We start from the raw sequence: 57,671 nt of genomic DNA on the forward strand, positions 1-57,671 counted from the left end.
TGTCGCATTTCTGGTCCTTGTCTCTCAACAAGTAAATTGGTTGCGGGAGCTGGATTTGAACCAACGACCTTCGGGTTATGAGCCCGACGAGCTACCAAACTGCTCCATCCCGCGTCCGATTTATATTCACCGTTAAAGTACGGTAACAACTTTCATCCCACAGCTTATCGCTATGAAATCAATTTGGAGCGACACACGAGGCTCGAACTCGTGACCTCAACCTTGGCAAGGTTGCGCTCTACCAGCTGAGCTAGTGTCGCATCTCTGGTCCTTGTTTCTCAACAAGTTTTGGTTGCGGGAGCTGGATTTGAACCAACGACCTTCGGGTTATGAGCCCGACGAGCTACCAAACTGCTCCATCCCGCGTCCGATTTTCACAAAAAGGAACAAACACGTTATTCCCTTTCGAGGCTGCGCATTATACGAGGAAAAATGACGGATGCAATAGATCTAAATAAAAATCCGCACATTTTTCTTCAAGTGCTTATTTTACCATCAAATAGTAAAGATATGCTCACGATAGTAGCGCAGTTCAGCTATTGAATCATGAATATCATCAAGCGCTAGATGACTGCCCTTCTTAGAAAACCCTTCAAGTAACTCTGGTTGCCAGCGTCGTGTTAACTCTTTAATCGTACTTACATCTAGATAGCGGTAATGAAAGTACTGCTCTAGCTCAGGCATATGCTTATATAAGAAACGACGATCTTGACCAATACTGTTGCCACAAATAGGTGATGCGCCTTTCGGAACCCACAGCTCTAAAAACGCAATAGTCTGTCGAATCGCATCTTCTTCCGTAAACGTACTTTGACGAATGCGCTCAACCAAACCACTATTGGTATGTGTATTTGTGCACCAATCATCCATTTTAGCTAATTCAGCTTCAGACTGATGAATAGCTAAAACTGGACCTTCGGCTAAAATATTCAATTGAGCATCGGTCACGATAGTTGCGATTTCAATGATTTGATGGATTTCTGGATCTAAGCCAGTCATCTCTAAATCAACCCAAATAAGATTCTGATCGCTGATTGTCATTCGATATTGCCTATTTTGTGACTAAACCATGTATCATACTTGGCTTATACTGAAAGCCAACCAAACTGGCGATATTCTTGTGGCAAAAAAGAAAAAGCTGACTCAAGGGCAGAGCCGTCGCGTACGCTCTAACCAAAATAAACGACTAAATCGCGAAAAAGCCGAAGTCCAGTGGGATGAAGCGCTGCTTGAATCAGCCCGTGAGGGTCTGGTCATTACCCGTTTTGGTCAACATGCTGATGTCGAAGATCCTCAAACAGGGGTGATTCATCGTTGTAACCTACGTCGAAGTATTCAGAGTTTAGTCTCTGGTGATCGCGTGGTATGGCGTCCAGGTGTTGAAACATTACATGGTATTTCAGGTGTCGTAGAAGCCGTTCACAAACGTAAATCAGTACTAACTCGTCCTGATTACTACGATGGCGTTAAAGCTGTCGCAGCAAACGTAAACCGAATCATCATTGTTTCGGCGATTTTACCTGAGCTATCACTCAATATTATCGACCGCTACTTGATTGCAGCCGAGACTGTCGGCATCGAACCTCTAATCGTATTAAATAAAATCGATTTATTAGAACCAGATGTTCGCAAGCAAGTGGAAAAAACACTTTCTCTTTACCAAAAAGTCGGTTACGAGCTGCGTTATGTAAGCTCTGAAACGGGTGAAGGTATGGAGGAATTAAAAAATGACCTTAAAGACCGAGTGAATATCTTTGCGGGTCAATCTGGTGTAGGTAAATCAAGTATGATTAATACCTTAATGCCAGAGGTGGAAGCTGAAATCGGGGATGTTTCTACAAACTCAGGTTTAGGCCAACACACCACAACTGCTGCTCGCCTTTACCATTTTGAAGGTGGGGGTGATCTTATTGACTCACCAGGCGTTCGTGAATTTGGTTTATGGCATTTAGAGACAGAACAAGTCACTAAAGCCTTTATTGAGTTTCGGGAGTATTTAGGTGGCTGTAAGTTCCGTGATTGTAAACACAATAACGATCCGGGCTGTTTAATTCGTGAAGCCGTTGACGCAGGAAAAATCAGCCGTGAACGCTTTAAGAGCTACCATAAAATAATCGAAAGCATGTCTGAAAACGTGGCAAATCGTCAGTTTTCTCGTAACAAGCCTAGCTAAAAAAGCTAACAGCCTCTACCGTATCGTAGAGGCTGTTAGCTCTTCATTCGTTATGCAATAACGCCGTCTTAGAACAAAGCCTCATACTTAGACCTAATTAACTGACTTTTTAACGACTTTTAGGTAATATTCTCGGTTCGAGTTATTCCTATATGTTAAAAAGAATAACTAGACTGTTGATTAATTGATACTTTCTGGATACCACACTGTGCTTGATAATATTAAAATTGGCCTGCAATATTGCACCCCAAAACATGCTTTAACCCGTTTAGTAGGCAAACTGGCTTCATTAGAAGCAGGAAAGCTAACTACCGCGATCATTCGTTGGTTTATCGGTCAGTACAAAGTTGATATGTCTGAAGCGCGAAACCCAGATCCAGCAGCTTATTCAACATTTAACAACTTTTTTGTTCGAGAGCTAAAGGAAGGTGCTCGTCCAATTAATAGCGATGACAGCATCATAAGTCACCCTGCTGATGCTTGTGTTAGCCAATTAGGACCGATTAAAGAAGGTCGCTTATTCCAAGCTAAAGGGCATTATTTTGATGCTTGTGAATTATTAGGTGGTGATAAAGCACTGGCTGAAGAATTTATTGGCGGTGATTTTGCTACGCTTTACTTATCACCGCGTGATTACCACCGTGTACACATGCCGTGTGATGGCACATTGCGCCAAATGATTTACGTGCCAGGCGATTTATTCTCAGTAAATCCACTTACAGCACAAAATGTACCGAATCTATTTGCACGTAATGAGCGTGTCGTCTGTATTTTTGATACGGCACATGGCCCTATCGCTCAAGTACTTGTAGGTGCAACGATTGTCGGCAGCATAGAAACCGTTTGGGCTGGCACAGTTACCCCACCAACAGGCCCTGAGGTTCGTCGTTGGGATTACCCAGCAACAGGTGCACAAGCCATTGTATTGAAAAAAGGCCAAGAGATGGGTCGCTTCAAACTGGGCTCTACGGTAATTAATTTATTCCCGAAAGATATGGTACGTTTTGTTGAAACCATGAAACCAGAACAACCAACACGCATGGGTGAACCTTATGCCGAGTTGGACAATTCTGAGAAAGAGTAACAAGTTAACAGTTTTAGAAAAAAGGGGCGCCTAGCGCCCCTTTTTTAATGCGAAAAATTGACCATATCGAGGATTATTCACGCATTCCAATAGTATGCTGATTTGTAATTATTTTAATAAAGGCAAACTCATCATATGGAAAGATTATCAGTATCGCTGTTCGTAAAGCTGCTCGTTGCTTTCGGGGTTCCCCTCGGTATTTTGATGATCCCTATCGATGCCATTCCCATCGAAGGTCTTACCCTTATTCAACATCGCCTTCTCGCTATTTTTGCACTAGCAGCCTTACTTTGGGTGCTTGAGCCCGTTCCCGTGTTTGCCACGTCTATATTGATCATTGCCTTAGAGCTGATCATGATTTCAGATAAGGGGCTGCACTTATTCCGAACGCCACCAACGGGGCATGAAATGGGCGAGGTGATGCTATATACCGATATTTTCGGTGCTTTCTCTTCGCCTATTATTATTCTTTTTATGGGCGGATTTTCTTTAGCCATTGCCGCTTCTAAATATGAACTTGATAACAACCTCGCCCGCGTTTTGCTCAAGCCCTTCGGTACTGAACCTCGATACATCATGCTGGGGTTAATGCTGATTACGGCCGTGTTCTCCATGTTTATGTCTAATACCGCAACAACCGTTATGATGCTGGCGCTATTAGCCCCCATTGTCGCCTCGGTACCTAAAGGAGATATAGGGATTAAAGCCTTAGTATTGTGTATCCCTATTGCAGCCAATACTGGTGGCATGGCCACTCCAATTGGTACACCACCTAACGCCATCGCACTGCAATACTTAACCGGTGATAACAGTATTAGTTTTCTAGGTTGGATGATGTTTGGTTTGCCTTTTGTCATCGCACAGCTCGCATTTGCTTGGTGGTTATTGCAAAAGCTATTCCCGTCAACTCAGAAGCGCATGGTATTAAAGTTAGAAGGTACATTCCAAAAAAGCTGGCAGGCCATTGTGGTATATATCACTTTTGCAATGACCATTATTTTATGGATGACCACAGCACTACACGGCATGAATACCTATGTGGTCTCGATTATTCCTCTCGCTGTATTTACCTTAACGGGCATCATGGGCAAAGAAGAGATCAAGCTCATTAACTGGGATGTACTGTGGCTCGTTGCAGGGGGAATCGCGATAGGCCTGGGATTAGATAAAACGGGCTTAGCATCGGCTTTAGCTCACTCCATCGACTATGATTCACTCTCGCCAATCGCCGTAGTATTAACCCTCTCCATGATTTGTTGGTTAATGGCTAACTTCATGTCTAACACTGCTACTGCCAACTTATTAATGCCCATTGCAGCTGCAGTTGCCGCTTCAATGGAAAGCTTGGCATCAATCGGTGGATTACAAGGTGTGCTTGTAGTCGTCGCATTCTCGGCATCACTCGGTATGATCTTACCTGTCTCTACCCCACCCAATTCACTGGCTTATTCAACTGGCTTAATTGAAAGTAAAGACATGGCAAAAACCGGAATTATCATTGGCCTAGTGGGTCTGGCTATCGTATACGCTGCTGCACTCATTATTACGTAACCGTTAAAATAATGGGGAGAAGAATCATTTCTCCCCATTTGGATTCCTCGTGTTTCACTCGCTCTGCTAAATTTGACTGCATATCACACTTCCTGTTAGCCACCTTATGATATTGACTTGTTTTTGCTTTTTATCATTAAGTTATATTTCACTTCTGCCGATAATCTCTGTGATTCATATTGCAATAAATATAACGACAAGAACGTTAGACGTTTTTAAACCTATACATCTGCCGTTACCTGTCGACATCATGCAGAGATTTTTTTATGAGATATACGATCAAGTTTAAAATCCAAATAGCGATTGCGACTATTATTGCCGCCGTCAGCACTGTACAAGCTTGGATTTCAATAAACCAACTAAAGCAAGAAACGACCACCGAAATCAGCCGTCAAATGACAGATATTGGTGAAGCTACCAGCCGCTACATCAGTAATTGGCTAGATACGCGCAGCGACATGATGCTAGCGAATGAACCATTGATTGCGAGCGAAAATAATATCGATCGCGAACTACTCTTAACCAAACGTGCAGGGCACTTTCTGTCGGTTTATGCTGGATTTTCAGATGGTAGTATTGCTTACGGTGATAAATCGGAAGATTGGCCAGCAGATTATGATCCGCGTACTCGCCCTTGGTATAAAGATGCAACCACAGAAAACAAGTTAGTACTTACTGACCCGTACAAAGACTTCGATGGCAGTATTGTCGTAAGTTTTGCTAAAGCATTCCGTGGGACAAATACAGGGGTCTTGGCTGCTGATTTAACGGTTAATCATATTATCGACCAAGTACTCAGCCTAGAGTTGAATCACGATGGGTTTGCTTTTTTAATTGACGGTAATAACCGTATTGTCGCGTATCGCGATGAAGCATTAAGTCAGCAACCACTTGCTCAGCTTGATAGTGAGCTCACACCTGACCTTATCCGCAAGTTGCAAAATGACAACACCATTCATACCTTCACTCTAGACAGTGAAAACAGCGATAAGATGATTTTTGTCACTCCGATCGCAGGTACGGATTGGACACTGGGTATTATCGAGGATAAATCCTTGGCATTCGCCTCGATTACCGAACAAATGAAATTTCTGGTTCTGGCATCGCTAGGGCTTTACATCATCATTTCAATTATTGCGACACTTACCATTAATAACTTACTTCGCCCGCTGAATAACTTAAATAAATCAGTAAGCCAATTAGCCCAAGGCAGTGGTGATCTAACACAACGCATTGAAATTGAGCGCATGGATGAAATCGGTGAGCTTGCTGACAGCATGAATCGATTTTTATCGCAGCTACAGGCGATGATTAAAGATGCAGTGGCGCACTCACACACCCTAAGTGAATACGCAGATACCTCATCAAAGCAAACCATACTGGCTTCTCAGAAAGTCGCCGAGCAGCAAAATGATGTGAATCAAATCGCCACCGCGATTCATGAAATGTCGGCAACTTCGGGCGAAGTGGCTAGTCATGCTGAAATGACTGCCGCCGCCGCACAGGCATCGACAAATGCATGTGATGAAGGTCAGCACGTTATCGGGCAAAACCGTGATGCGATTACAATGCTAGCCAATCAAGTACAAGAAGCTGCAACGGTTATTCATGAGCTCGAAAGCAACGCACAAGGTATCAACCAAATTCTGTCGACCATTCAAGGTATCGCCGAGCAAACGAACCTACTGGCACTCAATGCCGCGATTGAAGCAGCACGAGCTGGAGAGCAAGGGCGAGGCTTTGCTGTGGTGGCAGATGAAGTGCGTGTATTAAGTAAGCGTACTCATGATTCGACCGAAGAAATTCGTAGCATGATTGACACCTTGCAAAAGAATACTCACCAAGCCGTCAATAGCATGCAAACCAGTACCGAACTGGCAGATAAAAGCGTGGGGTATGCAGAAGAAGCCAACCAGAGCCTGTGTAAAATTACCGACGCGATTACTGAAATTTCCGATATGGCGACTCATATTGCTAGCGCCGCAGAAGAACAACGCGCCGTTAGCGAAGATATCAGCCGTAATACCCAGGCGATTAAAGATGTCTCTGACCATTTAGCGAATCAAACCATTGATGTAAGCCAAAGCGCACAAAAAATTAGTGATTCTGCAGGGGCTATGCGACAAGATATGTCTCGCTTTAAGGTGTAATAATCACGTAAATCACCACTGTTATCGCACTGTCAAAGCGCCCAAATTATTCATTATAGTTTGGGCGTTTTTCTACCTCGTTCACCTTTCATTTCAGTGTTATTACTTTATTCCTGTGAACTTTGATTTCGTTTATACGGGCATAAAACTTCAATTTGCGGAAGTGAGTACACATTTTTCTGTGCGATATTATTGCTAGCTCTTAATCTCTGCTTAAATTAAAGGCATTGGCTAAGTGATATAACATCTGTTGGTAAGATATCCCATTACATAAGAAGAGGAACTCTCAGTGAAAAAAAGAACACTGCACATACTAGCATTCGCAATAATGACCACATGGGCAACAACAAGCTATGCTGCTGAATGGAGTTATACTGGCGAGCATGGCACTGAACACTGGGGAGAGTCATTCGCAACCTGTGGTGAAGGGGTAAATCAAACACCGATTGATATTAACCAAACAACCCAAGCAGAGCTTGCACCGTTGCATATTGATTACGAGGGTAAGGTGATCGAACTCGTGAACAATGGCCACACTATTCAAGCTAATTTGACCGGCAAAAATACATTAACGGTTGATGGGAAAACCTTCGAACTAAAACAGTTTCATTTTCATACCCCTTCAGAAAACTACTTAAAGGGTAAGCAATATCCGCTGGAGGCGCACTTTGTACATGCTACAGACAAAGGCGAATTGGCGGTTGTTGCCGTGATGTTTGACCTTGGCCCTCGTAGTAACAGCGAGCTCAGCACGCTACTGGCGTCAATTCCAGGTAAGGGGCAAACAGTCGCACTAAAAGAAGCACTCAACCCTGCCGATTTACTGCCAAGAGATCGCGAATACTACCGCTTTAATGGCTCGTTAACGACACCACCTTGCAGTGAAGGAGTACGTTGGTTTGTGATGCAAGAGCCACAAACCAGCTCAAAAGTACAAACTGAAAAATTACAGGAGATGATGGGGAATAATGCGCGTCCGTTACAACCACTTAATGCACGTCTGATCTTAGAATAAAAAGCAGGATAGAACCGGTGTGTGTATACATAACAAGGATGGTTATGGGATACGAAGGCAGGCACTAGCTACTGCGATGTCGGCATGATTGTATTGTTATCGTAAAAACCGCCAATACGTAACTGATAACCATTTGCATTTAAAGTATAGGTTGTTTATACTCTTTCCTATTGCGATAAAGCACCTTGAAATCCTAATCATACACTGCTGTGCAATAACAAAAAGTTTTGAACAAATTGTCAAAACAGCCCCTTCTGACAAAGGGTTGGTAAAGACTAGCTGGTTCCCCCGATCTTTCTGCCTAGTGTAAAGAGATAAAGCCCGCATTATTCTGACTTTGGTGCGGCATGTTGGCCCATTTTATATTTATCTCGTCACCGATAAATATAAAGTCAGACAAAAAAGCGCAGCTAATCGCTGCGCTTTCGTCGTTTATACAGCCACTCAATAACACCACCCAGCCCCACTAACGATCAATATCTAATATATCAGGCAATATCGATCGGAAATGCAGTTACCTGATCAATATGATCCAGCTTTAATGCAAGCATGATCAAACGATCAACCCCCAGAGCAACACCCGCACAGTCAGGAAAGCCTGCACGCAACGCTTCAATAAGATGCAAATCAATAGGTTGTGGTTTTAATCCCATACCAATACGCTTCATATTATCTTGTTCAAAACGTACAAGTTGCTCATCGCCATTGGCTAACTCATGAAAACCATTCGCCAGTTCGATCCCTTTAAAATACACCTCAAAACGTTCAGCAACACGGTTATCAGTTGGGTTGATTTGTGCCAACGCAGCTTGAGAGGCTGGAAAGTCATAAACAAAAGCAGGAACCTGCTGCCCTATTTTGCCTTCAACACCGATGCTGAATAATAACTGCAGTAAAGTATCGCGATCCTGTTCAGGATCGGCAATATCAGCCAAACCTAGTGTACGTGCTACGCCTTTCAGCTGGTCCATTGTCCCTTCTAAAGGGCATACACCAAGCACTTGAATGAAGGCTTGTTGATAGCTCATGCGCTCAGCTTTATCGCACTGCAATACCAGTTGTAGCAGCTCATCCATTTCACCCATCAAATCATGGTGATCAAAATCAGGTCGATACCATTCCAGCATTGTAAACTCAGGGTTGTGGTAGCGCCCCGACTCTTCATTGCGAAATGACTTACAAATCTGATAGATAGGGCCACTTCCAGCCGATAAAAGACGCTTCATATGAAACTCAGGGCTGGTCATCATATACAGCGTCTGCCCCCCAGCAAAACCCGGGCCGACGAATTCTGTTTGGAAAGTATGCAGATGCACATCAGTCACCGTCGCCTGGCTCATCGCCGGCGTATCGACTTCGATAACGCCTTTGCCAGCAAAGAAATCACGGATGGAGGAGAGAACAGCTGCACGTTGTTTAAGCTGCTTTATAGAAGCCGTTGGTTGCCAAGGCTGAGACATAGCATTCTTCTTTATAAGTAGTCGATCGTCTGTTGGCATAATATCAAAGCAAAGAACGGTCAACACGCCAAAAAACATAACCACCTGAAATAAAACAGATTAATTATTTGCGTCATATTATGAACAGAATGCTACCGATTGTTGCATATTAACTTCAAAAGAACATACCCATTACCAACCACTAACTAACATAAAAATAACCATTCCAGCATAAATTCAACATTTAAGTTCTTTGCCATACCTCATTTGTTTTAGTTTATTTTTATTATTAGGGACTTAGCACCAAAATTAGAAACACATAAGTAATGAGCTAGAAACAATTAACACAAAATAAAACGGTTAATTAACATTCATAAAACATTACATTTTGTGATAAAAATCACAATTATTGTAATCACCTTATACTTTTGGGTTATTTCCATAAGAAAGCTGCGTCTAAATCAACTTTTTTATCGCTTTTGTTGCATAGAATGTCCCTAGGATTTCAAGGATAGGTGCACTGTTGCGCACCTGTTAAATTTTTTATCGTCTTACCTCCGGAGGATAACTGTGAAGACAATTACCACAGATATCGCTGTAATCGGTGCTGGTGGTGCTGGCCTACGTGCTGCCATCGCTGCTGCTGAAGCAAACCCAGACTTAGAAATTGCACTTATTTCTAAAGTTTACCCTATGCGCTCTCACACTGTAGCTGCAGAGGGTGGCTCCGCTGCCGTCATCAAGGATGAGGATAGCTTAGACAATCACTTCAACGATACCGTTGGTGGTGGCGACTGGCTATGTGAACAGGACGTTGTTGAATATTTCGTAGAAAACGCGACTCGCGAGATGACCCAATTAGAGCAATGGGGTTGTCCTTGGAGCCGTAAAGAAAACGGTGACGTAAACGTTCGTCGTTTTGGCGGAATGAAGGTAGAGCGTACATGGTTTGCTGCAGATAAAACCGGCTTCCACATGCTACACACGCTTTTCCAAACATCTATCAAATATAAGCAAATCAACCGCTTTGACGAATATTTCGTAGTTGATCTATTGGTTGAAGAAGGTGAAGTACAAGGTCTTGTCGCTATTCACATGTCTGAAGGCGAGTTGATCTGTATTAAAGCTAAATCTGTTGTACTAGCAACGGGTGGCGCGGGTCGTGTTTATAACTGTAATACGAACGGCGGCATCGTGACTGGCGATGGTATGGCGATGGCGTTCCGCCACGGTGTACCACTACGTGATATGGAATTCGTTCAGTATCACCCAACAGGTTTACCTGGTACTGGCATCTTGATGACTGAAGGTTGTCGTGGTGAAGGCGGTATCATGCTAAACAAGAATGGCTACCGTTACCTACAAGATTACGGTATGGGTCCTGAAACCCCTATCGGTGAGCCTAAGAACAAATACATGGAACTTGGTCCACGTGACAAGGTTTCTCAAGCATTTTGGCACGAGCTGCAAAAAGGCAACACCATCAAGCACCCATTGGGCGACGTGGTTCACCTTGATTTGCGCCACCTAGGTAAAGAATATTTACATGAACGCCTACCGTTCATCTGTGAATTATCTAAAGCATACGTAAACGTGGATCCTGCGGAAGAGCCAATTCCAATTCGTCCAACTGTTCACTACACCATGGGTGGTATTGAAACAGACAAGAATAACGAAACGCGTATTTCTGGTTTGTTCGCTGTTGGTGAATGTTCATCTGTCGGCCTTCACGGTGCTAACCGTTTAGGTTCTAACTCTCTAGCTGAGCTTGTTGTATTCGGTCGCCTTGCGGGTGAAGGTGCAGCGAAGCGTGCAGTAGAATTCAAGGGTTGGAATGAAGCGTCTATCACTAAGCAGATTCAAGCAGTTCAAGATCGTATTGATGCGCTGATGTCTCAAGAAGGTGATGAAAACTGGTCTGATATCCGAACTGAAATGGGTCACTCCATGGAAGCGGGTTGTGGTATCTACCGCCAAGAAGATTTAATGCAAGCGACTGTTGATAAACTAGCAGAGCTTCGTGAGCGTTATAAGAAAATCAGCATCAAAGACAAAGGTAAAGTATTCAACACCGATTTGCTTTATGCAATCGAAGTTGGCTACGGTCTGGAAGTAGCAGAAACAATGGCTCACTCAGCTATTCTTCGTCGCGAATCACGTGGTGCACACCAACGTCTAGATGACAACTGCACAGAACGTGATGACGTAAACTACCTGAAGCACTCACTTGCATTCTACAACGGTGATAAAGCACCTCGTATTGAATACAGCGACGTGAAAATCACTAAGTCTCAGCCTAAAGCACGTCTATACGGTGCGGCAGCTGAAGAAGCAGCTGCAAAAGAAGCAGCTGAAGCGAAGCAAGCAAAGGAGCAGGCATAATGTCAGGCAATCGCATCCAGAAAGTAGAAATCCTGCGTTATGATCCAGAAAAAGACGCAGAACCGTATTTTGAATTATTTGAAGTACCGTTTAATGAAACCATGTCAGTGCTTGATGCTCTGGGTTACATCAAAGATAACCTAGATAAAGATCTAGCTTACCGTTGGTCTTGCCGTATGGCGATCTGTGGTTCTTGCGGCATGATGGTTAACAAGGTACCTAAGCTAGCTTGTAAAACTTTCTTACGTGACTACCCAAATGGTCTGAAAATCGAAGCATTGGCTAACTTTGCTATCGAAAAAGATTTGATTGTTGATATGACGCCGTTCATCGAACGTCTTGAAGCTATCAAGCCATACATCATTGGTAACGATCGCACCCCTGAAGATGGTCCGAATAACCAAACACCCGAGCAAATGGCTAAATACAAGCAATTTGCAGGTTGTATCAACTGTGGTCTTTGCTACTCAGCATGTCCTCAGTTTGGTTTGAACCCAGAATTCATTGGTCCTGCTGCACTAACACTTGCACACCGTTACAACCTAGATAGCCGTGATAACGGTGCTCAAGAGCGTATGAAGCTGATTAACGGCGAAAACGGCGCTTGGGGTTGTACATTTGTTGGTTACTGTTCTGAAGTTTGTCCGAAGAGCGTCGATCCAGCAGCAGCGGTTAACCAAGGTAAAGTTGAATCTTCTAAAGATTTTGTTATTGCCATGATTAAGCCTCAGGAGGCATAAGGATGAGCAACCGTAAACCTTACGTTCGCGAAATGACACGCACTTGGTGGAAAGATGATCCTTTCTACCGCTTCTACATGGTACGTGAAGCAACAATTCTACCTTTGATCTTTTTCACTATCTGCCTGACATTCGGTCTAGGTTGTCTAGTGAAAGGACCAGAAGCTTGGGCTGGTTGGTTAAGCTTTATGTCTAACCCAATTGTGGTGGTATTAAACATTCTTGCACTTCTTGGCAGCTTGTTCCACGCACAGACCTTCTTCAGCATGATGCCTCAAGTAATGCCGATTAAAATTAAAGGCAAAAAGCTTGATAAGAAGATTATTGTACTAGCTCAGTGGGCTGCAGTTGCTGCAATTTCACTGTTCGTTCTAGTGTTAGTTTAAGGAGAACCACGTGGTAAATCTAAATCCTAAACGTTCTGACGAACCAGTATGGTGGGGTCTGTTTGGTGCTGGTGGTACTTGGTTCGCAATGCTAACACCAATAACGGTACTTGTTCTTGGTATCATGGTGCCACTAGGCATACTTGATGCGGACGCAATGAGCTATGAGCGAGTTTCAGGCTTTGTAACAAGCTTCATTGGCGCACTATTTACTATCGCGACACTAGCACTACCAATGTGGCATGCAATGCACCGCCTACATCATGGTATGCACGATCTAAAATTCCACACAGGTGTGGTTGGTAAGATCGCTTGTTACGCGACAGCGTTCCTAGTATCTGCTTTAGCAATTATCTTTGTGTTCATGATTTAATTATCATTGGTATACAAAATGTAGAAAGCACCGCTTAGGCGGTGCTTTTTTTTGGATCAAATAAATACGTGCTATTTGTGCGCGCTATTTGTTTTGATTGGTATCGGTGAGTTTTTGGTTTTTCTCTAAAATCCCTAATGCCCCCAACCCCGTAATTACATCCAAGTTCGTTGTTAACTTTCCGGCATTACTGCCACCAAAATAGTTTGTTGGCATCTGTACTTGGTAGTTCTTCAAATTATTGTATAACGCAGTGGACACATCACGATTCAATTCAGCTAAATAGACATCGCGGTTTGCACCATAAGCATCATATTTTGACTTTAAAATTTCAGCTTCAGCGTGCCCTTTCGACAAAATGGCTTTCGCTTCGTATTCTGCTGATAACGCATTGGCTTTTTGAATAGCCAAGTTCGCTTCTGCTATCGCCAATTCCTTTTCTTTATCAACTTCCGCTAAACGCTTGGTCTTTTCGACCTCAACTATTTCTCGCTCCGCAATTTGACGAGCAATTTCCACTTCTTTTTGCTGCGAAATAATCGCGAGCTCTTTATTTCGCTGTGCATCTTGTACTTCACGAGTACGTTGAATCTCTTTACGTAACTGTTCCGTTTCTGCCTGTGCTTTTGATGTTTCTTGCTCTTGGATGGCACGAATGCGATCAGCGACTAACCGCTTCTTATCCATCAATAGCTTGTTTAATTGCTCTTCCGGTGAAGGGTCCCCTATCGTCACTTGCGTAACCGCAATACCATACTGCTGTAATGGGTTGTTCTGACGCTTAGGGTTACCATCTGTATCTAATACGGGGACGGTTTTCCATACCAATTGCTGGGTGCGTTGCAATTTATTTGAATTAGATTGGTTAATACCGACTGGCGCTAAATCAATTTGCTCAATTTCAACTTGCTTTCGTTCGGTCATATAAATGCCATCACGCAGCTGATCACCAAGCTTTGTTTTAAACTGATTTAATCCACCTTGGAAAAATTCTTCTCCGGTGTATTGAGTCGCCGTAATCACCGTGACATTTCGTGCATTTTTAACCAACAAAGCATCGATTAAATTACTGTTATTACGAAATTCTCGGTGCATTTTGATCACCGCATCAGGGTTTTGAGACAGCTTAAATCGGAAAGTAACGGGAATACTACCAATATAGGTATCAGCAAAGCGGACTTGAATAGACGGTAAGCGTTGATAGAAATCTTCGCCTGTTGTATTACCATAAGAAACGGTAATAACCTGATCGTATTGGGTGATCTTTGACAAAAAAGGCATCCGAAAGTGAATGCCTGGCTCACTAAAAACATCCAATTCGCCTGTCACATTATTCTGATGCACATAGGTATATCCCGCATCGGTCATTAAAACGGAATTATTTGCTAACCCCAATAATGCAGCAATACCTAAAATACCGCCAGCAAGAGGAAGAGACAGTTTTTTCTTTAGCGCAGCTTGTGCCTGAGGCTTAAAATCCATATAACCCACCAATCAATATAATTATTATGTATGTATTAATGGTTATCATTCTAAATACAAATAAATATAAACAATAGCTTACACTTGCAGCTGTACAACTGACCTCATAAAAAATAATGTAAAGCAGTGAAAGTTCAGCAAAATCACTGAATTGCAGGCATAAAAAAAGCCGCCTTAGCGACTTCTTTGTTACCTGTGAAAGCAAATATTACTTCACACGGCTTACGTATTCACCAGAACGCGTATCAGCTTTGATCACTTCGCCAATCTGGATGAACAGTGGAACACGTACAACGGCGCCCGTAATAAGTGTTGCAGGCTTACCACCAGTACCCTGTGTATCACCTTTTAGGCCAGGATCAGTTTCAGTCACTTCTAGTTCTACGAAGTTTGGTGGGGTAACAATAATTGGATTACTGTTCCAAAGTGTTAGCGTACACGTGTTGTTTTCTACCAACCATTTCGCATTGTCACCAACAGCTTTTACATCGGCTGCAATCTGCTCAAATGAAACGTTGTCCATGAAGTGGTAGAATTCACCATCGTTGTATAGGTAATCAAGTTCAACGTCGACTACATCGGCAGCTTCAACTGATTCGCCAGATTTAAACGTTTTTTCAAGAACTTTACCCGAAAGTAGCTTACGGATTTTTACACGGCTGAATGCTTGACCTTTACCAGGCTTAACAAATTCGTTTTCGATAATGACACAAGGTTCATTATCTAGCATAATTTTCATTCCGCTGCGGAATTCATTGGTGCTGAAAGACGCCATTTCTATCCTCTTACACATCTTCGAGTTGTATTTAATGCCGCATATAATAACCCGAAACGCCTCAACTGTTGAGCAAAACTGGCTTAATGATCTAGCTAATGCGATTTCAGATCCTTTTCTGCTACTAAAAACCCTAAAAATCGATCCCATACCATGGGAAAAGGGCTTAGCTGCCAAAAAGTTATTTGCGTTACGCGTACCAATGAGCTTTGTCGATAGAATGGAAATTGGCAATCCCTATGATCCACTACTGCGACAAATTCTGCCTTTAGAGCCAGAGTTTGAGGTACATGAAGGGTATTCTCTCGATCCTTTAGAGGAACAAGACAACGCCATTCCTGGCTTACTCCACAAATATAAAAACCGCGCGTTAATGATAGTGAAAGGTGGTTGTGCGGTGAATTGTCGCTACTGTTTTCGCCGTCACTTCCCTTACAGCGACAACAAGGGCGGTAAAACACAGTGGAGAATGGCGCTGAACTACATTGCCGAACACCCAGAATTAAATGAAATCATTTTATCTGGCGGTGATCCATTAATGGCAAAAGACCACGAGTTAGCATGGCTATTTGATAAAATAGAATCTATTCCTCATATTAAACGTCTGCGTATCCACACTCGCCTGCCTGTCGTCATACCTAACCGTATTACTGATGAGTTATGTGCATTAATTGGCAATAGTCGCTTACAAACGATTCTGGTTACCCATATTAACCACGCCAATGAGATTAATGATGAACTAACTGGTGCCATGAATAAGCTCAAACGCGTAAATGTCACTCTACTTAACCAAGGCGTACTATTAAAAGGGATCAACGATTCAGTCGGTGCCCTGATTCAGCTCAGCGAAGCCTTGTTTGAGGCCGGTATTTTACCCTATTACCTTCATGTTTTAGACAAAGTACAGGGCGCAGCCCACTTTATGGTCGATGACACTGAAGCGCGCCACCTAATGGCAGGCCTGCTGGAAAATGTTTCCGGCTATCTCGTCCCTAAACTCACCCGAGAGATAGGAGGCCGTAACAGCAAGACCCCGCTCGATCTACATATGGAATAACTGCTCACTCTCTCGCATCTTTCACACCTTATTATGCCGGGGATTGTGTCACCATCGACACAATCCCCCTCTGCATTTCTCCGCAATCATCCCTTTTTCAGTAAATTCATAAGAAAAACAGCGAATAGCATTCATTTATTTAAGTGCCATGTTTTTATGTCGCTCATTTCATTTGCAACGCAATAATGGAACCAAAATCACAAATAAGAAGAAATAATATGAATCTTAAAATGAAATTATCAGCATGCTTTGCTGTTCTCTCACTCATAATCATTTTGGTGCTATCTACCTTTTCCTACCAAGCTTTACAAAGCAGAACACTTAACAGCCTGAATACGGAACTAACAACAGCAGCCAATGCCACCCAAAAAATTATCGGTGATGAACGCCATGATCACCAAAACAAAGCCAACAACGATTACGACAAAATTTCCCAGAATTTGACCAGCTTCACCCAAGCCTCAGAGCTGGATTGGGTCTATTCCACCGTGATGAGAAACGGTCGGATATATTACACCTATATCAATCAAACAAAAGAAGAAGCACGTTCTGGCCACTATAAAAACTGGTACCAAGAAGAATACAAAATGGTTCCGAAAATGCTTCGCAAAGCATTCCTGACTCAACAAATCCAATTTGAAGAGTACCAAGGTGAATACGGCCGATACCGCTCAATTTTCGTCCCGTTTCGTAACCATCAAGGAGAAACCTATGTGATAGGGGTCGATATCTCGCTGAGCGAAGTTGATGCCATGATAAACCGCGAACTCAAGAAAGTGTGTATCACCGCAATGATCGTTTTGGCACTAGCACTAGTGGCTGCCCGCCTGATCGCCAATCAGCTTGTTGCACCAATCAATACGCTAAATGCCGTACTGCTCAACATTGCTAATGGCGACTGGAACCTCACACAACAAGTGCCAGTGAGCAGTAAGGATGAAATCGGGGCAATGTCGCACTCGTTCAATACCTTTATGGCAGCATTACGCCAGCGCCTAATGGAGGTTAGCCAAAGCACCGAAAGCGTTGCTGCGATCACCACCCAACTTGATCACCTCATTCAGGCCGTCACAAAGCGCTCAATCGAACAGGCAGAAAACGTTGGCAACAGTGCAGCGGCAATCGAAGAGTTGGCGACCAGTTCACAAAGCATTTCGGAAGTGGTCAACGGTGCCAATCAAAAAATGACCCACTTTGAACTGCATACCCAAGACACGGTCGGTGCGATCAATCATGCCGTCACTGGTATGCAAAATGTCCAACAGGAAACCAACACTGTTGCCGAAAGACTCCATCAGCTTGACAGCCGCGCCAATGATATCAACTCCATTGTTGAGGTGATCAAAGATATTGCCGACCAGACTAACCTACTGGCGCTCAATGCCGCTATCGAAGCGGCACGAGCCGGAGAGCAAGGCCGTGGGTTTGCAGTAGTGGCCGACGAAGTCCGCCAATTGTCAGAACGAACCGCCAAGGCAACGATCGAAATAGGGTCGATGATCAATACTATTCAAACCGATACGAGTGGCGCGACCGACACAATGCAACTAGCAGTCGGTCAAGTTGATAGTTGCGTTCAATATGCCGATGAAGCAAATCAATCACTTAATGGCTTTAGAACTGAAATTACCTCAGTAACCGAAGGCATGGAAGAAATTGCCGAGTCAGTAAAAGAGCAAGCTTTTGCCGCTGAACACTTATCATCCAATGTTGCCACACTCAGCAGCAGCGCCAATGAAAACCGCTTATCAACACAAGATGCACAACAAGGGGTAGAAGAGCTCAAGCGCAGAGCCACTGCGCTTCGTGATGTTGTGCGTTTATTCACGCTGTAACTTCACCCCATTTTTTACATCATATATATAAAAGGAAATACATTTTGAAACTGAAACTTAGCCTGGTTGCTCTTGCCCTAATGGGTCAAACTACCGCCAATGCCGCCCCTCTGCTGGTCGATTTCGATAATAACGAGCGCGAAGAGCGCGTTCAGTCAAGCAATGCATGGCTGGAAATCGATACCCAAGCATTTTCTGGCAACATTCAGTTACTTCAAAAACAGCTAAAAGCCGATACAAAAATCTGCGCGATCATGAAAGCCGACGCTTACGGTAATGGTATCGCAGGCCTAATGCCATCCATCATCGCCAACCAAGTGCCATGTGTTGGGATCACCAGCAACGAAGAAGCTCGTGTAGTACGTAAGCACGGTTTCATAGGCAAAATCATGCGAGTACGTGCCGCGAGCAAAAATGAAATTGAAGGCGGCCTGCAATACCAGATGGAAGAATTAATCGGTACCAAGGCACAAGCCGATCAAATCATCGAAATCGCCCGAGAAAATGGCACAACTATTCCGGTTCACCTAGCACTGAATACCTCAGGTATGGGGCGTAACGGCCTAGATCTGACAACTTATGAAGGTCAGGTAGAAGGTGTCGAAATCGCTGGCAATCCCAATCTGGAAATCGTAGGCATGATGACCCACTTCCCGAACGAAGGCCTTGACGAAATCAAGCGCAAGGTAAAGCGCTTCAAGGTAGAAACGAAATGGCTGATGGACAGCGCCGATCTAAAGCGTAAGGACGTCACCCTACATGTTGCCAACTCTTACATTACGCTGAACTTACCTGAAGCTCACCTAGACATGGTTCGCCCAGGCGGCATGCTTTACGGCGATTACCCAGCAACAGCACCATACCAGCGCATCGTTTCATTCAAAACACATGTTGCGTCACTGCACCACTTCCCAGCAGGCAGCACCATCGGCTACGGCAGTACCGCAGTACTAGATCGCGATTCTGTACTGGCAAACCTTCCTATCGGCTACTCAGACGGCTTTGCCCGCTCTCTGGGTAACAAGGCAGAGGTACTGATCAACGGCCAGCGTGCTCGCGTGATGGGCATGGTATCAATGAACACCACCATGGTCGATGTCACAGACATCATCGACGTACAGACCAACGAGGAAGTGGTTATTTTTGGCCGTCAAGGCTTTGAAGAAATCACTGGCGAAGAGACCGAAGAAAAAAGTAATCGTATTCTGCCAGAACATTACACTGTTTGGGGTGCAACCAACCCACGTATCTACCGTTAATTTCTGGCTCACATAACGTCAAGGCCAGCAACATGCTGGCCCTTACCATTTGCCTCCTTCAAAGCAACAAAGCAAGAGCCACGTATATTAATCATGCCAATGAGATTAATGATGAACGAACCAAAACAATGAAAAGACTCAAACTCGTGAATGCTATCCGGCTTAATCAAGAGGTATTATTGCCACCAGTACCTACACTCATCCATGTTATTCCTTTCCTTTGCAATTCTTCTTTTTATTGAAGTACACCATTCAAGCCATAAAACACCAAAAAGCCGAACCAAATCAAAAATAATATCACAACCAAAAATAATGACCTGTAACTCATTGTTATTGGTAGGGTGTACAGCTTGTACAGCTTTTTGAACATGATAACCCAAAAGCTTTTTTGCTTTATGAAATGGCATTAATCAATGCTTTTGATTAACTCGATAAAAAAATATCATCGTCACATATCTCGATTTTTTTTACATTTAAGAGCATAGTCGCCGCTTATTCAGTATTGTCCTTATTCGACAAATTGAAGTTCGCCAAACTTCCCACACTGATCCCATATCACCCTTTATAAGTCGCGAGAAACGCAATGAAAATTGGCATTCTGTCCCAGAACGAAACCCTATACTCAACCCGCCGTTTACGTGAAGCATGTGAAGCTCGTGGTCATGAAGCGGTTATCATTAATGCCCTGCGTTGTTATATGAATATCAACTCGGTACAGCCTTCTATTCATTTTGAAGGTAATGATTTAACTGGTTTTGACGCCATCATTCCACGTATTGGTGCAGACATAACATTTTATGGCTGTTCAGTATTACGTCAATTTGAAATGATGGATGTGTTCTCGGTAAATCAGTCAATTGCTATTTCACGATCTCGAGACAAGCTACGCTCTTTACAATTATTAAGCCGTAAAGGTGTAGGCATGCCAATCACTGGCTTTGCCAGCAAACCAGACGATGTGCCCGATTTAATTAAAATGGTCGGTGGTGCGCCACTGGTCATTAAATTATTAGAAGGCACTCAAGGTATTGGCGTGGTATTGGCTGAAACCCAAACGGCTGCAGAAAGTGTTATTGAAGCTTTCATGGGCCTGAAAGCCAACATCATGGTACAGGAATACATTAAAGAAGCTGGCGGTGCTGATATTCGCTGTTTCGTGATTGGCGATAAAGTCATTGCAGCCATGAAACGCCAAGCAGCTGACGGTGAGTTCCGTTCAAATTTACACCGTGGTGGTAGCGCATCTTTAGTCCGTATTACACCAGAAGAACGCAAAACAGCAGTCGCAGCTGCAAAAGCAATGGGATTAAGCGTTGCAGGGGTCGATTTACTTCGTTCTGAACGCGGCCCACTAATTATGGAAGTTAACTCATCACCTGGTCTTGAAGGTATTGAAGCAGCAACAGAAAAAGATATCGCCGGTATGATTATCGAATATATCGAAAAAAATGCCGCCAAGAAAAATCGCCGCCACTTACAGCACCAGTAAAAGTTAGCCTCACACTTATCGACGAGTGCCTTACTATTCGATCTAATTAAAAGCAGCGGTTACTGGCTGCTTTTCTTTTTTATATACCGTAATCCTCCTTCTAAAGTGTTCCTCTTAATTCTTCATGCCTTGTTTCTCTGTTATTTATGCCAGTCCAAAATAATTTTTCCTACGCGATTTCTTGCCTAATTACAGACCGAGTATGATGTTAATCACACGCGCGTGCATCTTTTACCACATAGAACAGCAAAAAGATGCCCACAAATAACACCGGTAATATAAAGCATGAAAAACATCGTAAGCAGTTGATATCCAACTCATTTATTTTGCGTACAGCTTTTTTTGCTAATTTCAAAGTGAACTGCACATGGTTATTTTGATTTAAAAACATCCTGACATTCTTAAAGCCAAAAGAGGTACAGCGAAATGTCACATAAACAGCTAAAACATGAACAAAAATAACAAGTGGTTTAAAGTACAAAATAAAGCACGTAACAGGCTGATTTTAAACAAGTAAAAACATGTACTGCTTTTGGGGCTTTTTTCCAAGTGAAGGGTGATGGCATTTTTCATCCTTAAATAGGAATAAAACAGCAGTATGCTTTTTATAAACAAAACAACGTACAGGATTAAAGCTAAAAATCAGCAAAAAGGTGACCACGATTAATACGTGAGTATTTCAATCCAAGAGTCAGATGTAAGCCATTGTTTTGTATGTAAATTTATTATTGTGCAGCTTTTAAAGGAATTTAATCAGTAAGCTAGCCAGTAGATTTATGGTTTTAATCATTCTATCTACCACGATTAAAACCTTGTGCTAGCTTGTTGGTAAAGACTGACATCAAATATTGATACTTATCATGATTGGTATAGTTGCGGGGATATACGGCTATTGGCGAATCAATACTGACGTTATGGAAGGTACTTTCATGAATGGCTGCATCGAATAAACACAAAATGCCATGTAACAGGTACAAAAAAACCCGCCATAAGACGGGTTCTTTTTTATCAGTGGTTATTTACAGCACAATGATCAACACCATGTTGTTAATAACGACAGAATGATGATTACATCATACCGCCCATGCCACCCATACCACCCATGCCGCCCATATCAGGCATTGCAGGAGCATCTTTAGCTGGCATATCTGTAATCATAGCTTCAGTAGTAATCATCAGGCCAGCAACAGAAGCTGCGAACTGAAGTGCTGAACGCGTTACTTTAGTTGGGTCAAGAATACCCATTTCAATCATGTCGCCGTATTCGCCAGTTGCAGCGTTGTAACCATAGTTACCTTCGCCAGCACGAACATTGTTAGCAACAACAGATTCTTCGTCACCCGCATTCTTAGTGATTTGACGGATAGGAGATTCCATCGCACGAAGTGCTACGCGAATACCTACGTTCTGCTCTTCGTTGTCACCAACAAGACCAGACTCAGCAACTTGTGATGCTGCGCGGATTAGTGCAACACCACCACCAGCAACTACGCCTTCTTCTACAGCAGCACGCGTTGCGTGTAGTGCATCTTCAACGCGGTCTTTCTTCTCTTTCATTTCAACTTCAGTTGCCGCGCCAACTTTAATTACAGCAACGCCGCCAGCTAGTTTCGCAACACGCTCTTGAAGTTTTTCTTTATCATAGTCAGATGTTGCGTCTTCGATTTGTTGACGAATTTGAGCAACACGTCCCTGAATCATTGTTTCTTCACCAGCACCATCGATGATAGTTGTGTTTTCTTTGGTGATAGTAATGCGCTTAGCTTGACCAAGATCTTCAAGTTGTACTTTTTCTAGCTCTAGACCGATTTCTTCAGAAATAACAGTACCAGCCGTTAGTACAGCAATGTCTTGTAGCATTGACTTACGACGGTCACCAAAACCTGGTGCTTTAACAGCAGCAACTTTTACGATACCACGCATGTTGTTCACAACAAGTGTTGCTAATGCTTCACCTTCAACGTCTTCCGCAACGATAAGCAATGGACGAGAGGCTTTCGCTACGCCTTCTAGAGCAGGAAGTAGTTCACGAATGTTCGATACTTTCTTGTCTACAAGTAGAATGAATGGGCTTTCTAGATCAACAGAACCCGCTTCTTGGTTGTTGATGAAGTAAGGAGAAAGGTAACCGCGGTCGAACTGCATACCTTCAACGACATCAAGCTCGTCATGCAATGCTTGACCTTCTTCAACAGTGATAACACCGTCGCGGCCTACTTTTTCCATTGCTTCTGCAATTAGGTTACCCACAGTTGCATCAGCATTTGCAGAAATAGTACCTACCTGTGCGATAGCTTTTGTATCTTCACACGGTACAGACAGTTCTTTTAATGCTTCAACAGCAGCAACAACCGCTTTGTCGATACCACGTTTAAGATCCATTGGGTTCATGCCGGCAGCAACGGCTTTTAGGCCTTCAGTAATGATTGACTGTGCCAATACTGTTGCTGTTGTTGTTCCGTCGCCCGCCGCGTCATTCGCTTGCGAAGCCACTTCTTTTACCATTTGTGCGCCCATGTTTTGGAACTTGTCTTCAAGTTCAATTTCACGTGCAACAGAAACACCATCTTTTGTGATTGTTGGTGCGCCAAATGATTTATCTAGAACAACGTTACGGCCTTTAGGACCTAATGTTACTTTTACAGCGTCAGCCAGAACGTTTACACCTTCTAGCATTTTAATTCGAGCGTCATTGCCAAATTTAACGTCTTTAGCAGCCATGTCTCTATTCCTTTCTTAATTATTTATTTAAAGTGAACGGATTATTCAACGATTGCCATGATGTCATTTTCAGACATGATCAGGACTTCTTTACCATCAATCTTTTCTGACTTAGTGCCGTAGCCTTCAGCAAAGATAACAGTATCACCAACTTTAACATCCAACTCTTGAACTGTGCCATTTTCTAGAATGCGGCCTTTGCCTACAGCTAGTACAACACCACGTGTTGATTTTTCGGCAGCAGAACCAGTTAGCACAATGCCACCAGCAGACTTAGATTCAACTTCTTGGCGTTCAACGATAACTCGGTCATGTAAAGGACGAATGTTCATTGGTCGTCTCTCCTGATTGGGTAAGATCCATGGGATATAAACAAGTAGCACACTAGAGGTCACTTACTTGTTCTGTTAAGTACACATGTTGGGTCATTTTTTAGGATCCCAAGCCCTAAGCGCTAAATATTACGAAAATAACCCCGAGAATTTTTGCCCGATCACACTCTTTGCTTTAGGGTAATCGAGCGAATCAAATTCGAGACCATTATGTTAAAAGAAAAAAGGTCCCTGCCGGTAATACCAAAGACCGTAAATCAACGCCCCGACAAACACGGGCTGCTATCTGATCCTATCGCAGATGTATTGCGTCGCCTTGCTGTACCTATGGCATTTGGTATGGTCGCAATCTTAATGTTCAACTTAGTTGATACTTTTTTCATCTCATTATTAGGCACTGATGCACTGGCTGCTGTCAGCTTCACTTTTCCTGTTACCTTTGCTGTAAATTGCATCACGATGGGAGTCAGTGTTGGTATCTCGACCAATATTGGTCGCTTATTAGGTCAAGGGGCTGGACATTCAGCAGCACGCTTCGCCAGCCATGGTATTTTATTAGCCGTTATACTGGTTATTGCAGCATCGAGTCTAGGTATCATCACGATTGAACCTTTGTTTTCACTGATTGGCGCAAGTCCCGATTTATTACCAGTGATCAGTGAATACATGAGTATTTGGTATTTAGCGATCCCATTGCTGGTTATTCCGATGGCAGGAAATAGTGCGATTCGTGCGACGGGTGATACTAAAACGCCTGCAAAGATCATGATGTTGGCAGGTTTGATCAATGGTGTGCTCGATCCTTTATTGATCTTTGGCTACGGACCGTTTCCTGAATTAGGAGTAAAAGGCGCTGCGATTGCCAGTGGCATAAGCTGGGCATTCGCCCTGTTTTATTCGCTGTTTATTTTAATTTACCGAGAGAAACTGCTGGCAAAACCGAAACCTACATTACTGCTGAATGATTGGAAAAAGGTAATGCAAATTGGTATGCCTGCTGGGCTATCAAATGCGTTAAATCCGCTATCTGGTGCATTACTTATGTGGTTACTTGCCACGCAAGGCACAACATCTGTGGCGGCTTATGGTGCCGCTATGCGCATTGAGTCGTTACTGGTCATTACCATGATGGCGCTAGGCTCTGCGTTAATGCCCTTTATGGCGCAAAACTTAGGGGCCGATAAACCAGAGCGGGCATTTAAAGCCCTGTTCATCGCCATGCGGTTTGCCATTATTTTCCAGTTGTTAATCTTCGTGATGATGGTTCCGCTCAGTTGGCCGTTATCAGCCTTATTCAGCCAAGATGTCGCTGTGCAAGAGCAATTGTGGCATTACTTGATAGTGGTACCTATCAGCTACGGGCTTCAAGCAGTATGTATGTTATTAATTAGTGCTTTAAATGCAATGCATAAATCAATGCATGCCCTAGTGTGGAATTTATTACGTTTATTCGGCTTTTTATTACCCGCAGCATGGTTAGGCAGCCAGCTTAATGGCACTGAAGGATTATTTATTGGTATTACCGTTGCCAATATCGCCAGTGGTATTTGTGCTTATCTATATGCTATTCGCATGCGTAAACAAGCAGGTTTTTAAACATATCACGATACAAAAACAACGCATTCTCGCTTAAAAAATGTGAATAGCATGAACAAAAAAAGCAGCCAATGGCTGCTTTTTTATTGCGTCGAGTCATACGCTGTTCAGCGCTTGTATTCGATAAACTAATTCAAACGATTATTCTGGTCGTTATTTTTATCGTCTTTACGTTCAAACTCACCATCAAACACATCACCGTCTCGATTGTCAGTATTACGCGTCTCTTGACTACGCTTTTGCTCAAAAGGATCGGCACCATCGAATGGACCTTGCTGACCAAATGGGCTTTGGTTGTCAAACCCCTGACCGCCGCCAAACCCTGCCGAGAAACCAGAACCCATGCCGTTTACTTTTACTCGGCTCATTAATTGCTTCGCCAGCATGGCGCGGGGAGCAGGTAATAACACTATCATCCCCAATGCATCGGTCATAAAGCCTGGGGTTAATAGCAATACACCGGCAACAGCCAACATAACACCTTCAACAATTTGTTGAGCCGGTATTTCACCTTGTTGTAATCGGCTTTGAACAGACATCAAGGTCGCAATACCTTGGCTGCGAACTAATGACGCCCCCACAACTGCTGTTACCAATACGAAAGCAAGGGTTGGCCATAAGCCAAAGAAACCACCCACTTGGACAAACAATCCAATTTCAACGATAGGGACAAGAATAAATAAAAACAGCAATACAGGAAACACAGCTTACCTCTTAGGGGTCGTTGATCACTTACGGGTAACACTTCATCACCGAGGCATTACCAAAAAGATATTAAATTTAATCTATACATTAACTATGGGGCTATTGTGGCATTTTTCAACTAAATAGGCGCGAAGCTACCCCGCATTATTCGTTACCAACCGTAAATACACACTTCATTCACAATTGATTATATTCTTTCATTTACCCCCCTATTCGAGGTCCTAATTATTAACAGCATTTGTGAAGCAGATCTCATTCTTGTGCAAATGTTTTCATGTGCTTCAAAAAAGTGATCTCGGTTATGGTTTTACCACTAAAGGGGAGTATTATCGGCTGCAAATAAGGTGTCAGGAACGATCATCTAGCCAAAACTTCTGCGGAATGGATTCTTATTCAGAACTGGCTCAAAGTTTGAATTTTTATTAGCAGATTCCCCATAAAGGCTATATTTATGTCTCAGATGATTGATCTTGAAAAGAATGAAGCAACTCTAAATGTTGCTACTCGCATTGAAGAAGATTTACTTGGTGAACGTCACGTTCCTGCTGACGCTTACTGGGGTATCCACACACTTCGCGCTGTTGAAAACTTCAACATCTCAAGCACTACAATTTCTGACGTTCCTGATTTTGTTCGCGGTATGGTTTTCACTAAGAAAGCAGCTGCAATGGCGAACAAAGAGCTAGGCGCTATTCCTTCAGAAGTTGGTAACTACATCATCAAAGCATGTGATTTAATTCTAGACACTGGTAAGTGCATGGATCAATTCCCATCTGATGTTTTCCAAGGCGGTGCCGGTACTTCAGTGAACATGAACGCAAACGAAGTTATTGCTAACCTTGCTCTTGAACTGATGGGTAAAGATAAAGGCGAATACGACGTCGTTAACCCTAATGATCACGTAAACAAATCGCAATCAACTAACTGTGCGTACCCAACAGGCTTCCGTGTTGCTGTATACAACAGCATCATGACAATGATTGAAGCACTTGATTACCTAAAAGGTGCTTTCGACGCGAAAGATAAAGAATTCGCAGGCGTTTTAAAGATGGGTCGTACTCAGCTTCAAGATGCTGTACCAATGACTGTTGGTCAAGAGTTCCACGCATACTCAGTTCTTCTTAAAGAAGAAATCAAAAACCTTAAGTACACAGCAAACCTTCTACTTGAAGTGAACTTAGGTGCAACGGCTATCGGTACTGGCTTAAACGCTGCGACTGGTTACCAAGAACTTGCTGTTCAGCGTCTTGCTGAAATCACTGGTCTACCATGTACACCAGCAGAAGATTTAATCGAAGCAACGTCTGACTGTGGCGCATACGTAATGATCCACGGTGCTCTTAAGCGTACTGCGGTTAAATTATCTAAGATTTGTAACGACTTACGTCTACTTTCTTCTGGTCCTCGTACAGGTTTGAACGAACTAAACCTACCAGAAATGCAGGCAGGTTCTTCAATCATGCCAGCTAAAGTAAACCCAGTAATTCCTGAAGTAGTTAACCAAGTTTGCTTCAAGGTTATTGGTAACGACACTACAATTACTTTCGCAGCAGAAGCAGGTCAGCTTCAGTTGAACGTAATGGAACCGGTTATCGGTCAAGCATTGTTCGAATCTATTTCACTACTGAAAAATGCCTGTGTGAACCTACGTGATAAGTGCGTATCTGGTATCACAGTGAACAAAGAAGTATGTGAAAGTTACGTATTTAACTCAATCGGTATCGTGACTTACCTAAACCCATTCATTGGCCACCACGAAGGTGACATTGTTGGTAAGATTTGTGCTGAAACAGGTAAAAACGTACGCGAAGTTGTACTTGAGCGTGGTCTTCTAACTGAAGAGCAACTAGACGACATCTTCTCTGTACAGAACCTAATGCACCCAGAATACAAAGCGAAGCGTTATAACTAATTTATAACTAACGTAACCGCTAAATAATAAAGCGGGTTTTCAGGAAGGAAACCCGCGCCTCCTTGCTACAAAATTCCCATTTATATTTTTTATTTATTTTTTAACTTAAAGACAGGACAAATCTAATGATTGGTGTAGAACTATTTGTTGTTCTCGCGTTTATTTATTTAGGCGCAAGAATTGGTGGTATTGGTATCGGTCTTGCCGGTGGTGCTGGTGTTATTGTGTTATCGCTATTTTTAGGGGTACCAACAAGCCAAGCATTTATTCCGGTTGATGTAATTTTAATTATCATGTCAGTTATCACAGCGATTGCAGCAATGCAGGTAGCGGGTGGTATGGACTGGTTAGTTGAATTAGCAGAAAACTTCCTTCGAAAAAATCCTAAGCACATTACTTTTTATGCGCCAATCGTGACATATTTTATGACACTGATGGCGGGTACAGGACACACTGCATTCTCTACCCTTCCAGTTATTGCTGAAGTAGCTAAAGAGCAAGGCATTCGTCCTTCACGTCCACTTTCTATTGCGGTTGTTGCATCTCAGATTGCGATTACTGCATCACCAATTTCAGCGGCTGTTGTTTTCTTCTCTGGTCTGCTTGAACCAATGGGCATTGGTTATCTAACACTGCTTGCGATTTGTATTCCAACAACGTTCATCGCATGTATGGTTGGTGCATTCGTTGCTAACTTCCTAGGCTGTGAACTAAAAGATGATCCTATATATCAAGATCGCCTAGCAAAAGGTCTTATCAAGCTTAAAGGTTCTGGTAAGCGTGAGATACTACCAACTGCGAAGCCTGCAACGTTCATCTTCCTTGGCGCAATCGCATTTGTTGTTTGCTACGCAGCAGCAATCTCAAGCTCTGTGGGTCTTATTGAGAACCCAGCGCTTGGTCGTAACGAAGCAATCATGACAGTTATGCTAGCAGCAGCTGCAGCTATCGTGACTTTTACAAAAATCGATGCGTCTAAAATTGCAGCAGCACCTACATTCCGCTCTGGTATGACAGCATGTATCTGTGTATTAGGTGTGGCATGGTTAGGTTCTACATTCGTTAACTCACACGTTGATGGCATTAAAGAAGTAGCAGGTTCACTACTTAGTGACTACCCATGGATGCTAGCACTTATCTTGTTCCTTGCATCTATGTTGCTTTACTCTCAAGGTGCAACAACTACAGCTCTAATGCCTGCGGCATTGGCTATCGGTGTTGCTCCTCTTACTGCTATCGCATCTTTTGCAGCAGTAAGTGCGCTGTTCGTACTACCTACTTACCCAACGCTACTAGCAGCGGTTGAGATGGATGACACAGGCTCTACACGTATCGGTAACCTTGTATTTAACCACCCATTCTTTATTCCAGGTGTGGTAACTATCTCTACGTCAGTAGGGCTAGGCTTCTTGATTGGCGGAATTATTCTTTAATCGCTAAACAAGCACATACAACTAAGGCTACCCTCGGGTAGCCTTTTTCTTTTATAGATACATTAGGGCATGTAGTTATTTTGATTAGTATCAAATGACAATAAATAGTCAGTCGATGCTAGATAAATACAGAGATAATACGACATGCTAGAGATATCAAAGGTTGAGTAGAAGAGGTATTGAAGACAGCAAGATGTGCCAGATGATGATTTCGAAGACGTAGATTGAGCAGGTTGCTCACAAAGCAGTAAAGTGAAGAATTAAATCTCCGCCCCATCCTAGGGCGAAGACCATGAACAAACACGGATTCCCATCGTCTTTGTTCGAGCCAAACAAGCTATTATTCCCCAACAACTTATTTGATATGTCTCAGTTTGTTACAGTTCAGGCTTAAGACAGGAAAGCCTGAACACTTATAATAGTAGATTAGATAAGCCCTGCGATAGAGGTAAAAGCGTTATGCAGCGATGCAAAAATGGTATGAAGCTAGACGACCTACGCGCTCTAATTGCGATAGCCCAGCATGGAAGTTTTAGAGCAGCAGCCAATGCGTTAGACATCCCCCCTGCGACCCTGAGCCGTCGATTACAACGACTAGAAGATACGCTTGGCAGCCAACTGGTTATTCGCGATAGCCGCAATGTGGCCTTAACCCCATTAGGGCAAAATTACTTTGAACGCTGCCAGCCATTGCTTGACGAATTACAAGCCACGACCAGCGAATTAATGGATACCAGCAGCTCGAACCCGAGAGGGGCGTTGCGTATCTCTGCCCCTGTTGGTTTGCTAACGTATCAACTCATGCCATTGTTCAATCAGTTTTTGGCACTTTACCCAGAAGTCACACTTTCGCTTAATCATTTATCGAATCAACACCATGATTACAGCCCAGAGCAATACGACGTTGTTTTTCGGGTGGGGCAGCAGCCCAACTCGAGCTTTGCCGCCGCTAAAATTGGCGAATCACAACGTACCCTCGTCGCATCATCAAACTACCTTTCGCAGTATGGTACACCGCATCACCCTGATGAATTAAACCACCATTCCCGCTTGGCTACAGTGCCAGAATTTGAGTGGGCACTCACTTATAAAACTGATGTTACACACCCAGAAACGATCTGGGTCAACTCCCCTGTACGTATGGCAATTGCCGATTTAAATAGTGTAAAACAAGCAGCAATAAGCGGGTTAGGTATCGCATGTTTACCTAACTATGTAGTAGCAGACGCCCTAGAAAAAGCCACTCTCACCACCATGATGGATGACTGGTATTCCCCACCACGTCCCATTTATATGCTGTATCAACGCTTGGGGTATGTACCAAACCATATCACGTGTTTTATCGATTTCATGCGAAATGCACTTGCAGGAACATAAATTGATTGCCCAACAATGAAACCAATATGTTTAAAAGGCGGTCCTAGAGAGTATAGTTACGGTAATGGTACTAATGAGAACGACACGTTAATGCCATTAATATGTTCCTAATGGATATAATAGCCTAATCAGGGATCACCTGTAGAAGAGTCAAATAAGCATGATTGGATTGAACAAAAATCGCGGGATACCCCGCATCGTTTCCCTCTTTTTAATACTGGGAACTCTGCTAATTAGTGTGTTTAGCTTGCCGATACGGGCTGAATTTTCGCTATCAGGGCTCTTCGGTGATACCCAAAGCACCAGCAAATTTGTCACAGTTGATGAAGCCTTTCCGTTTAATTTTAGCCAACAAGGTGATCGTGTTTACCTTGATTGGCAAGTTAAACCGGGTTACTACCTGTATCAACATCAATTATCTGTTACCGGCAATAATGCACAGCTAGGTCAGGTTGATATCCCTCCTGGTAAGCCATACAAAGATGAGTTCTTTGGCCAAGTCAATATTTATACCGACCCACTAACAGTGACAGTGCCCATTCTTGAAGCCACCAATAACTCGACAATCACCGTGCGTTATCAAGGCTGTGCCAAGGCTGGATTTTGCTACCCGCCAGAAATCCGTCAAGTACCGCTATCAGCTGTTATCGGCTCAAAAGCAAAAGTGAGTACTAACACACCAGATAGCATAGATACTCGTGAAGGTACTGACCAGCAGGCTCAAACGTCTGCCATAACACCAACAGTACAACCAACCAATACTTCAAGCCTTGCCGCAACAAACTCGGCAACGACTGCAGCACCTGCCACGCAACAAGATCAACTGGCTAGCGATCTGGCTGCTCAATGGTGGACCCCCTTCTTGTTCCTTGCTTTAGGTGTCGGTTTAGCGTTTACGCCATGTGTACTTCCGATGTACCCAATCCTGACCGGTATTGTGTTAGGGGGCGGTAAACTTAGCCAAGGTCGGGCATTTCGACTGGCCTTTATTTATGTGCAAGGCATGGCGCTGACATACACCTTATTAGGGTTAGTGGTTGCTTCTGCTGGCATGCAATTCCAAGCAGCACTGCAGCACCCTTATGTATTAATTGCATTAAGTGTCATGTTTGTATTACTTGCACTGTCTATGTTTGGGGCTTATACCTTACAGCTGCCAAGCAGTGTGCAAACATGGTTAAGTGGCCTAAGCAACAAGCAGCAAGGTGGCAGTGTCGGTGGCGTATTTGCCATGGGGGCTATTTCTGGCTTAGTCTGCTCACCATGCACGACAGCCCCATTATCTGGCGCGCTAATGTATGTCGCGCAAAGTGGCGATTTGCTAACGGGAGCCGTAGCCTTGTATGCACTCGCCATCGGTATGGGGATCCCTCTGGTTCTTGCTGCAATGTTTGGCAATAAGCTGCTACCTAAAGCTGGCAACTGGATGAACCATGTAAAAATATTCTTCGGGTTTATTTTATTAGCCGTGCCTATTTTCTTACTAGAGCGTATTTTACCGCATCAGTGGGTGCCTTATTTATGGTCTGCATTGGGCATTGCAGCATTTGGTTGGTTGTATCACATCAAAACCACCATGCCGGCATCATGGCGTAGCAGTACATTGGCTGTTGTGGCTATCTTAGGGTTATTCATTGCAACCCAGCCGTTGTATCAAGCTATTACTGGCACACAACCAGCAGCAACAAGTGAGTCAAATAACATAGAATTTCAACGTGTCGCTAATATCGACGAGCTTAATAGCGCATTAGCTGCGGCAAAAGCACAAGGCAAACCCGTGATGTTAGATTTTTACGCAGATTGGTGTGTGGCGTGTAAAGAGTTTGAAAAGTACACCTTCCATGATGCTTCGGTTATGCCCGAGCTAAACAAGTTTGTTTTGCTGCAGGCGGATGTGACAAAAAGCTCACCACAAGACATTAAGCTACTACAGGAACTAGACGTACTAGGCTTACCGACTCTCGATTTCTGGGATGGTCAGGGAAACCGAGTGCCTAATGCTCGATTGACGGGGTTTATGAAAGCTAAACCCTTTCTCAAGCACTTAAATAAGCAACAACTCGCTAACTGAATCAGATAACAGCGATAAAAAAAGAGCACATAATGTGCTCTTTTTTATACTCAATGATTATTCAACGATACTTTACGGGATCATAATACGACACGCTATCTGCGCACTTCTGCGGCTCATCAAGGTTTAGCTGGCTGCGAGCATCCCGCATATACCTGCGCATTGTTCTCACATTTACATTTGGTGCCCATTCCACAATGGTAATCATAACGGCCATTGGTTGTTCTAACTCCCCTTTCACCAACATATCACAGCAACGATGGACATGCCTTTGCATACGCTCGGCAACAATTTCTGCACCGGAAGCATCGGTATCTGGCAGCAATAAAGCAAATTCACTGCTACCGACACGGGCAATAAAATCCCGTGGGCGATACACCCCGCGCCGTAAGCCTTTGGTGGCGCGCTTAAGTAAATCGTCACAAGCCTGATGACCACATGTCATGGCATACAAATGCATCGGCTCAATATTAATCATCATCACGGTGAGATCACTGTTATGACGGCGAGCGGCCATCATTTCCCGATCCAGCATTAGCTCAAAGTGTTTATCATTTTGCAGCCCAGTAACCAGATCGATCAAGGCCACCGATGCCAGCTCCTTACGTAAACGCTTCTCTTCAAATTCATGCCAGACTGAAGCATGAAACCAATGATAGAGACACTCTCGCACCACAATAATAATGATCAGTCGGCTACCCATACTCAGAAATGTTATCGCATTATTGGTACCACCAAAGTACATATCCGTTACTAATAACGAACAGAGGATAGGTAAAACTGCCAAATACAGTGCAGGTCGATAACTAAAAAACGCAATGACCGAAAGAAATATAAACAGATCACTGTAAGCATAAACGCTAAAAAAGTGAGATTGCTGGATCAGTAATGGAAAGAGCAGCGCCCATCCACCACCCAATAAACACGCCAGCGCGACGGAAACACTTTGCCAGCGCACTTTAAATGGTACAGCCTGAACAACGAGCCAGAGCACAGAGGAAATAATACCAATCACCGCAACAAATCCACTAAAAGCAGATTTACTCGAACTGGTCGCCGTTGGCACCAACCAAAACAACTCTACGGCTACTAACGCTAATAACAATACCGAAGTACCAATAATTAACTTCCAGCCCTGCTCTTGGCGTTGAAATTGTTGTTGCTCAAAATAACGCTGGCCATCATTTCGTTGATCAATTTTTCGGATCATCTATTGATTCATTAATAATTACATTCCCTCATAACATAGCGACTATATGTTTGAACAACTTAACTACAATTTCATCATGCATTACATCACGGTTAACCAAAGGACTGATCCAGCTCTTATCTTGAGTGTTAACAAATTGATCTGGTTTTATAGCAGTGATAGCGTAACTAAAAAGAATAATGAAAAGGTAGCCATGGACGCTCAATACACGATTGTTATCGCTGATGATCACCCCTTGTTTCGTAATGCACTTTTTCAATCGGTGCATATGGCGATCAGTGGTGCCAATCTACTCGAAGCTGAATCGCTTGATACTCTGCTCAGCTTATTAGAGAAAGAACATGATGTAGATTTATTGCTGCTCGATTTAAAAATGCCGGGCGCGAATGGCATGTCAGGCTTAATTCAACTGCGTAACCAATATCCAGACCTACCCATCGTCGTGATATCTGCCAGTGAAGAGATTACGGTTGTAAAGCAGGTTCGCAGCCATGGGGCATTTGGCTTTATTCCTAAATCAAGTGATATGCGCGCGCTAATCAGCGCTCTACATCAAGTACTCGAAGGAGAACCCTTTTTTCCTGAAGGGCTCGGGGATGAAGATGATGAAATTAATGACCTTGCCCAGAAAATAGCCTCACTAACTCCCCAGCAATATAAAGTGTTATGCATGCTGTCTGATGGTTTGCTTAATAAGCAAATTGCGTATGAGTTGAATGTATCAGAAGCAACAATCAAAGCTCACATGACCGCTATTTTTCGCAAGCTCGGGGTTAAGAATCGTACTCAAGCCGTGATCATATTACAGCAAATGGATTTAACCCAATAGGTTATAAAAGCATCAGGTATTAATTTATCTTCGTTGATACCTGATAATAACCTTCAAACCAGCCCCCTAAACAGCGACTTCAACTCGATTCCATTTAAAACCAACCAAGAACACAACAATCACTCATTAGCCACTGTAAATAGTGGGGCTTTATCCGAACATGATAAATTTAAATACAATTTAATATCAAAATAATCCCATTAAAAGCATCTATTTTTGCTAACATCATTAATATCATAAAAAAAACCAGCAAAAAGTAATTATTCTTTCACGTCATTAACAGTTTTAATCTAGGGGGTTATTTTGCTCAGCGTCCTTTTCACTCAGTTCGTCCTCATTTGGGCTGTTGTCGATCCTATCGGCTCAGTGCCCGTATACCTTGCTCAAACCAGCCACCTGAATGCACAACAGCGCCGCTTAGTCGCACTAAAAGCTATTGCTATCTCTGCCGGCATTTTATTGTTCTTTATTATTATCGGTCAGATATTACTGGAAGCGATGCAGATTCCCCTACCCGCCTTCCAAGCTGCCGGAGGGCTTGTTCTGCTACTTTTTGCCCTAACCATGATCTTTGGCGAAGGTAAAGTTGATCAAGAATGTAAGCTAAGCGAACAAGAGGTCCAGCACTCTGAACTCGGTAGTTTAGCGGTGTACCCTTTAGCCGTGCCTTCCATTGCATCACCAGGAGCCATGATGGCAGTGGTGATGCTAACGGATAACAACCGTTATTCGCTGGGCGATCAAATGATCACGACATTGGTGATGCTGAGTGTTTTATTAGTCACGTTGTTATTGATGCTTGGGGCAAATAAAATCCAGAAATATATCGGCAATGTAGGGGCAGCTATTATCAGCCGAGTGATGGGCTTGATCCTTGCCGCAGTAGCAGTAAACAATCTGCTGATTGGCATCAAAGATTTTTATTTAATGACTTAGACCTTTGGCTAACACAACAAGTTATTAACATACTGATTATCCATCTCACCTCACAAAATCGCCTGTTTCTGGGCGATTTTTCAGTTTCTAACACGACTAAAGTTGCACTGTTTACTTGTGGGATCGTTGCTATTGTCTTTCTGTAACATTTTATTAACGCGCAATTTGCCGCGATTATTAACATGACGTGTAAGGAGATGACAATGGCGTTTGAATCCAAGGAGCAGGCTAAGGCCTACTGGAAAGAAAACCTCAGTACAATGGCTTACCTACTCGCTATCTGGTTCATGGTTTCGTTCGGTGCCGGCATTTTATTTGTCGATGTTCTTAACAACTTCCAAATCGGTGGCTTCAAATTAGGTTTTTGGTTCTCACAACAGGGTTCCATATACACCTTTGTTGCACTGATTTTTGTCTACGTAGTGCGTATGAATGCACTCGACCGTAAGTTCAACGTACAAGAAGACTAAGAGGTTAGTTATGGATATCCAAACCTGGACGTTTATTTTAGTGGGTCTCACCTTTTCGGTGTATATCGGTATTGCCATTTGGGCACGCGCAGGAACAACAAGTGAATTCTACGTTGCTGGCGGTGGGGTGCATCCTATTGCGAATGGTATGGCAACCGCAGCTGACTGGATGTCGGCAGCATCGTTTATTTCAATGGCAGGTATCATCTCATTCGTTGGTTACGATGGCGGTGTATACCTAATGGGCTGGACGGGTGGTTACGTACTTCTCGCATTATGCCTTGCGCCTTACTTACGTAAATTTGGTCAGTTTACTGTGCCTGATTTTATTGGTGAGCGTTACTATTCTAGAACTGCACGTATGGTAGCTGTCTTTTGTGCCATCTTCGTTTCCTTTACTTACGTAGCAGGTCAAATGCGTGGGGTTGGGGTTGTATTTGCCCGCTTCCTCGAAGTTGATATCAACATGGGTATCATCATCGGTATGGGTATCGTTTTCTTCTACGCCGTACTTGGTGGAATGAAAGGCATTACCTACACGCAGGTTGCACAATTTTGTGTTCTCATTTTTGCATTCCTTGTGCCAGCGGTATTCACTTCAATCATGATGACGGGTAACAGTATCCCACAGCTTGGTTTAGGTTCTACGCTAACAGGGTCTGAAACATACGTACTTGATAAGCTTGATGGATTAACCACAGAGTTAGGTTTCACAGCCTACACCGATGGTTCAAAGAGTATGGTTGACGTATTCTTTATCTGTTCTGCATTGATGGTAGGTACTGCTGGTTTACCGCACGTTATTATTCGTTTCTTCACGGTTCCTCGCGTGAAAGATGCACGAATTTCTGCTGGCTGGGCACTACTATTCATCTCGCTACTTTATACCACAGCCCCTGCAGTTGCCGCGTTTGCTCGTATCAATATGATTGAGACAATCAACGGCCCAGAGATGCAAGGTGTATCTGCAGAACAAGCACCAGGCTGGGTTAAAAACTGGGAGAAAACTGGCCTAGTTACGTGGGAAGATAAAAACAACGACGGTAAAATGTTCTATTCGGGCGATGAGCGTAACGAAATGAATATCAACCGCGACATCATCGTATTGGCAAGTCCAGAGTTAGCAAATTTACCTAACTGGGTCGTGGCATTGTTGGCTGCTGGTGGCCTAGCCGCTGCACTATCAACCGCAGCTGGTCTACTACTGGTTATCTCGACCTCGATATCTCATGACTTGTTAAAGAAAGGCTTTAAACCCGACATGACCGACAAACAAGAGCTATTAGCGGCACGAGTCGGTGCAGCTCTCGCGATAGTCGGTGCTGGTTACCTTGGTATTAATCCGCCAGGATTTGTTGCTCAGGTTGTTGCCTTCTCGTTCGGCTTAGCGGCAGCCTCTTTCTTCCCAGCGATTATTTTGGGTATCTTCTATAAGAAGATGAACAAAGAAGGTGCGATTGCGGGCATGCTAACGGGAATTACATTTACGGCTTCGTACATTATCTACTTCAAGTTTATCAACCCAGCGGCAAGCACACCTGATAACTGGTTCTTTGGTATCAGTCCAGAAGGTATTGGTACGTTAGGTATGTGTCTGAACTTCGTTGTTTCAATTGTGGTTAACAAGTTCACTGCTGAAGTACCGAAAGATGTTCAAGATATGGTTGAATCTATTCGTTACCCTAAAGGTGCGGGTGAAGCACACGACCATTAATCGCTAAAACATGTGTTGATAAGAAATTCACAGCGTAAGTAATACGTTGGCTAGAGCCAAAAACGGAGCACCCTGCTCCGTTTTATTTTATCTATTTATCCAATGTTCAAGCTATGTTATACCAATTCCATTAATTAGCTTTTTACTACGCTTTTCATGCGCTGATTCAATAACGCGCGTAACTTCAACGGCTTTACGGGTTTACTAATAAAACTAAAACCATGCCCTCGAATAGCCTGCTGGGTTTCTGATGTACGGTCGGCACTAATGACTGCTCCTTTGAAATTTTTACCCAAACGTAGACTACATTGCTGCAGAACTTGCAACCCAGTTTGGTTATTGGCCAAGTGATAATCACTTAATACAAACTCTGGCACCCAGCCATCTTCCAGTTGCTGAATAGTGCCTACAACGCTTTCAGCTAAACGCACATCGCAGCCCCATCGCACCAGTAACGTTTCCATCCCTAGTAATATTTCAGGCTCATTATCGACGCATAGCACACGTACTCCATTCAGTGGTGCTGCCTTTTCTGCCGCCTGCTGAGAGATCACTGTTTGTTGTTTCTGAGTTAATACCCCACGAGAAACAGAGAGCGCAAAAACAGTACCTTGACCTGGCCATGAACGTAGCGATAACGGGTGATCAAGCACACGACTGATCCCACGGGCAATTGCCAGCCCCAGCCCTAACCCGTGGTCTGCACCACTCGTTTGAATACGCGTGAATTCATCAAAAATATCCGTCTGCTTTTCGAGAGGAATGCCTGGGCCGTTATCCCAGACTTCAATCTGTAATTTACCTTTAATTCGGCGCACACCTAATAACACTTTGCCATGTGGATTATAACGGAATGCATTGGTTAAAAAGTTCTGTAATGCACGGCGCAATAATTTAGGATCAGACACAATGACGGCGTTACTTTTTAGCACTTCAAATTGAATGCCCTGTTGTTTTGCCAAAACACCAAATTCGGCGCTCAAAGTATCGAGTACTTCACGGATAGGGAATGGATGAACATTCACTTGTAGTTTACCCGCTTCTAGTCGCGATACATCCAATAAGTCACCAATCAAATCTTCTGCAGCACCGAGGGCACTTTCAATATGGCGTGACAACTTAATCGTCTCATCTTCTTTCGCAAGCTCTGATAACGAAGATGAAAATAAACGTGCGGCATTTAACGGCTGCATCAAATCATGACTCACAGCGGCTAAGAATCGACTCTTTGACTGAGCTTGTTGCTCCGCTTGTTGTGTTGCATTGACCAAGCGACGATTCAATTGTTCCAGCTCTTGAGTTCGCTTTTGTACCCGTGCTTCTAGGTGTTCATTGGCATCTTTCAACGCTTGCTCTGCTTGACGAAAAGCGGTGATATCAATAAAGCTCATCACAAAACCACCGCCCGGCATCGGGTTACCTTGTACTTCGATAACCTGCCCATCAGCACGAACACGGGAAGACGTATGCGCAGTACCTCGCAGCAAGTGATCGACCCGTTTGGCAACATGCATTTCAGGATCGCCGGATCCACATAATCCCTCCATTGCGTTATGCCGGATCACATCCGCAATGGGTCGGCCCACTTGAATTAAGCCCGGAGGAAAGGTAAATAGCTCAAGATAACGTTGATTCCATGCCACCAGCCTTAATTGCTTGTCTACAACAGTAATGCCTTGGCTAATATGTTCAATCGCTCCTTGCAATAAACCTCGGCTGAAATCAAACAACTCAGAAGCCTCATCGACAATGGTGGCCACCTCCTCAAGCTGCATATTTCGCCCTTGCAACGCAGAGGTTAATACCAGACGAGCAGAAGATGCCCCAAATACTCCAGCAAGCACTCGCTCGGTATGACGGATTAAGACACCTGATGCTTGCTGTTGAGGTAATAATGGATCTTGATGTTGTTCAGCAAATTGACGAAAAGCATGATGCACACGCTTACGACCGACAAAACGTGCCGCTAACATTTCTAATTCTGCGACGGTGACACGCGTCTGATATAAGCTCGCATTTTCAGCTTCAGGTAACGGGGCACCCACGAATGTTGCCGCTTGTAATCGTTCAGTTAACGACGAACGAGTCATCAATGATACCGACGTATATAAGGTCACATTCGCTAAAATACTGAGTAACATGCCCCAATCAACCGACGTTATACTCTGTAATATAGGAAGTTGTGGCGGGGTAAGTAGCCAAAGTAAAACGTTTGTATCTGCATTACCAGCCAGCATACTTGTTTGAGCCATCATGGTAATAACCCAAATAATCGAGCCACCAAATAACCCAGCATAAACGCCTTTTTTATTCCCCTTTCGCCAATAAATACCGCCCAATAATGCTGGGGCAAATTGCGCAATGGCAGCAAAAGACAACAGGCCTATCGCTGATAGTGATGGAATATTATCAAGTATCTGATAAAAGCCCCAAGCCGATAATAACAACAGTAAAATCAACGCACGACGTACATTCAATAACAACCCAGAGAAGGCGCTAAAGTTTTTTCCAGACACTCTTAAACGGCGTAAAACTAACGGTAAAACTAAGTCATTGGAAACCATAATCGCCAACGCAATGGTCGATACAATCACCATACCACTGGCAGCCGATGTGCCTCCTAAAAAAGCCAGCAGCGCAATACTTTCAGCCCCTTGCTGTAAAGGCAGGCTTATCACATACGTATCAGCAGACACATTCGGCATCATCAATGCCTGCCCAGCTAATGCCAGTGGTAAAACAAAGATCCCCATCAACACGAGGTATAACGGAAAAATCCAACGGGCTTTATGTAAATCTTGCGCCCGATTATTTTCGACCACAATGGTATGAAACTGGCGAGGTAAACAAATAATCGCAGCCATCGTCAGCATCGTATGAATCAATAAGCTGCCAATGTTTGGCATTGATGATTCTAAATATGATGCTTTAACCGCTTGTAAGTCAGGTAATTCAAATAACAAGCCCACCGCAAAAACACCCACAATCAAGAACGCAGCGAGTTTCACTAATGATTCAAATGCGACAGCCATCATCATACCGCGATGGTGCTCTGTGGTATCAATATGGCGCGTACCAAATAACACCGTGAAAGCGGCTAATGCGAGGGTAACCAACCACGCGGTATCCATTTCATTAATGCCAACCCCGCTACCTAGCTCAGGGGCGATTAGGTCAATCCCCATCGTAATAGCACGCAGCTGCAAAGCAATATAAGGCAGAATACCAACCACGGCGATGATCGTGACCAATACAGCTAATCCTTGAGATTTGCCATAACGAGCCGCGATAAAATCAGCAATAGACGTAATGTGTTCGCGTTTCGCAATTAAGATCAAGCGGGCAAGAATGCGCCAACCGAGGGTGAAAACAATAATGGGAGCAAGGTAAATAGGCAGGAATGACCAAGTATTTTGGCTGGCTTGACCAACCGTGCCATAAAAGGTCCACGAGGTACAATACACCGCGATGGATAAGCTATAAATCCATGGGCGATATTTTGCCATCCATTTGATTTTCTTATCGCCATACCACGCGATAAAAAACAGCAGCCCTAAATAGGCTAACGAGACCGGCACGACGATCCATCCTTGCGCCATGATACTTCCTGATTGTGTTAACGATAAGTTAACCCATACTAACCAATCTGATTAAGTACACCAATCAGGGTAGATCACAGTTCTTTCTGTGCCGATCTGTAATACGTTAAAAATGGTCAATTAAGACTAGAAGAACAATGTCTTACTCTCTTAATTTGTCGACATAGGTTGTGCTAACTCAGACGACTGATCATTACTGTGTGGTTTTGATTCAATTTTCATCAGTAATACTGGAATACCCATTACAGCCATTAACCAGAAAAGATTCGCGCCCCACAAGCCGTATAACCAACCACTGAGTGCTGTCATAATTGCCATAAATGCACCTAATGGCAATGCATTATAAAGGGCCTGTAATGCCACCATCTGATTGCTTTTAGCATGCTGAATATAACGAATAGCTGCCAAGTGCGCCGCCGCAAAAGTCACACCGTGCAGCGCTTGTGCCATCACCAGTGCTGGCAACTCTGTCATGGTTGCGGTCACACCCCAACGTAGTAATACGCCGATAGCCGCGAGGCGAAACATCATGCCGACGCTCCATTTAGCAAATAAACGCTGACTAAATGCAAATACGCACACTTCAGCCACCACACTAAAGCTCCATAGATAGCCAATAATGGCTTCGCTATAACCGACTTCTTTCCAATAAATCGCGCTGAAACTGTAGTAGGCAGCGTGACTACCTTGCAACAAGGCGACAATAATTAAAAATCGCATAACGCTATTGTTTTTGATGATGTCGATTAACGCCGGGCGGGGCTGATCATGACATTCGGTTTCAATCGGCATAATGGTTGGTGCGCGCATTGAAAATAATAATGCCACCACCAAGCCTGCAATCGCGACCCAAGGAATAACACTTGCCCCATATTTAGCCGCTAAGATCCCAACAATTGTTGAACCAGCAATAAAGGCAATAGACCCCCACAAGCGGGTACGCCCGTAATCAAGGTGTTTCCCTTTTGCATAGAAATTAGCTAATGCGTCAGAAAGTGGAATAATTGGCCCTGCAGCCAAATTAAACAACACTGTGATCGCCGCTAATGCCCACAGACTGCCACCACAGAAAATATAGATAACACAAGCAATCAAACACGCTAATGTAAACCAGCGTAGAGCTGGAATAAGATGCTCCACATTATGAATACGCGGGGTCAGCACAACATTCGCTAAGCAGCGTACGCCAAGGCCTAAACCCAGCAACAAACCAATATCAGACGCATCCACCCCTAAATGCGCAAACCATAACGCCCAAAAAGGAAGATAAACACCATAAGTGAAGAAAAAACCAAACAGATATTGCGAGGTCCATCCATAGGGACTACTACGAAACATGCCAATTCCAAAATGCATAATAGGAGATAATGCCGACATTATGCCCAACCTATCGCCAGAACCCCAAAGATAAATAAGGCAAATCTTTCAATCTCTTTTTCCCCTTTAAATGTACGGGAGCTTGCATATTGATCGCACCTTCAAATACTTCACCAACAACCACAATAAAAATGACGCGATGGATCATATACCCAAGCTACCTCAAGGTGCTCGTTTCAGCGAGAATCCTGCATTTTGAGGTAACTTGGGTATAGACTAAAGTCGTCTAGAGCTTATCACCGACATCAGCGACACTGACTATATGAAGTCATCGGTTATATGAAGATATAGGTTATAAGACGAGGTATAGCATGCCGGATAAATTCGACACATCAGTCACCCCCTTTGATCGCCTTCATCATGCTCAGCAAAAAGTATTGAAAGAAGCATTAGATGTCGCTTATTACCGTGAAGGTAATAAAATCATCACGACTGGTGAAGCGTGCAATCACTTGTTTATTATCATCAAAGGCGGGGTTGAAGAATCCTCTTCTGATGGTACGGAAACCTATGCCCATTACGTTACTGACGATATGTTCGATGTACGCGCTCAGCTTGAAAATAAAAGCCGTCATGATTATATCGCGCTAGAAGATACGCTCTGTTATCTCTTACCTCGTGAAATTTTCATCGAGCTGTATCATTCTAACGGGCAATTCGCCGCCTATTTCGATGGCAATTTAGCACGTCGTCAAACATTAATTGAAGAAGCGCAGCGCCAACAAAATCTCGCCGAATTCATTTTAACAAAAGTGGATAATGACAACATTCAACCCTGCCTCATTGTGCCTCATGACACGGGCTTAAAGCAGGTGACAGAACAAATGCGGGGCAAAGGTTTCGATGCCGCTTTGGTTGCACTGAATTCAACACCGCAATATGGCATTGTTACCCGTACCGATTTACTGCATGCGGTTATGTTAGATCAACTGCCTTCTGATACCCCTGTTAGCCAAATCGCCACTACGCCAGTTATTAGCGTCAACAAAGATGATTTTTTGTTTAATGCCATGATTGCAATGACCCGTCATAAAGTGAAACGGGTGCAAGTGCTTGATGCTGGGCAAGTTGTTGGCATGTTAGATTTAACGCAAGTCTTGAGCTTATTTTCCACTCACTCTCACGTACTGACATTACGCATTGCACGAGCTGAAACCATTGAAGAATTATCACTCGCAGCCAGTAGCCAACAACGTTTAGTGGCTACCTTGTTTAATAACGGCATTCATACGCTGTTTGTGATGGAGTTGATCGCCTCGGTAAATGAACAAATTATCGAAAAAGCCTTTCAATTAATTGTCCCACCGTCAATGCACAACTATTGCTGCTTCGTCGTAATGGGATCTGAAGGACGTGGCGAACAAATTTTAAAAACCGATCAAGATAATGCTCTCATTATTCAAGATGGTGTCGATTGGCCAGACTGTGCCAATGTCATGAATAAATTAACCCAAACATTGCAGCAGCTCGGCTACCCGCTTTGCCCAGGAAAAGTCATGGTGAACAACCCTAAATGGGTGAAATCACAAAGTGAATGGTTACATACGATTAGTCGCTCTTGCCAACAAGCAACTGAAGAATCCATGATGGATTTAGCGATACTTGCCGATAGTCATGCTGTCGCAGGTAACCGCGTTTTACTCAATCCACTGCAAAACTATTTACATCAACAGTTAGCAGAAAAAGAACTGTTGTTATCGACCTTTACTCGTCCAGCTTTGCGCTTCAACGTACCTTTAACCCTGTTTGGTAAGATAAAATCGACCAAGCATGGCGTCGATATTAAACGGGGTGGGATCTTTCCAATCGTTCATGGTATTCGGGCATTAGCCTTAGAAAATAATATTGAACCCAATAATACCTTTGAACGCATTCATCAACTCGAATTGCGCAAAGTTTTAGAGCCAACCACAGCGTCTAATTTAAGCGAAGCCCTTAAACTATTCATCAGAACCCGTTTGCGCCACCAGCTTAACCACCAAACCGGTGGACAAAGCCAGCAATTGAACGTCAGTGACCTTAGTCGTGCCGAACGAGACTTACTGCGCCACAGCCTTCATGTGGTAAAGAAATTTAAAGAATGGCTAGGTTATCACTACCAAATAAGGGATTAATGATGAACCTATTACGACGTTATTGGTATCAGCGAAAATTAAAAAACACCCCTTATGCTCAGCTTTTTAATCGCTACCAGGGTGATGAACTTGTCTCTGTAGATTGTGAAACCACCAGCCTTGATCCGCACAGTGCAGAGTTGGTTACCATTGCGGCAACTGTCATTAAAAAAAATCGTATACTCACCAGTAAATCAATCCATTTAACCCTAAGAGCACCAATCAGTTTAGACGCTAATTCAATCGCGATTCATCGCATTCGCCATCAAGATTTACGCGCTGGGTTAGGTGAAAAAGAGGCCTTAACCACACTACTTAATTTTATTGGTAATCGCCCTTTAGTGGGTTATCACATTCGCTACGACAAAACGATTTTGGATCGCTATTACCGACGCTTATTTGGTTTTGCATTACCCAATAAATTGGTAGAGGTGAGCCACCTTTATCACGACCGTTTAGAACGGCTGCTGCCTAATGCTTATTACGATCTAAGTTTAGAAGCCATTAGTCGCCACCTTGACCTTCCGGTACCAGAGCGGCATGACGCGCTCGAAGATACGATTACTGCCGCTTTGATTTATGTACGACTGAAACACGGTGATTTTCCGGCGCTCCGCTCAGCGTAAATAATGCAAGAAGCCTCGTACGGTGCAAGATTTTTTATGTAATTTCGATGTAACACCTACAATTTCTACATTGATCATGCTCTCTAATCCTAAAGTCTAATTGTGGCAAACGTTGATCTATCGGAAGTTAGTATCAATAGCGACAAACGATATTATCCGGTCCCAGGTTGGACAAAAAACGGAAACACTAAGGAGAGTTCGATGAGTGAAGTTCATGTTTATCCAGTCAATCAAGAGATTGCAGCTACAGCCCACGTAAATGATGAACAATATCGTGAGATGTACCAACAATCGGTTATCAACCCTGAAGGTTTCTGGCGTGAACACGGTCAGATTGTTGACTGGATCAAACCATTCACTAAAGTGAAGCACACTTCTTTTGATACTAGCCATGTCAGTGTTAACTGGTTTGAAGATGGCACACTGAACGTTTCTGCAAACTGTCTTGACCGCCACCTCGCGACTCGCGGCGATCAGCCCGCCATAATTTGGGAAGGCGACGATCCTACCGATGATGCCACGTTCACGTATAACGAATTACACGAACAAGTTTGTAAGTTCTCTAATGCACTGAAAAGCCAAGGCGTACGCAAAGGCGATGTGGTGTGTCTTTACATGCCGATGGTGGCAGAAGCGGCAATTGCCATGCTGGCTTGTACGCGAATTGGGGCAATACATACCATTGTATTTGGTGGCTTCTCTCCAGAAGCACTTGCTGGTCGTATTATTGATTCCAACGCAAAAGTCGTTATTACTGCCGATGAAGGCGTTCGTGCTGGTCGCGCAGTACCACTGAAAAAGAATGTCGATGATGCCTTAGCCAATAAAGGTGTCACAAGTATCGAAAAAGTCATGGTACTGAAACGTACTGGTGGCAATGTTGAGTGGCACAGTGAACGTGATGTGTGGTGGCATGAAGCAACAGCAATCGTGTCTTCTCATTGTGAGCCTGAAGAAATGAATGCAGAAGATCCTCTTTTCATTCTATATACCTCAGGATCAACAGGTAAGCCTAAAGGTGTTCTTCACACAACAGGTGGTTACTTAGTGTATGCCACCATGACGTTTAAATATGTTTTTGATTACCAAGAAGGCGATGTGTACTGGTGTACCGCCGATGTTGGTTGGATCACCGGTCACAGTTACTTAGTGTATGGCCCGCTGGCTAATGGTGCAACAACCGTGCTATTTGAAGGTGTGCCAAACTACCCATCAACCAGCCGTATGAGTGAAGTGGTTGATAAGCATAATGTCAGTATTCTTTATACTGCCCCAACAGCCATTCGTGCATTAATGGCAAAAGGCACAGAAGCAATTAAAGGTACGTCACGATCCTCACTGCGTATTATGGGGTCAGTCGGCGAACCCATTAACCCAGAAGCGTGGGAATGGTATCACCGTACCATTGGCGACAGCCGTTGCCCTATTGTTGATACATGGTGGCAAACAGAAACAGGCGGTATCTTAATTACGCCATTACCTGGCGCGACAGCACTAAAACCGGGTTCTGCCACTCGTCCATTTTTCGGTGTTCAGCCAGCCATCGTTGATAATATGGGGAATATCTTAGAAGGTGTCGCTGAAGGTAACTTGGTTATGATTGATTCATGGCCTGGGCAGATGCGTACTTTATGGGGTGACCATGAACGCTTCGAGCAAACTTACTTCTCAACCTTCCAAGGTATGTATTTCACTGGTGATGGCGCGCGTCGTGATGAAGACGGTTACTACTGGATCACTGGTCGTGTCGATGACGTATTGAATATTTCAGGTCACCGCATGGGTACCGCTGAAATTGAATCCGCATTAGTGGCTTTCGATAAGATAGCAGAGGCTGCGATTGTTGGTGTACCACACGATATTAAAGGCCAAGCAATTTATGCTTATATCACACTGAATGATGGTGAAATACCCAGCGCTGAGCTGCATAAAGAAGTGAAAGATTGGGTACGTAAAGAAATTGGTCCGATTGCGACCCCTGACTTCTTACATTGGACCGATGCCTTACCGAAAACACGCTCGGGTAAAATTATGCGCCGAATTCTCCGTAAGATTGCCACGGGTGATACTGGAAGTTTGGGTGATACATCAACGCTCGCTGACCCTAGCGTGGTTGATAAACTGATCGCAGAAAAACAAACTATTTTATAACAGCACACTACCCGCTTAAAAAAGCCGCCGTCTGGCGGTTTTTTTATAACTGCAGCAATAACACTGACTATTTTTTTATCGTAATAAAGATTTGCTTACAAAACGTACAGCTGTACGTGTGAATTTTTATACCTAAGTCTCGATATCTGCGAAACAAAACCGCTACACTAAAAAAATGTATGCAAAAAACAAGTCGATTACGGTAGCAATAATCACTCACTCAAATTGATTAAACAGCTTCAATATGTGTAAAAAATGGAACCATCCCCATATTTTCGCCTCTATTCTGCTGAACTTGCGGTAAAAATAGTCATCTAATAAAACCATAGAATACGCATACAGCTTACAAGTGTACGCAGTAAGTTCGGTGATTAGACCAGTATTTTGCTGCTATTTGCGGTGATTTCTCTATAATCGTTCAACAAACATTGTTTGGCAGTATAAATCAGTTCATCGGGATGCAACTTTGCAGTTTATTGCATGTTGTTAGAGTAAAACCTCAAAAACAAGTGGATATACGTCAAGATGTCGACCGTTAAACGAATTTTACTTATTAACGGACCTAACCTAAATTTACTAGGTCTCAGAGAGCCAGGCCACTATGGTCATCACACATTGGCTCAACTCGTTGCTGATTTAACTGTCAAGGCAACCAATCTAAGCGTCACATTAGATCACATTCAATCAAATGCAGAACATGAATTGATTGATGCTATTCATCAAGCTCATGGCAATGTGGATTTCATTATTATCAATCCCGCTGCGTTCACCCACACTAGCGTCGCCATTCGTGATGCTCTACTCGGTGTCGCAATTCCATTTATTGAAGTGCATTTATCTAATGTTCACGCAAGGGAACCATTCCGCCATCACTCTTATCTATCAGATAAAGCAGTCGGTGTAATTTGCGGTCTTGGTCCTGATGGTTATGAATTCGCCCTGAATGCTGCGGTAAGACGCCTGCAATCAGAAAGCTAACTGAACAACATATAAAGAGAAAGATAGATGGATATTCGTAAGATTAAAAAACTAATTGAGCTGGTTGAAGAATCTGGTATTGCTGAATTAGAAATCTCTGAAGGTGAAGAATCAGTACGCATCAGCCGTAATGTACCTGCATCTGCATTACCTGCACAGCAATACATGGCTGCACCTCAATTTGCTGCACCACCTCAAGCTGCACCTGTAGAAGCGGCGGCTGCACCTGTTGCTGCTCCTGTTGCCGCTGAACCTACGGGTCATCAAGTTCTTTCTCCAATGGTTGGTTCTTTCTACCGTGCACCAAGCCCTGAAGCAAAAGCATTTGTTGAAGTGGGTCAATCTGTGAACGTTGGCGACACGCTTTGTATCGTTGAAGCGATGAAAATGATGAACCAAATCCAATCTGATAAAGCAGGTGTGGTTACTGCTATTCTTGCTGAAGACGGCGACGCTATCGAGTTCGATCAGCCTCTTGTTATCATCGAGTAACAGAGGCCTATTATGTTAGATAAATTAGTTATTGCGAACCGAGGCGAGATTGCCCTTCGTATTCTGCGCGCTTGTAAAGAATTAGGTATTAAGACTGTTGCGATTCACTCAACAGCTGACCGCGATCTTAAGCATGTATTACTTGCAGACGAAACGGTATGTATTGGTTCTGCCAAAAGTACTGAAAGCTATTTGAACATTCCACGCATCATTAGTGCAGCGGAAATCACAGGGGCAGTTGCGATTCACCCTGGTTACGGTTTCTTATCTGAAAATGCTGATTTTGCAGAACAAGTAGAGCGTTCTGGCTTTATTTTTGTTGGCCCTAAAGCGGAAACTATTCGCATGATGGGTGACAAAGTGTCCGCGATTACCGCAATGAAAAAAGCGGGGGTTCCTTGTGTACCTGGCTCTGATGGCCCATTGGATGATGACGAAGCGAGAAATAAATCTTTCGCTAAGCGCATTGGTTTCCCTGTCATCATCAAAGCATCTGGTGGCGGCGGTGGTCGTGGTATGCGTGTTGTTCGCACTGAAGGTGAACTAACAGAAGCTATCGCGATGACACGTGCTGAAGCTAAATCGTTCTTCAATAACGATGTGGTTTACATGGAGAAATTCCTTGAAAACCCTCGCCATATCGAAGTTCAGATCATGGCTGATGGTCAAGGTAATGCTATTCACTTAGGTGAGCGTGACTGTTCAATGCAGCGTCGCCACCAGAAAGTTGTTGAAGAAGCACCAGCACCAGGCATCACAGAAGAGATGCGTAAGTACATCGGTGAACGTTGTACGCGTGCTTGTATCGAAATCGGTTACCGTGGCGCAGGTACGTTTGAATTCCTATACGAAAACGGCGAGTTCTACTTCATTGAAATGAACACCCGTATTCAGGTTGAGCACCCAGTAACAGAAATGGTAACGGGCGTTGATCTGATCAAAGAACAGCTTCGTGTTGCTGCTGGTCAGCCACTATCATTCAGCCAATCTGATATTCAAATTCGTGGCCATGCTATCGAATGTCGTATCAACGCTGAAGATCCTGAGCGTTTCCTACCTTGTCCAGGTAAAATCACGCGCTTCCACGCGCCTGGTGGCATGGGTATCCGTTGGGAATCTCATATCTACTCAGGCTACACAGTGCCACCGCATTATGATTCCATGATCGGTAAGCTGATTTCATACGGTGAAAACCGCGATGTGGCAATTTCACGTATGCGTAACGCATTAGGTGAATCAATCATCGATGGTATTAAAACCAATATCCCGCTACAGCAAGAAATTATGGCAGATGAAAACTTCCAACATGGTGGTGCAAACATCCACTACCTAGAGAAGAAACTTGGTCTACAATAATTTCGCGATAAACGCGTGAAGACAAATCTAGGCTGCCTTTGGGTAGCCTTTTTTATACACCTTTCACCGTATTCCTCTTCGATTTCTCTGCTATTTCCCCTTTCTTCAACATGATTTTCTGACAAATTGATACAGGTCAGTGGCACTGATAAATAACTTTTGCCACAATACCCCCCTTTTTTATTTGTATGAGCATTACTCTCCTTCTCTCTATTCCTTTGAAGTAGTGCCAACACAATTGGAGACAACAGCGTATGAAAACACTCTCTGCGCGTTATCATCAGGCTCATAAAGAGGCTAAATGGGCGGTAGGCTTAGCGATTGCCTATTTCATCTGGTGGTATATTTCGGCCTATGCTTTCTCATCGACAGAGATTACAACAACTCTGCCTGAGCTCTATTGGGGTTTTCCACTGTGGTTTTTACTCGCCTGTATTATTGGCCCTATTCTCTTCACGGTACTGTGCGGCTTAATGGTCAAGTTCATCTACCAAGATATGTCTCTCGAAATTGAAAAGGACAGTGATCATGAATAGCCAAATACTCATTCCTTTAGCGATCTATTTGCTCGCTGTGTTTTCTTTGGCATTTTTCAGTCAACGTAAAAGTACCTCATCTAAAGGCTTCTTAAACGAATACCTGCTTGGCAATCGCAGCATGGGCGGCTTTGTATTAGCCATGACATTAGCAGCGACCTATTCCAGTGCCAGCTCGTTTATTGGCGGGCCTGGTGCCGCATATAAAATGGGACTCGGCTGGGTATTACTCGCCATGATCCAACTGCCTGCTGCGTGGCTAACACTGGGGGTACTTGGGAAAAAATTCGCCATTGAAGCTCGACGACATAATGCCTTAACCCTTAATGATATTTTATATGCACGCTATAAAAATAAAGCGGTCGTCATCTTCGCTTCTTTAGCATTATTGCTCGCTTTCTTTGGCACCATGGTGGTGCAATTTGTGGGTGGCGCACGGTTATTACAAACTGTCACCGGATTACCCTATTCACAAGGGTTAATGATCTTTGCCGTTACTGTTGGCTTGTATACGACCATTGGCGGATTTCGTGCCGTTGTAATGACCGATACATTGCAAGGGGTTATGATGATTATTGGCACCATTGCCCTGCTAGCAGGAGTGGTGCATGTCGGTGGCGGTGTCGGTGAACTGATAACAGAATTACACCACATTGACCCATCATTGATTACCCCCTTTGGTCCTGATAACTTTCTTAGCCAACCCTTTATGTTGAGCTTCTGGATTTTGGTCTGCTTTGGGGTAATAGGGCTTCCCCACGCAGCCGTTCGGTGCATGGCTTATAAAGACAGCCGTTCATTGCATCGGGGAATGGTGATCAGTACAGCAATGGTGGCATTCCTGATGCTAGGCATGCATCTATCAGGGGCATTAGGTCGTGCTATCGTGCCCGATATTGCCAGCCCAGATCAGATCATGCCAACCTTGATGATGACTGTTTTATCCCCTTGGGTGGCGGGTATCTTCTTGGCGGGTCCGATGGCGGCCATTATGTCGAGCATTGACTCACAACTGATCCAAGCTTCAGCCACCTTGCTAAAAGATTTGTACCTCAATTACATCAATCCCAAAGCCGCTGAAGGACCAAATGCCAACAAGCACCTTTCTAAGTTATCGTTATGGGTAACCGGAATTTTTTCTATTTTGGTATTTATTGCTGCAACTAACCCGCCCGATATGATCATCTGGTTGAATCTATTAGCCTTTGGCGGCATGCAAGCGGTGTTCTTATGGCCATTAGTGCTCGGGTTATACTGGGAAAAAGCATCGGCGACAGGGGCGTTGGCATCAATGATATCAGGCCTAGTTTGTTATATTGGCTTATCGGTTATTAAGCCAGACTTAGGTGGATTACATGCCATCGTGCCCACATTGGGCATTGGCCTAATTGCTTTTGTGCTGGGTAGCCTGACCAAACCTGCGATGGCAACCGCACCGCAACATTGATTTAGATAAGTCTCTGCAATACATCTTAAAGATAGCGCCTAGGGTGCTATCTTTTTTTATATCAATAAAAACCGCTGATGTGATTGATGCACTATAGGTGTGGATTGCTGAAATTTCATGCTAGAATCTCGCCCTTATGTTCAAACCGTAGCCAAATAATAAGCGAATTACCATGCCTTGGATTCAAATCAAACTAAACGCAACTGCTGAAAACGCTGAAGCGATTGGCGATATGTTAATGGAAGAAACGGGGGCTTTATCTGCCACTTTCCTTGACGCGCAAGACACACCAGTATTCGAACCAATGCCAGGTGAAACTCGCCTGTGGGGTGATACTGATGTTATTGGTTTATACGATGCTGAAGCCGACATGGATTTCGTGCTGAACATGCTAAAGAACAGTCCTCTGATTGCTGAAGACTTTGCTTACAAAATCGAGCAATTAGAAGATAAAGACTGGGAACGTGAGTGGATGGTTAATTTCCACCCTATGCGTTTTGGTCGTCGTTTATGGATTTGCCCAAGCTGGCGTGAAGCACCAGAACCAGACGCGGTTAATGTACTACTTGACCCAGGTCTTGCATTCGGTACTGGTACTCACCCAACAACGTCGTTATGTTTAGAGTGGCTTGATGGTCAAGATCTAACGGGTCAAACCATTATCGACTTCGGTTGTGGCTCTGGCATTCTAGCCATTGCGGCACTTAAGCTAGGTGCAAAGAAAGTCATTGGTATCGATATCGATCCACAAGCTATCCAAGCATCACGCGATAACGCAGAACGTAACGGTGTTTCTGATAAATTAGAGCTTTTCCTACCTAAAGATCAGCCGAACGACGTACAAGCAGATGTTGTGGTTGCAAACATTCTTGCGGGTCCATTACGTGAGCTTTCACCGGTAATAAAAAGCCTAGTGAAGCCGGGCGGTAAGCTAGCAATTTCAGGTGTATTGGAAATTCAAGCTGAAGACGTCTCCACATATTACAGCGACGAATTGGCATTAGACCCAGTTGTTGCACGTGATGAATGGTGCCGAATTTCAGGTTGTAAGGCGTAATTTTCGCCATTAGTTATTTTAATTCACCTTTTTTATTGTGCGAAAAATATACAATCGATTGAAAAACATACGTTTTTGTTAAACAAAAACTAAATGCTCAATTATTGGTCTTTTCAGAAAGGGAAAAAATGCGTAAAATGCGCGCCCTTACTGGCACAGTCAGGTACAGACATTGCAAATCGGTCCATATCAACTAAACAACCAGCTGATAGTCGCGCCAATGGCGGGTGTGACCGATCGGCCATTTCGTGAACTATGCCTTCGCTACGGCGCGGGAATGGCTGTTAGCGAGATGATGTCGTCGAATCCAGATCTATGGAAAACGGCTAAATCGCAGAACCGAATGGTTCATGAAGGTGAATCGGGGATTCGCTCGGTTCAAATAGCAGGAGCAGACCCAAAGCTGATGGCTGAAGCTGCACAATTTAGTGTTGAGAACGGTGCGCAAATCATCGATATCAATATGGGTTGTCCAGCGAAAAAAGTTAACAAACGCTTGGCTGGTTCTGCATTACTGCAACACCCTGCGTTAATTGAAGAGATTCTTCGTAGCGTTGTGGGTGCAGTCGATGTACCTGTTACGCTAAAAACGCGTACGGGTTGGGATTTAGACAACCGTAACTGTGTCGACATAGCGAAAATCGCGGAACAATGTGGCATTCAAGCTTTAGCGCTTCATGGGCGAACGAAGTCTTGCATGTACAAAGGTGAAGCGGAATATGACTACATCAGAGCAGCTAAACAAGCGATATCAATTCCGGTAATTGCTAACGGTGATATCGATTCACCGGAAAAGGCTCGCTTTGTACTCGATTATACGGGTGCAGATGCTTTGATGATTGGCCGTCCTGCACAAGGGCGACCGTGGATTTTTAGAGAAATCCAGCATTACTTAACAACCGGCGAATACCTGCCTGCCCCATCTATGGATGAGGTAAGTGGCATTATGTTGGGACATGTTCAAGAACTTCATCGTTTCTACGGTGAATATTTAGGGTTGCGCATTGCACGTAAACACGTGTCTTGGTACTTAAAAGAACATGCACCAGCTGGTGATTTCCGTCGGTCCTTCAACGCACTCGAGAATGCTCAAGAGCAAATCGATGCGCTGCAAGGCTACTTCGAAAACGTTGCATAAATACTAGAAGAGCTTACAGAATTATGTTCGAACAAAATCTGACTTCCGAAGCGTTAACAGTTACAACTGTAACGTCACAAGACCAAATCACACAGAAGCCACTACGTGACTCTGTTAAAGCGTCGCTAAAAAACTATCTTGCTCAGTTAAATGGTCAGGAAGTCGACGATCTGTACGAGCTAGTGCTTGCAGAGGTTGAGCAACCGCTATTAGATACAATCATGCAGTACACACGTGGTAACCAAACACGTGCAGCAACTATGATGGGTATCAACCGCGGTACACTTCGTAAGAAGCTAAAGAAATACGGCATGAACTAAACCGAAAGGTTTGGAAAGCGTTATTGAGGCTTACACTTTTGGGTGTGAGCCTTTTTTATTTCCCGCTCTTTCATCGCCCTTTTTAACAGTAACTGCTGAGCGGCATATTTTTCATTTTTACTTATACCGTTCGTTACCAAGGCTTTTAATTGCCCTTCAGATAACCGCTCTAACGCTTGTTCATCCACACTCCCTTGCAGCTTTGCTGTACAACTCTTTAGCATCCATTGCTTCAAGTGATCTTTTATATTTATTCGTATCAAGTTTCCTAACAATCGTGACCTTTTCATCATCGCTTTACCTTTCGCCTTGCTGGGTTAGTAGTTTCGAACGGTAAACTTCTGGTGTCATACCGGTTTGACGACGAAACATTTTTATAAATGAAGAGGCTTGGCTATAACCAAGGCTAAAAGCGACATCATTAATCGAATACTGCAATTTCAATAAATGCAGAGCATGAACCACCTTTAAGCGCTGTCGCCATTCATTAAAACTCATCTTCAACTCGCGCTGAAAACGACGGGTTAATGTACGCTCGGTGGAATACACCTGTTTAGCCCATTCCCCTAACGAGCGAGTATCAGCAGGATCGGCCTCCAGAGAGGCTAGAATGGGACTCAACAAAGTATCTGATGTAGTGGGTAGGAAGTTATCCATGCGCTTAGCAGAGGCTAGACGAGCAATCAGAACATCAGTCAGGCATTGATCTTGATAGTTATCAACTGCCGCCACTTCTCGATGCACCAAATCATCGATAATTGCCTGCACTAAAGGGGATAATGCAATCATGCAAGCTTGCTGGGGCAACTGAGCCACAAGGTGCAGATTAATGTTAATCGCACAATATTCGATGTCTTTACGGTTATAAGCTCGGTGAACCACATTAGCAGGTGTCCAAATGGCGTACCCAGCAGGCGACACCATTTTCTGCCCTTCAACTTCCATCTCTAGTACACCATGTTTAATAAGGTGCACCTGCCCCCAGCGATGATGATGGGGCAAGGTTTCTGTGCCTGCGGCGATATGGAAATAATGAATAAAGACATCAGTGGGCAATTGCTCAACTAATTGGGGCATAAATTGTCGTTGATCCATCATTCCTCCTTGTTCACATGTACGTTGTCTGACACGGTCAATTGACTGTCTGGTTTGGCATATCAGGTTCTCTCCCGCCATGTAACACTCTCATTGGGTAAAACGTTTTACCTAACAGTTTGTAATCCCCCTACATCAATGAGAGAAAATTACTATGACTGAACATCACTCAGGGAGTCGATACGCTAACTATCCGTTTATCGGCTTTATATTTCCCATTTTAGCGGTTGCCATTTGGGCGACAAATGCCGTGGTTAGTAAAATGGCAACAGCCACAATTGAGCCTGGGGCTATTGCATTTTATCGCTGGTTTTTTGCTTTGCTGTTGCTCACACCCTTCTGCCTTACAACCGTTTATCGACAACGCCTGCAAATAAAAGCACACCTAACAAAACTAACTGTGCTGGCATCGCTCGGCATGGTATTAAACCAAAGCTTGGCGTATTACGCGGCTTACACCACCAGCGCCACAAACATTGCGATTTTTCTTTCGCTAATGCCCTTATTTGGTCTGTTTCTCGCCGTGCCCCTGCTAGGCACGAAATTACGAATCCACACCTTAATTGGGGCATTAATATCATTCATTGGTTTGGTATACATGCTGAGTGAAGGCAACCCGAATCAATTACTGACACAAGGGTTAAAGCAAGGCGACATGCTTATGTTTGCTTCTAGTCTTTCTTATGCTTTGTATTCCGTATTTCTGAATCGCTGGAAGCTACCATTAACACCTTGGTGCGCCGTGTATTGCCAAGTATTTCTGGGTGCCTTGCTTCAACTGCCTTTATTGCTGAGTAGCGAGACAACAGCCATTTCACTTAGCGCCTTACCTATGGTCGCATTTGCCGCATTTGCTGCCTCAATTATTGCGCCATGGTGCTGGCTAAAA

General features: G+C 43.7%; 47 protein-coding genes and 3 tRNA genes (1 of these 50 running past the window's edge). 34 read left to right on the forward strand and 16 right to left on the reverse strand.

Going from position 1 to position 57,671, the window contains the following annotated elements:
• Positions 1-37: 37 nt before the first annotated feature.
• The 4 genes from C9J47_RS24840 to orn all read right to left on the reverse strand — a co-directional run bounded on the left by C9J47_RS24840 (position 38) and on the right by orn (position 1,041).
• A tRNA-Met gene (locus tag C9J47_RS24840) sits at positions 38-114 on the reverse strand.
• A gap of 70 nt (positions 115-184) precedes the next feature.
• Positions 185-260, reverse strand: a tRNA-Gly gene (locus C9J47_RS24845).
• Positions 261-289: 29 nt separating this feature from the next.
• Positions 290-366: transfer RNA gene (locus C9J47_RS24850), tRNA-Met, on the reverse strand.
• A 129-nt stretch (positions 367-495) separates the two neighbouring features.
• Complete coding sequence (orn, locus tag C9J47_RS24855; RefSeq protein ID WP_107256469.1) at positions 496-1,041, reverse strand: oligoribonuclease; 546 nt, start codon at positions 1,039-1,041, stop codon at positions 496-498.
• A gap of 79 nt (positions 1,042-1,120) precedes the next feature.
• Between orn and rsgA the strand changes: the two genes are divergently transcribed.
• The 5 genes from rsgA (at position 1,121) to C9J47_RS24880 (ending at position 7,973) form a co-directional block, all read left to right on the forward strand.
• Entirely contained in the window at positions 1,121-2,173 is a 1,053-nt protein-coding gene (gene rsgA / locus C9J47_RS24860; protein WP_006233697.1) for a small ribosomal subunit biogenesis GTPase RsgA, read from the forward strand.
• 208 nt (positions 2,174-2,381) lie between these two features.
• Entirely contained in the window at positions 2,382-3,257 is an 876-nt protein-coding gene (gene asd / locus C9J47_RS24865) for an archaetidylserine decarboxylase (RefSeq protein WP_107256471.1), read from the forward strand.
• Positions 3,258-3,392: 135 nt separating this feature from the next.
• A complete protein-coding gene (locus C9J47_RS24870; protein ID WP_107256474.1) occupies positions 3,393-4,808 on the forward strand; it encodes an SLC13 family permease in 1,416 nt (471 codons plus the stop codon).
• A gap of 266 nt (positions 4,809-5,074) precedes the next feature.
• Positions 5,075-6,958 carry a methyl-accepting chemotaxis protein gene (locus tag C9J47_RS24875; RefSeq protein ID WP_107256476.1) on the forward strand — a complete coding sequence of 628 codons (1,884 nt, stop codon included), beginning with the start codon at positions 5,075-5,077 and terminating at the stop codon, positions 6,956-6,958.
• A 289-nt stretch (positions 6,959-7,247) separates the two neighbouring features.
• Entirely contained in the window at positions 7,248-7,973 is a 726-nt protein-coding gene (locus tag C9J47_RS24880; RefSeq protein ID WP_245903624.1) for a carbonic anhydrase, read from the forward strand.
• Positions 7,974-8,461: 488 nt separating this feature from the next.
• On the opposite strand, the gene epmA is transcribed toward C9J47_RS24880, so the two are convergent.
• Positions 8,462-9,433 carry an elongation factor P--(R)-beta-lysine ligase gene (epmA, locus tag C9J47_RS24885; RefSeq protein ID WP_107256480.1) on the reverse strand — a complete coding sequence of 324 codons (972 nt, stop codon included), beginning with the start codon at positions 9,431-9,433 and terminating at the stop codon, positions 8,462-8,464.
• 549 nt (positions 9,434-9,982) lie between these two features.
• On the opposite strand from epmA, the gene frdA reads away from it, so the two are divergent.
• The 4 genes from frdA to frdD are packed head-to-tail and all read left to right on the forward strand — an operon-like array spanning position 9,983 to position 13,293.
• On the forward strand, positions 9,983-11,794 hold the full coding sequence (frdA, locus tag C9J47_RS24890) for a fumarate reductase (quinol) flavoprotein subunit (RefSeq protein WP_107256482.1): 1,812 nt from the start codon (positions 9,983-9,985) through the stop codon (positions 11,792-11,794).
• A complete protein-coding gene (locus tag C9J47_RS24895) occupies positions 11,794-12,534 on the forward strand; it encodes a succinate dehydrogenase/fumarate reductase iron-sulfur subunit (protein ID WP_107256484.1) in 741 nt (246 codons plus the stop codon). Before frdA ends, C9J47_RS24895 begins: the two co-directional genes overlap by 1 nt.
• Positions 12,535-12,536: 2 nt before the next feature.
• Positions 12,537-12,920, forward strand: a complete 384-nt coding sequence (gene frdC, locus C9J47_RS24900) for a fumarate reductase subunit FrdC (protein WP_006233706.1) — start codon at positions 12,537-12,539, stop codon at positions 12,918-12,920.
• Positions 12,921-12,930: 10 nt separating this feature from the next.
• Positions 12,931-13,293: a fumarate reductase subunit FrdD gene (gene frdD, locus C9J47_RS24905; protein ID WP_006233707.1), complete on the forward strand. Its 363-nt coding sequence runs from the start codon at positions 12,931-12,933 to the stop codon at positions 13,291-13,293.
• An 84-nt stretch (positions 13,294-13,377) separates the two neighbouring features.
• Here the strand turns inward: frdD and C9J47_RS24910 are convergent, their stop codons facing one another.
• Both C9J47_RS24910 and efp read right to left on the reverse strand, forming a co-directional pair.
• Positions 13,378-14,775 (reverse strand): SPFH domain-containing protein, encoded by a 1,398-nt coding sequence (locus C9J47_RS24910; protein ID WP_107256486.1) that lies wholly within the window; start codon positions 14,773-14,775, stop codon positions 13,378-13,380.
• Between the two features lie 208 nt (positions 14,776-14,983).
• On the reverse strand, positions 14,984-15,550 hold the full coding sequence (gene efp / locus C9J47_RS24915; RefSeq protein WP_107256489.1) for an elongation factor P: 567 nt from the start codon (positions 15,548-15,550) through the stop codon (positions 14,984-14,986).
• A gap of 34 nt (positions 15,551-15,584) precedes the next feature.
• Here efp and epmB point away from each other — a divergent pair, with 34 nt between their 5' ends.
• The 3 genes from epmB to alr all read left to right on the forward strand — a co-directional run bounded on the left by epmB (position 15,585) and on the right by alr (position 19,701).
• Entirely contained in the window at positions 15,585-16,607 is a 1,023-nt protein-coding gene (epmB, locus tag C9J47_RS24920; RefSeq protein WP_107256491.1) for an EF-P beta-lysylation protein EpmB, read from the forward strand.
• Positions 16,608-17,098: 491 nt separating this feature from the next.
• The gene (locus C9J47_RS24925; RefSeq protein ID WP_245903627.1) at positions 17,099-18,442 is read left to right on the forward strand and encodes a methyl-accepting chemotaxis protein; all 1,344 of its coding nucleotides are present in this window, start codon (positions 17,099-17,101) and stop codon (positions 18,440-18,442) included.
• Between the two features lie 44 nt (positions 18,443-18,486).
• Positions 18,487-19,701, forward strand: coding sequence for an alanine racemase (alr, locus tag C9J47_RS24930; protein ID WP_107256496.1), 1,215 nt, complete (start codon positions 18,487-18,489; stop codon positions 19,699-19,701).
• 176 nt (positions 19,702-19,877) lie between these two features.
• On the opposite strand, the gene C9J47_RS27190 is transcribed toward alr, so the two are convergent.
• The gene (locus tag C9J47_RS27190; protein WP_170107578.1) at positions 19,878-20,108 is read right to left on the reverse strand and encodes a hypothetical protein; all 231 of its coding nucleotides are present in this window, start codon (positions 20,106-20,108) and stop codon (positions 19,878-19,880) included.
• Between the two features lie 176 nt (positions 20,109-20,284).
• On the opposite strand from C9J47_RS27190, the gene rimK reads away from it, so the two are divergent.
• Positions 20,285-21,190: a 30S ribosomal protein S6--L-glutamate ligase gene (gene rimK, locus C9J47_RS24940; RefSeq protein ID WP_107256498.1), complete on the forward strand. Its 906-nt coding sequence runs from the start codon at positions 20,285-20,287 to the stop codon at positions 21,188-21,190.
• A 1,068-nt stretch (positions 21,191-22,258) separates the two neighbouring features.
• Here rimK and groL read toward each other — a convergent pair.
• Positions 22,259-23,911: a chaperonin GroEL gene (gene groL, locus C9J47_RS24950; RefSeq protein ID WP_107256502.1), complete on the reverse strand. Its 1,653-nt coding sequence runs from the start codon at positions 23,909-23,911 to the stop codon at positions 22,259-22,261.
• A gap of 41 nt (positions 23,912-23,952) precedes the next feature.
• On the reverse strand, positions 23,953-24,243 hold the full coding sequence (locus C9J47_RS24955) for a co-chaperone GroES (protein WP_006233714.1): 291 nt from the start codon (positions 24,241-24,243) through the stop codon (positions 23,953-23,955).
• A 210-nt stretch (positions 24,244-24,453) separates the two neighbouring features.
• Between C9J47_RS24955 and C9J47_RS24960 the strand changes: the two genes are divergently transcribed.
• Entirely contained in the window at positions 24,454-25,839 is a 1,386-nt protein-coding gene (locus tag C9J47_RS24960; RefSeq protein WP_107256504.1) for an MATE family efflux transporter, read from the forward strand.
• A 128-nt stretch (positions 25,840-25,967) separates the two neighbouring features.
• On the opposite strand, the gene C9J47_RS24965 is transcribed toward C9J47_RS24960, so the two are convergent.
• The gene (locus C9J47_RS24965; RefSeq protein ID WP_107256506.1) at positions 25,968-26,543 is read right to left on the reverse strand and encodes an FxsA family protein; all 576 of its coding nucleotides are present in this window, start codon (positions 26,541-26,543) and stop codon (positions 25,968-25,970) included.
• Between the two features lie 452 nt (positions 26,544-26,995).
• On the opposite strand from C9J47_RS24965, the gene aspA reads away from it, so the two are divergent.
• The 4 genes from aspA to C9J47_RS24985 all read left to right on the forward strand — a co-directional run bounded on the left by aspA (position 26,996) and on the right by C9J47_RS24985 (position 33,337).
• Positions 26,996-28,456, forward strand: a complete 1,461-nt coding sequence (gene aspA, locus C9J47_RS24970; RefSeq protein WP_107256508.1) for an aspartate ammonia-lyase — start codon at positions 26,996-26,998, stop codon at positions 28,454-28,456.
• 125 nt (positions 28,457-28,581) lie between these two features.
• Entirely contained in the window at positions 28,582-29,889 is a 1,308-nt protein-coding gene (locus tag C9J47_RS24975; protein WP_107256510.1) for an anaerobic C4-dicarboxylate transporter, read from the forward strand.
• 459 nt (positions 29,890-30,348) lie between these two features.
• A complete protein-coding gene (locus C9J47_RS24980) occupies positions 30,349-31,266 on the forward strand; it encodes a LysR family transcriptional regulator (RefSeq protein WP_107256512.1) in 918 nt (305 codons plus the stop codon).
• Positions 31,267-31,426: 160 nt separating this feature from the next.
• A complete protein-coding gene (locus C9J47_RS24985; RefSeq protein WP_107256514.1) occupies positions 31,427-33,337 on the forward strand; it encodes a protein-disulfide reductase DsbD in 1,911 nt (636 codons plus the stop codon).
• Between the two features lie 61 nt (positions 33,338-33,398).
• Here C9J47_RS24985 and C9J47_RS24990 read toward each other — a convergent pair whose 3' ends face one another.
• Positions 33,399-34,547, reverse strand: a complete 1,149-nt coding sequence (locus C9J47_RS24990; protein ID WP_107256516.1) for a GGDEF domain-containing protein — start codon at positions 34,545-34,547, stop codon at positions 33,399-33,401.
• Between the two features lie 193 nt (positions 34,548-34,740).
• Between C9J47_RS24990 and C9J47_RS24995 the strand changes: the two genes are divergently transcribed.
• The 4 genes from C9J47_RS24995 (at position 34,741) to C9J47_RS25010 (ending at position 38,496) form a co-directional block, all read left to right on the forward strand.
• Positions 34,741-35,376, forward strand: coding sequence for a response regulator transcription factor (locus C9J47_RS24995; RefSeq protein ID WP_107256614.1), 636 nt, complete (start codon positions 34,741-34,743; stop codon positions 35,374-35,376).
• A 303-nt stretch (positions 35,377-35,679) separates the two neighbouring features.
• Positions 35,680-36,312: a MarC family protein gene (locus C9J47_RS25000; RefSeq protein ID WP_107256518.1), complete on the forward strand. Its 633-nt coding sequence runs from the start codon at positions 35,680-35,682 to the stop codon at positions 36,310-36,312.
• Between the two features lie 203 nt (positions 36,313-36,515).
• Positions 36,516-36,782 (forward strand): DUF4212 domain-containing protein, encoded by a 267-nt coding sequence (locus C9J47_RS25005; RefSeq protein ID WP_107256520.1) that lies wholly within the window; start codon positions 36,516-36,518, stop codon positions 36,780-36,782.
• A gap of 10 nt (positions 36,783-36,792) precedes the next feature.
• Complete coding sequence (locus C9J47_RS25010) at positions 36,793-38,496, forward strand: sodium:solute symporter family protein (protein ID WP_107256522.1); 1,704 nt, start codon at positions 36,793-36,795, stop codon at positions 38,494-38,496.
• A gap of 134 nt (positions 38,497-38,630) precedes the next feature.
• On the opposite strand, the gene C9J47_RS25015 is transcribed toward C9J47_RS25010, so the two are convergent.
• Together C9J47_RS25015 and C9J47_RS25020 are read right to left on the reverse strand one after the other, a co-directional pair.
• Positions 38,631-42,095: a hybrid sensor histidine kinase/response regulator gene (locus C9J47_RS25015; protein ID WP_107256525.1), complete on the reverse strand. Its 3,465-nt coding sequence runs from the start codon at positions 42,093-42,095 to the stop codon at positions 38,631-38,633.
• 150 nt (positions 42,096-42,245) lie between these two features.
• Positions 42,246-43,433 (reverse strand): 3-phenylpropionate MFS transporter, encoded by a 1,188-nt coding sequence (locus tag C9J47_RS25020; RefSeq protein ID WP_170107579.1) that lies wholly within the window; start codon positions 43,431-43,433, stop codon positions 42,246-42,248.
• A gap of 350 nt (positions 43,434-43,783) precedes the next feature.
• Between C9J47_RS25020 and C9J47_RS25025 the strand changes: the two genes are divergently transcribed.
• From C9J47_RS25025 to fis, 11 genes are all read left to right on the forward strand, one after another.
• Complete coding sequence (locus tag C9J47_RS25025) at positions 43,784-45,586, forward strand: DUF294 nucleotidyltransferase-like domain-containing protein (protein ID WP_107256529.1); 1,803 nt, start codon at positions 43,784-43,786, stop codon at positions 45,584-45,586.
• Positions 45,587-45,588: 2 nt separating this feature from the next.
• Positions 45,589-46,212, forward strand: a complete 624-nt coding sequence (locus tag C9J47_RS25030) for a 3'-5' exonuclease (protein WP_107256531.1) — start codon at positions 45,589-45,591, stop codon at positions 46,210-46,212.
• Positions 46,213-46,413: 201 nt separating this feature from the next.
• Entirely contained in the window at positions 46,414-48,363 is a 1,950-nt protein-coding gene (gene acs / locus C9J47_RS25035) for an acetate--CoA ligase (RefSeq protein WP_107256533.1), read from the forward strand.
• Positions 48,364-48,888: 525 nt separating this feature from the next.
• The gene (aroQ, locus tag C9J47_RS25040) at positions 48,889-49,341 is read left to right on the forward strand and encodes a type II 3-dehydroquinate dehydratase (protein ID WP_006233731.1); all 453 of its coding nucleotides are present in this window, start codon (positions 48,889-48,891) and stop codon (positions 49,339-49,341) included.
• A 27-nt stretch (positions 49,342-49,368) separates the two neighbouring features.
• The gene (accB, locus tag C9J47_RS25045; protein ID WP_107256535.1) at positions 49,369-49,833 is read left to right on the forward strand and encodes an acetyl-CoA carboxylase biotin carboxyl carrier protein; all 465 of its coding nucleotides are present in this window, start codon (positions 49,369-49,371) and stop codon (positions 49,831-49,833) included.
• 12 nt (positions 49,834-49,845) lie between these two features.
• Complete coding sequence (gene accC / locus C9J47_RS25050) at positions 49,846-51,189, forward strand: acetyl-CoA carboxylase biotin carboxylase subunit (protein WP_107256538.1); 1,344 nt, start codon at positions 49,846-49,848, stop codon at positions 51,187-51,189.
• A gap of 254 nt (positions 51,190-51,443) precedes the next feature.
• Positions 51,444-51,725, forward strand: coding sequence for a YhdT family protein (locus C9J47_RS25055; RefSeq protein WP_107256540.1), 282 nt, complete (start codon positions 51,444-51,446; stop codon positions 51,723-51,725).
• A complete protein-coding gene (gene panF, locus C9J47_RS25060; RefSeq protein WP_107256542.1) occupies positions 51,718-53,172 on the forward strand; it encodes a sodium/pantothenate symporter in 1,455 nt (484 codons plus the stop codon). The genes C9J47_RS25055 and panF overlap by 8 nt, the downstream gene beginning before the upstream one ends.
• 172 nt (positions 53,173-53,344) lie before the next feature.
• Positions 53,345-54,229, forward strand: a complete 885-nt coding sequence (gene prmA, locus C9J47_RS25065; protein ID WP_107256544.1) for a 50S ribosomal protein L11 methyltransferase — start codon at positions 53,345-53,347, stop codon at positions 54,227-54,229.
• Positions 54,230-54,401: 172 nt separating this feature from the next.
• Positions 54,402-55,367: a tRNA dihydrouridine synthase DusB gene (gene dusB, locus C9J47_RS25070; RefSeq protein WP_107256546.1), complete on the forward strand. Its 966-nt coding sequence runs from the start codon at positions 54,402-54,404 to the stop codon at positions 55,365-55,367.
• A gap of 23 nt (positions 55,368-55,390) precedes the next feature.
• The gene (fis, locus tag C9J47_RS25075) at positions 55,391-55,687 is read left to right on the forward strand and encodes a DNA-binding transcriptional regulator Fis (protein WP_005372656.1); all 297 of its coding nucleotides are present in this window, start codon (positions 55,391-55,393) and stop codon (positions 55,685-55,687) included.
• A 20-nt stretch (positions 55,688-55,707) separates the two neighbouring features.
• Here fis and C9J47_RS25080 read toward each other — a convergent pair whose 3' ends face one another.
• On the reverse strand, positions 55,708-55,980 hold the full coding sequence (locus C9J47_RS25080) for a hypothetical protein (RefSeq protein ID WP_107256548.1): 273 nt from the start codon (positions 55,978-55,980) through the stop codon (positions 55,708-55,710).
• 4 nt (positions 55,981-55,984) lie between these two features.
• Complete coding sequence (locus tag C9J47_RS25085; RefSeq protein ID WP_107256551.1) at positions 55,985-56,782, reverse strand: AraC family transcriptional regulator; 798 nt, start codon at positions 56,780-56,782, stop codon at positions 55,985-55,987.
• A gap of 154 nt (positions 56,783-56,936) precedes the next feature.
• Here C9J47_RS25085 and C9J47_RS25090 point away from each other — a divergent pair, with 154 nt between their 5' ends.
• On the forward strand, positions 56,937-57,671 hold the 5' portion of the coding sequence (locus tag C9J47_RS25090; protein WP_107256553.1) for a DMT family transporter. Its footprint extends 228 nt past the window's final position; only the first 735 of its 963 coding nucleotides appear in the window; the start codon lies at positions 56,937-56,939; its stop codon lies beyond the right edge, outside the window.

This window comes from Photobacterium indicum (genome assembly GCF_003026215.1).
In the GTDB taxonomy this organism is placed as follows: Bacteria; Pseudomonadota; Gammaproteobacteria; order Enterobacterales; family Vibrionaceae; genus Photobacterium; species Photobacterium indicum.

What these genes read in the sequence shown, in the direction of transcription:
- C9J47_RS25020 (WP_170107579.1), bottom strand. Translation starts at nt 43,433, where the DNA reads ATGTTTCGTAGTAGTCCCTATGGATGGACCTCGCAATATCTGTTTGGT.
- C9J47_RS25010 (WP_107256522.1), top strand. Translation starts at nt 36,793, where the DNA reads ATGGATATCCAAACCTGGACGTTTATTTTAGTGGGTCTCACCTTTTCG.
- orn (WP_107256469.1), bottom strand. Translation starts at nt 1,041, where the DNA reads ATGACAATCAGCGATCAGAATCTTATTTGGGTTGATTTAGAGATGACT.
- aspA (WP_107256508.1), top strand. Translation starts at nt 26,996, where the DNA reads ATGTCTCAGATGATTGATCTTGAAAAGAATGAAGCAACTCTAAATGTT.
- epmB (WP_107256491.1), top strand. Translation starts at nt 15,585, where the DNA reads ATGCCGCATATAATAACCCGAAACGCCTCAACTGTTGAGCAAAACTGG.
- frdC (WP_006233706.1), top strand. Translation starts at nt 12,537, where the DNA reads ATGAGCAACCGTAAACCTTACGTTCGCGAAATGACACGCACTTGGTGG.
- C9J47_RS24870 (WP_107256474.1), top strand. Translation starts at nt 3,393, where the DNA reads ATGGAAAGATTATCAGTATCGCTGTTCGTAAAGCTGCTCGTTGCTTTC.
- C9J47_RS24985 (WP_107256514.1), top strand. Translation starts at nt 31,427, where the DNA reads ATGATTGGATTGAACAAAAATCGCGGGATACCCCGCATCGTTTCCCTC.
- C9J47_RS25005 (WP_107256520.1), top strand. Translation starts at nt 36,516, where the DNA reads ATGGCGTTTGAATCCAAGGAGCAGGCTAAGGCCTACTGGAAAGAAAAC.
- C9J47_RS24990 (WP_107256516.1), bottom strand. Translation starts at nt 34,547, where the DNA reads ATGATCCGAAAAATTGATCAACGAAATGATGGCCAGCGTTATTTTGAG.
- C9J47_RS24925 (WP_245903627.1), top strand. Translation starts at nt 17,099, where the DNA reads ATGAGAAACGGTCGGATATATTACACCTATATCAATCAAACAAAAGAA.
- C9J47_RS24980 (WP_107256512.1), top strand. Translation starts at nt 30,349, where the DNA reads ATGCAGCGATGCAAAAATGGTATGAAGCTAGACGACCTACGCGCTCTA.
- C9J47_RS24875 (WP_107256476.1), top strand. Translation starts at nt 5,075, where the DNA reads ATGAGATATACGATCAAGTTTAAAATCCAAATAGCGATTGCGACTATT.
- C9J47_RS24975 (WP_107256510.1), top strand. Translation starts at nt 28,582, where the DNA reads ATGATTGGTGTAGAACTATTTGTTGTTCTCGCGTTTATTTATTTAGGC.
- panF (WP_107256542.1), top strand. Translation starts at nt 51,718, where the DNA reads ATGAATAGCCAAATACTCATTCCTTTAGCGATCTATTTGCTCGCTGTG.
- C9J47_RS24910 (WP_107256486.1), bottom strand. Translation starts at nt 14,775, where the DNA reads ATGGATTTTAAGCCTCAGGCACAAGCTGCGCTAAAGAAAAAACTGTCT.
- prmA (WP_107256544.1), top strand. Translation starts at nt 53,345, where the DNA reads ATGCCTTGGATTCAAATCAAACTAAACGCAACTGCTGAAAACGCTGAA.
- C9J47_RS25030 (WP_107256531.1), top strand. Translation starts at nt 45,589, where the DNA reads ATGAACCTATTACGACGTTATTGGTATCAGCGAAAATTAAAAAACACC.
- groL (WP_107256502.1), bottom strand. Translation starts at nt 23,911, where the DNA reads ATGGCTGCTAAAGACGTTAAATTTGGCAATGACGCTCGAATTAAAATG.
- C9J47_RS25025 (WP_107256529.1), top strand. Translation starts at nt 43,784, where the DNA reads ATGCCGGATAAATTCGACACATCAGTCACCCCCTTTGATCGCCTTCAT.
- C9J47_RS24995 (WP_107256614.1), top strand. Translation starts at nt 34,741, where the DNA reads ATGGACGCTCAATACACGATTGTTATCGCTGATGATCACCCCTTGTTT.
- C9J47_RS24895 (WP_107256484.1), top strand. Translation starts at nt 11,794, where the DNA reads ATGTCAGGCAATCGCATCCAGAAAGTAGAAATCCTGCGTTATGATCCA.
- accB (WP_107256535.1), top strand. Translation starts at nt 49,369, where the DNA reads ATGGATATTCGTAAGATTAAAAAACTAATTGAGCTGGTTGAAGAATCT.
- C9J47_RS25080 (WP_107256548.1), bottom strand. Translation starts at nt 55,980, where the DNA reads ATGATGAAAAGGTCACGATTGTTAGGAAACTTGATACGAATAAATATA.
- aroQ (WP_006233731.1), top strand. Translation starts at nt 48,889, where the DNA reads ATGTCGACCGTTAAACGAATTTTACTTATTAACGGACCTAACCTAAAT.
- C9J47_RS25015 (WP_107256525.1), bottom strand. Translation starts at nt 42,095, where the DNA reads ATGGCGCAAGGATGGATCGTCGTGCCGGTCTCGTTAGCCTATTTAGGG.
- C9J47_RS25085 (WP_107256551.1), bottom strand. Translation starts at nt 56,782, where the DNA reads ATGGATCAACGACAATTTATGCCCCAATTAGTTGAGCAATTGCCCACT.
- C9J47_RS24960 (WP_107256504.1), top strand. Translation starts at nt 24,454, where the DNA reads ATGTTAAAAGAAAAAAGGTCCCTGCCGGTAATACCAAAGACCGTAAAT.
- C9J47_RS25055 (WP_107256540.1), top strand. Translation starts at nt 51,444, where the DNA reads ATGAAAACACTCTCTGCGCGTTATCATCAGGCTCATAAAGAGGCTAAA.
- efp (WP_107256489.1), bottom strand. Translation starts at nt 15,550, where the DNA reads ATGGCGTCTTTCAGCACCAATGAATTCCGCAGCGGAATGAAAATTATG.
- fis (WP_005372656.1), top strand. Translation starts at nt 55,391, where the DNA reads ATGTTCGAACAAAATCTGACTTCCGAAGCGTTAACAGTTACAACTGTA.
- rimK (WP_107256498.1), top strand. Translation starts at nt 20,285, where the DNA reads ATGAAAATTGGCATTCTGTCCCAGAACGAAACCCTATACTCAACCCGC.
- C9J47_RS27190 (WP_170107578.1), bottom strand. Translation starts at nt 20,108, where the DNA reads ATGCCATTTCATAAAGCAAAAAAGCTTTTGGGTTATCATGTTCAAAAA.
- acs (WP_107256533.1), top strand. Translation starts at nt 46,414, where the DNA reads ATGAGTGAAGTTCATGTTTATCCAGTCAATCAAGAGATTGCAGCTACA.
- accC (WP_107256538.1), top strand. Translation starts at nt 49,846, where the DNA reads ATGTTAGATAAATTAGTTATTGCGAACCGAGGCGAGATTGCCCTTCGT.
- epmA (WP_107256480.1), bottom strand. Translation starts at nt 9,433, where the DNA reads ATGTCTCAGCCTTGGCAACCAACGGCTTCTATAAAGCAGCTTAAACAA.
- C9J47_RS24955 (WP_006233714.1), bottom strand. Translation starts at nt 24,243, where the DNA reads ATGAACATTCGTCCTTTACATGACCGAGTTATCGTTGAACGCCAAGAA.